The sequence below is a fragment of the Rheinheimera riviphila genome (assembly GCF_004005945.1).
GTDB lineage: Bacteria > Pseudomonadota > Gammaproteobacteria > Enterobacterales > Alteromonadaceae > Pararheinheimera > Pararheinheimera riviphila.
This window is the reverse complement of the sequence record NZ_SACS01000016.1, coordinates 57,672-115,342: the sequence shown is the minus strand read 5'-3', so window position 1 is coordinate 115,342 and position 57,671 is coordinate 57,672. Positions and strand designations below refer to the sequence as shown.

Below are 57,671 nucleotides of genomic sequence, written 5' to 3'. Positions count from 1 at the left end.
CCACCAATTTCGCATCCAGTGACAGTAACTGGCCGCGATCCAACCCGATATCATTCGAACCCAACCCTTGTGGCAGGCTGGAGTAATACAAATATTCGGGCGCGTTGGCCGGTACTTGTAAATAGACTTTGCCGTTTTGGATGTCGGCAAAAATTGGAATGAGCCCTGGTTGTTGGGACATGGCGGCAGTGAAGCCTGCGATGCTCAAATCAGATTGAGCTGTTTGGCCTGGTTCGGCCGTTGGTGCAGGCTGGCAAGCGGCTATCAGTAAGACGAGTCCCAACGTGAGTCCGTGCGGCAGCCATAATCGCCGATAGGTGATTGAATTTGTCATTATTATTCTCCCTGAGTCAGGGTGAAATTAATTATCACTATTTACCGCGAAAAGCTATGGGCTGGTGATCAACAGCTTGTTGGCTGCGGCCAAATAGTCACAGCTATTGCCAAATATTTTTAGTCTGTTGCTTTTTGATTATATCTTGACATGAAGATTCTTTGTGTATTAAATAAATGTATCTTCAGGTGAAGATACATGATTGTGAGATATTTACCACCAACCCACAGGGAGCGCGAAATGAAACATTTGATCCAGGTTGCCGGCATCATTGATCGGCAGGAAGCACAACTGATAGTGAATGAAGGCGTTGAATGGCTGGGTTTTCCGCTGCGGCTGCCATCTGGCCGTGACGACATCAGCGAGCAGTCAGCGATTGCCATTATTGCCGAGCTGGATCAGCCACATGCCGGCGTGCTGATCAGTTATCTGACTGATGCCGGGCAAGTCAGTAGCTTTTGTCAGGAGTTAGGGGTGAAAGCTGTTCAGCTGCACGGGGATATCAGCGTCGACGAAATGGCAAAACTGCGTCAGTTAAGACCGGATCTGTGCATTCTGAAAAGCCTGGTGGTGAAAGAAGATAACGCTGACGAGCTGCTGCAACTGGTTGATCAGTGTGCCAGCTATGTCGACATGTTTATCACGGATACCTATAACCCAAAAACCGGTGCCAAAGGGGCGACCGGTTTAACGCATAACTGGGATGTCAGCGCTGAGCTGGTGAAGCGTTCGCCTAAACCGCTGATGTTGGCAGGTGGCCTGACGCCGGACAATGTGGCTGCCGCGATCCGCCATGTGCGTCCTGCTGCGGTGGATGCGCATACTGGGCTGGAAGGGGCGGACGGACGCAAGGATGCCGCGCGGATCCGTCGTTTTGTCGCTGAAGCCCGTCAGGCTTTTGCTGAACTCGCCGCTTAAGTCAACCAGCCCGCAGTTGATCCTGTGGGCTGCTTTTTTGCAAGGAGCTCATTATGTCTGCACAACTTCTGCCGGTGTTCCCGGCGAACAACAGCGCTGCGGTACCTGTGATCGAACTGACGCAAACGGACAGGTTGCGCGCGCTACACACACAGATGCGTGACCGCAGGGCCTGCCAATCCACTTTTACTTTTTATGCCGATCAGGTGATCCGGTTGTTACTGGAGCAAGCTTATGGCTTGTTGCCATTTCAGGATCATCAGGTGACAACACCGGTTGGCGCAACGTATCAGGGAAAAAGGTTGGCGACACCGCTGTTCGCAGTTTCTGTGATGCGCGCGGGTGAAAGTATGGAGTTTGAGCTGCAACGGATCAACCGGGATATCCCGATTGGCAAGATCCTGATCCAGCGGCATCAGCAAACCAAGCAACCCCATCTGTACTACAGCAAACTGCCAGCAAATATTGCACAGGGTTATGTGATGTTATTTGAACCTATGCTGGCCACCGGCGGCTCGGCGTTATGTGCGCTGGACGTGTTGCTGGCGGAAGGGGTGCCGGCGGAGCAGATTTTATTGCTGAATTTGCTGTCGTCACCTGCTGGTATCGCCAGAGTCAACCAGCAGCAACCAAAAGTACAGATCATCACCAGCAGTATTGAACAAGGTCTGACCGGTCAGGCTTATATGCTGCCGGGCATTGGCGACTTTGGTGATCGTTATTTTGGTACCGGCCAGGCGGAGGCGGTATGAGTAGCCGATCCTTTAGTTTGGCACTGTTATGCGGCGTGCTGGCGGCTGTGATCTGGGGCAGTACTTATGTGGTGACGACCGAACTGCTGCCACCGGACCGGCCATTATTGGCTTCGCTGCTGCGAGCATTGCCGGCGGGTCTGCTATTGGTGTTGTGGCAGCGTCAGCTGCCGCAGGGGCACTGGTGGTGGCGGGCAGCAGTGCTCGGTACCTTGAATATTGGTTTGTTTTTTTATTGTCTGTTTGTGGCAGCCTATCACTTGCCTGGTGGTGTTGCGGCGCTGGTGATGTCCTGTCAACCGGTGCTGGTGATGCTGCTCAGCGTGTTTTTGCTACATGAACCATTGCGGGCCCGACCGATGGTCGCGGCCGGCATCGCCAGCTGTGGTGTTGCGCTGCTGGTGTCAGTCCAGCAGGCTTCGTTATCGGTGATTGGGATCGTCGCAGGGCTGTGCGCAGCGATGTCGATGGCGCTTGGCATCGTGCTGAGTAAAAGGTGGCCAAAACCTGCCAGCATCAGTCTGGTGACTTTCACCGGCTGGCAATTGCTGGCGGGGGGGCTGCTGCTATTGCCGATAACATTGTGGCAAGAGGGGTTACCGGCGCAGGTCAGCCTGCGAAATCTGGCCGGTTACGGTTATCTCTGTCTGATTGGTGCCGTCTTAGCTTACTTGTTGTGGTTTCGCGCTTTGCAACGCTTGCCGGCAGTCACCCTGTCGTTTTTAACCTTTACCAGCCCGGTTTCGGCATTGGTCTTTGGTTATGTTGTATTAAATCAGATGCTTACATTGCAGCAGGCTGTTGGTGCTCTGGCCATCCTGGCCGCGATCAAGTTGGCGCAACGGCCACCAGCGCCAGTCATTTCCCCGGTAGCGGGCGTGGCCGGTCGCGATCCATTATTTACTCCCTTCAACAAAGGAAAACTCTGATGACAACTTTGTATAGTTCGCTGACCACAGGCGCACTGGCGCTGCAGAACCGATTTGTGATGGCGCCGATGAGTCGCAACCGCGCCACAGCCGATGGCCTGGCTACTGCATTAATGGCACAATACTACACTCAGCGAGCCGGTGCCGGTCTGATCATTAGTGAAGGTATTCAGCCAAATATCACCGGGCAGGGCTTTATGCACTCGCCTGGTTTGCACAATCAGCAGCAAGCCGACAGTTGGCGTGCCGTCACCACTGCCGTTCACCGTCAGGGCGGGCTGATCGTGGCGCAACTGATGCATGCCGGCCGTATCGGCCATCCATCTTTGTACGCCAGTGCGCATCAGTCGCTGGCTCCTTCAGCCGTGGCGGCCAATGGTTTTACTTACACCGCAGCTGGTCCGCAGCCTTATCCGGTGCCGCGCGTGATGGACAGCACCGACATCCGGCAGACCATCGAGGATTTTGCCTGCGCCGCAAAGTTTGCCATTGACGCCGGTTTCGACGGTGTGGAAATCCACGCTGGCAATGGTTTTCTGCTGCATCAGTTTATGGCGGACAACACCAATCTGCGCTCGGACGCATACGGCGGTTCGGTGCAAAACCGGTTGCGACTGACGCTGGAAGTCACAGCCGCAGTGGTCGCGGCCATCGGAGCTGGCCGTACCGGGATCAGACTATCACCGGAAAATCCCTATAATGATATCCGTGAAGCCGATGCTTTGATGTTGTACCCGGCGTTGTGCCGCCAACTGCCTGCCGATCTGGCTTACCTGCATCTCATGGAAGCGGGTAACCGGGATATGACGGCCTTGTTACGGCAAATGTGGGCTGGTTGTCTGATTGTGAACCCACATCAAAGTGCGCAGGCCGGAGCTGTGACTCCGGCAATCGCCAGTGAGATATTGCAACAAGGTCTGGCAGATGCGGTCGCCTTTGGCGCATTATTTTTGGCAAATCCGGATTTGGTGGCCAGAAGTCGGCAGGGTGGACCTTATAATCAGGTTGATCCAAGCACTTTTTATGGTGGCGGTGCTGCGGGATATACCGACTATCCGACCCTGGCAGAGCAATCACAGAATACAGTGAGCAGCGTGTTCTGATTATCCACTTGCTCTCATCCTCCGCCTGCTTCAATCGTCAACCTGCCCCAATCTTCAGTCCGGCGATTGGGGGCAGTTTCAGGTGTGGTTTTACTCAGCTCAAACAACAAGTTATGGACTCATTGTTCGCGGGCGTTTGGCCGTAGTTATTGCATGCCTTGTGATTGCAGCAGCTTTTTCAGCAACATCGCCAGTTGATCACGTTCGCTGTGGCTCAGTTCAGCCAGCAGGTCTTCGCCTTTGGCAAGATGGCGAACCAAGGCCCGTTCAATAATATCTAATCCTTTTGCGGTCAGTGAAACCAGTACACCGCGTCGATCATGGGGATCCGGACTCCGGCTGACCAGTTGCTTCGCTTCAAGCTTGTCGATCCTGTTGGTCATGGAGCCGGACGTCAGCATCAGCGTCTGTAACAATTGATTCGGAGTTAAGGTATAAGGCTTGCCAGAGCGGCGTAAAGTGGCGACCACATCAAATTCGCCGCCATTGAGCCCAAATTCGCTAAAAACAGTACTTAGTTCACGATCAAACAAAGCACAGCTACGGACCAGTCGTCCCATCACTGCCATTGGCGTCGGATCCACATCAGGCCGCTCCCGCTGCCATTGTTGAATAACAGCATCAACCAAATCATCCTTCATAGTATCTCCTCTTAAAGTTTCTTTACAGGAAGGTATATTAGCCGCTGATTGCTTACACGACAATAGCTGGATTACCACTGTTTTCTTTCTATAAATTTATTATAAATCAATGATGAAATCCGAATTTTAGCCTTGGTGGTCATTTATTTATGACAATAGCGTTAAATTATCTATCTTCACATAAAGATACTTGCTATAAAGATTTAAGCTGTTATTTTGGAACAGTCATTTTTAAACATCTGGCGGCAGGGAGCATTCGCAGCCAACTTTTTCATTGAACGACAAGGAGGCAAGACGATGGAATTTATACATTCTGCGCAGTCCGCTGAGCACAGGCAAACCCAGTTAGCACCCGGTTTCGGGCCGAAAAATCAGCAATGGTCGCAATTGGCTGATTTGCCGGCATTGTTACAATGGCAGTGTCAGCGACAACCTGAGGCTGTGGCCATTCGCACCGCCGATACTGAGCTAAGTTTTTCAGAGCTGGCGCAGCAGGCCGGGCAGATTGCGCAAGTGTTAGTCGGCCTGGGTCAGCAGCAGGAGCAATGTATTGGTTTGTATATGGAGCCATCTGCTGAGCTGGTTTGTGGTGTCTGGGGGATTTTATTTGCCGGTGGTTGTTATCTGCCATTGTCACCGGAGTATCCGTCAGAACGTATCCAGTACATGTTGACTGACGCCGGTGTGGGTATTGTGCTGACGCAGCGGCATTTGCGGGCGCAACTACAACAACTGGCACCGCAGTCAGTGACCATTTTATGTATTGAAGATTTACCGGCCGGTCTGCACAATTTTATGCCATTGGTCAGCCCGCAACAGCTGGCTTATATGATTTATACCTCTGGCAGTACCGGTGCACCCAAAGGGGTGATGATTGCACAAAGCAGCATCACGGCTCAGTTACAGTGGCTGGCACAACACTATGGTTTTGACCGCCAAAGCGCCATATTGCAAAAAACGCCGTTCAGTTTTGACGCCGCTCAGTGGGAAATTCTTGCTGGTGCGATGGGGGCCACTGTGGTTATCGGTGCCCCTGGCATTTACCGGGATCCACCGGCACTGCTCGATACCATCGCCGAACTGGGGGTGACGGTGTTGCAGGGCGTGCCGACGTTGTTGCAGGCGCTGCTTGAAGTGCCGGGCAGCGCTATCGCCAGTGGCTTAAGGTTTATTTTCAGCGGTGGTGAGCTGTTAACCCGGCAACTGGCGGCAGATGTACTGACGACCTTTCCGCACTGCCGGATGGTGAATCTTTATGGTCCCACTGAGTGCACGATTAACTCCTCGGCTTTTGAAGTAACAGCCAGCAATCTGTCCACCATACCGCTGGCCGTGCCGATAGGTTATCCGGTAGCTGATACCCGTTATTATGTGCTGGACGCCGCGCTGCAACCGGTTGCCGCTGGTGAAACCGGTGAGCTTTATATCAGCGGAGTTCAGCTGGCGCGCGGCTATTATCAGCGGGCTGAGCTGACCACTGAGCGGTTTATTCCCAACCCACTCAGTACCGATCCGCTGCATCAACGGCTGTACCGGACCGGCGATCTGGCGCGCTCTGATCAGGACGGCAATACCCATTTTGTTGGCCGGGTTGATAACCAGGTGAAGTTACGTGGTTATCGGGTGGAGCTGGACGAAATCCGCCTGCAAATTGAAAAACATCGTTGGATCAAAAATGCTGCGGTGTTGGTATGCCAGGATAGCCGGACCGGCACCGATCAACTGATCGCCTGTATTGAGCTTGATAAACAGCATGCCAGCGTGATGGATCAGGGACGGCAGGGAGCACACCATCAGTCAAAACAAAACAAACTGCAGGTGAAAGCCCAGCTGTCGAATGCAGGTTTACGGCAGGAACCGGAATTATTGGGTCGTGCCCGGTTGCCGTTATCCGGGGCAGAGCCGACAGCGGCACAACAGGCGCTGGTGTTTGCCCGGAAAACTTACCGGTTTTTTGAAGGTGGCGCGGTCAGCGCGCAGCAGCTTGAGCAGTTGCTGCAAAGTATGCCGCCGCAGGCAGAACAACCCCGGTCGCTGACAACACTGAACTTTGCTGATCTGGGTTATCTGTTACGTTATTTTGGTCAGTTTCACAGTGCAGATCGCCTGCTGCCGAAATATGGTTTTGCGTCGCCCGGCGCTTTGTATGCGACCCAGCTATATCTGGAAATCGACGGACTTTTTGGTGTTGAAAGTGGTTTTTATTATTATCATCCGCAGCAACACAGTCTGTATTTAGTGGCCACCAAAACAGCAGTGCCGGGGGCGCAGCTAAAGCTGCATTTTGTCGGCCGGGTCGATGCGATTGCCCCGGTGTATCAGAACAATATTGCTGAAGTGCTGGAAATGGAAACCGGTCATATGGTGGGGCTGTTTGATCAGATCCTGCCACAGTTTGGGCTGGCGGTAAGGGATGGTTATTTTGATCACAGGTTACAGGAAGTACTGGCCAGTCAGGCCAGCGATCAGTACCTGGGTTCTTTTGCCATCGACAGCTGGGTAGCGCCGGTCAACCCGGTCGACCAGATACTGCAGGTGCAACCGGGCGCAGTGGCCGATCTGCCTGCCGGTCAGTATCTGTGGCAGCCTGCAGGTTTAAAGTATCTGGATGCGCAACTGATCAACGAGTCTGAAGTGATCGCTATCAACCAGCAAGTATATCAGCGCGCCAGTTTTGGTATTGGTCTGCTTAGCCGCAGCGAAGATCCCTGGTATCAGTACATTGCGCTGGGCCGGCGGTTGCAGCAGTTGCAGCAAAATCCATGGCAGCTTGGCATGATGTCATCTGGCTACAGCTCGAAGTCGGGTCAGCCGCTTTGTGCCGCGATCCGGATGGATGCGCTGTGTCAGACGCGGCAGATGGCGCAGGCACCGTTCTATTTTGCAATTGGCGGTAAAGTCAGCCAGCAGCAACAACAATCCACCGGCATGCAGGAAGATAGTATTCATATGCGCGGTCCGGCGGAGATCCTGCGGGATGAGCTGCAAAGCAGTCTGCCAGCATATATGGTGCCGAATAATATTGTGGTTTTTGACCGTTTCCCGCAAACCGCCAATGGCAAAATTGACCTGAAGGCACTGCGTCAGGCGCCGCAAGTGCAAAGTAGCAACAATGCCGCGCCAATGCTGGCTCCCCGTAACGACACCGAAAATGTGTTGCTCGGCATGTGGCAGCAAAGCCTGCGGTTACAGCAAGTGTCGGTATTGGATGACTTTTTTGCCTGTGGCGGCAACTCGTTAAAAGCGGTGGCGCTGATGCATCAAATCAATCAACAGTTTGCGCTGCAACTACCGATGCAGGCGATTTTCACCGCCTCGACCATTGAAACTTTAGCGCAGTTGGTACAGCAAACCGCTGCCGAAGTCAGCCAACACAGCAGGTTATTGCCTTTACAGCGGACTGACGGTGCTGCCAGCGTATTCTGCTGGCCTGGTCTTGGCGGCTATCCGCTGAATCTGCGTCTGCTGGCCGAAACGACCGCCGCTGATCAGAATTTTTATGGGGTGCAGGCCGAAGGGCTGAGCCCAACCGAAACCATTCAGCCCGATATCAGTGCGATGGCACTGGCGGACATTGCGCTGTTGAAACAAGCACAACCAGCAGGTCCTTACCGGTTATGGGGATACTCTTTTGGTGCCAGGGTCGCTTTTGAAGTGGCCTATCAACTTGAACAACAAGGCGATGTGGTTGAACAGCTGTTTTTACTGGCTCCAGGTTCACCGGTACTGCCGGTTCCGAATCACAGTGGCCGGGCAGATTTTGACGAACCGGCCTTTGTCACCGTGTTGTATTCGGTATTTGCCCAGAAAATCAGTGGACCTTTATTGCAGCAATGTCTGCAAACGGTGCGCTGTCAGGCCTCTTTTGTTGATTTTATCTGTCAGCATTACCGGCAGTTACCCAAGGCGCTGGTGGATAACATCGTGACTCTGGTGCGCCAGACTTATCAGTACCGTTACACCTTCGCCGAGCTGAGCCAGCGCCGGTTAAAAGTGTCGCCGGTGATTTTTAAGGCCCGTGGCGATGATTATTCATTTATTGATGCCGTTGGTCGTGAATTGGGTTTAGTGGAAGTACAGCTTAACGCCGATCACTACAGTTTGCTGCAGGCAACCGGTATGGCTGAACTGAGCCGGTACATTCAGCGCTACCAGCAACTCAGTTTGCAGCTGGCAACGTTGCAATCAGCTTAATGGCTGTTCACCGTGAAAGGCCAAGCCAGGCAATGTCAGCCAGGCGGGCTTCGTATCACCCAATGCCGGTGTATCGCACCGGCCTGGTATTTATTCAGTGAGAAGGACAACATCATGCATGCAACACCATTTTCAGGGAGATCGCGGATGGCGCTGCCGATCCGTTATAGCGCCGAAGTGCAGGAGGCGCTGGCAGAGCAACAAGCGGTGGTCGCGCTTGAATCCAATGTGATTTGCCAGGGACTGGATTACCCGCTGAATCTGCAGACCGCGCTGGCATTAGAACAAAGAGTCCGGGCTCAAGGCGCCGTGCCGGCGACCCTGGCCGTGCTTCATGGCGAAATCCGGGTTGGTCTGACCGGGGACGAGCTGGCTTATCTGGCGACGCGGCCACAAACCCCTAAAATCAGCAGCCGCGATTTAGCATTTGTGCTGGCCGGTCGCAGCAGTGGAGCGACCACAGTTGCCTGTTCGCTACAGATAGCCGCCCATGCCGGGATCCGGTTTTTTGCCTCGGCTGGCCTTGGCGGGGTGCACCGTGGCGCGCAGCAGAGCATGGATATTTCCGGTGACTTAATTGAGTTAACCCGCAGCGGGCTGGCCGTGGTTTGTGCCGGCGCCAAAAATATCCTGGATCTCGGGCTGACACTGGAATTTCTGGAAACACACAACGTACCGGTCGTGTCTTATCAGTTTGATGATTTTCCTGCGTTTTATTGTCGTTCATCTGGTTTTAAAGCACCAAAACGGCTGGATGACCCATGGCAGCTGGCGGCCGCCATCGAATGGCAACAGGCGATAGCGCCCCGGCAAAGTATGTTGATTTGCACGCCAACTCCGGTAGCGGATGCGCTGGACGGCGCAGTGGTAGAGCAGGCGATTGCGGCGGCAACCCGGCAGGCTGAACAAGCCGGTATTATTGGCAATGCGCTAACCCGCTTTATTATGAAAGCGGTGGAGCAGGCAACCGCTGGTCAATCGGCGCTGGCCAATCAGGCGGTGTTACTGCATACCACCGAAGTCGCCGCAGAACTTGCAGTGATCCATGCCCGTTTTTGTCAGCAACACCAGCACCACGTTGCAGACCAGGCGACTGGTTGACAAAAAAAATTTAACGATATATCTTCATGTAAAGATACTTCATGTAAACAATGCTGCCTTATCGCAAGGTCAGCCCGTCAGGAGGACACCAATGAAACTGATCCCATGGCTAATCACACTGCTCGTACTGGCGCTGCTCAGCGCGGCCGCCAGTGCATTCCGGCAGTGGCAGAATAACACGCCGGCTATTGCCAGCGAACAAACCGCAGCTGTAACGGCCCAAAACGTAGGCAGCCTGTGGTATCGGCCCACGCGCCAGGTGAGCGGTGTATTAAAAGCGCCGCAATATCTGGAATTAACCAACGAATTATCCGGCACTATCAGTCGGCTAAATTTCAGTTCTGGCGCGGTGGTAGAACAAGATCAGGTGTTGCTGGAGATTGAGCATCAGGAAGAGCTGGCGCGATTGCAGGCAACCGAAGTCCGTCTGGCGCAACAGCAAAAAACGGTCAGTCGGTATCAGCAACTGTACCAGGGGCAAAAAGTCAGCACTGAAGCCCTGGAACTGGCGCAGGCTCGTTTTAGTGAATTGCAGGCGGAACAGCAGGTGTTGCAAAGTATCATCGCCAAAAAAGTGCTGAAAGCACCCTTTCGTGCCCGGGTCGGTATTCATGATTTGCAGGTTGGCCAGTTTTTGGAAAGTAATAAGATCTTAACCAGCCTGGTTGGCCTGACGGCTTACAGCTGGGTCGATTTTTCGGTACCCCAAAGTCTGCCCGAATTGGCGATGGGGGCTGAAATCAGCGTCCGCTTGCCTGGTCAGTCAGCGGCAGTTACAGCGCAGGTGATTTCAGTTGAGCCTGAAGTCAGTACGCAATTGCGTCAGCTCAGATACCGGGCCCGGTTACCGTTACCGCAACAACAACTTCGTGCGAACCAGTTGGTACAGGTGGATTTTGCCACCGGCGAACAGGTGCAATTGCCCGCTATTCCGACCACGGCCGTGGTGCGTGATCAGTTGGGTGATTATGTTTATCTATTAGAAAAAGATCAGACGGGGGTGCTGCGGGCCCGGCGACAACAGGTGCAGTTGGGGGCAAGGCTGGGTGAGCAGGTGTTGGTCACTACAGGTCTGCAACAGGCGCAGTTGATCGCTGGTGAAGGCGCTTTTAAACTGCGTGACGGTCTGCGCGCTGAAGTCACCAACACGGCGGCAAGCCAATTGGTTGCTGCGAGGGAGTTCTGATCATGACCAGCCCACAGCAACAACGCAGCGACATTTTTGTCAGTCGTCCAATTCTGGCCATTGTGTTTTCAATCTTGATTTGCCTCAGCGGTCTGTGGGCGGCAAAAGAAATTGCCATCTTACAGTTCCCGCGGCTTGAAAGCACTGCGCTGGAGATCAGCACCCGCTATACCGGCGCCGCCGCGGCAACAGTCAAAGGTTTTATTACCGATCCGGTGGAACGTGTTGCCGCCACAATTCCCGGCCTGGATTATGTGGATGCCGTCAGCAAAGCCGGTCAAAGCACTGTGACTGTGTACTTGCGGCTGAATGAAGACAGCACCCGCGCTCTGGCAGAGCTGAACAGTAAACTCAGTCAAATCCGCTACCAGCTGCCGGCAGGTGCTGAAGATCCGTTGGTGAATGTCAAAAGAGCCGATCGGCCGCACGCGTTGTTTTATCTGAATGTCAGTGCTTCTGGAATTCCGCTTAGCCAGTTGACCGATTATTTGTCCCGGCAGGTAGTGCCGGTACTGGGAAATATTGCCGGGGTGCAAAAAGTCGATATTGAAGGTCGGCGCACGCCGGCAATGCGGGTTGAGCTGGATGCGGCCCGGCTGAACGTTTTTAACTTGAGTCCGGATGATGTCTGGCAGGCACTGGCGGCAAATAACAGTATTGCCACGCTGGGGTTTACACAGACCAGCAAACAACGCATTGATTTGGTTGCCAATACCCAACTGAGCAGCATGGATGACTTTGCCAGCCTCATCGTCAAACAGTCCGAAGAGCAGACCGTTTATCTGCGGGATGTTGCCAAAATTCTGCTGGCACATGAAGAACCCGTGATGACAGCCAGGCTGGATCAGCAGGATACCGTTTATCTATCGGTGTGGCCTTTACCTGGCGTCAACGAAATTGAAGTGGGTGATGCCTTGTATGCCTTAACGGCAGCGCTGAACCCGACGTTGCCGGACGGGGTGGAAATCCAGTATGCCTATGATGGTACTTTGTATATGCGTGATGCGCTGCGGGAGATTTTTATCACTTTGGCCGAGACCATTTTGCTGGTCGCGCTGGTGGTGCTGTTGATGATGGGGTCGCTGCGCACCGCCGCTGTGCCGCTGGTGACAATTCCGGTGTCGATCCTGGGGGCGATTGCGGCCATCAGTCTGGCCGGATTTTCGCTGAATTTACTGACCGTGCTGGCCATTGTGCTTTCGGTGGGGCTGGTGGTGGATGATGCTATTGTGGTGGTGGAAAACGTCGCCCGGCTGGTACGGCAAGGCCACTCGCGCTATCAGGCGGCGTTGATCAGCGCCCGGCAGTTGTTTACCCCGATAGTGACTATGACCCTGACTCTGGCGGCGGTTTATGCACCTATCGGTCTGTTGTCAGGCTTGACCGGGGTGTTATTTCGCGAATTTGCTTTTACCCTGGCGATTGCCGTGGTGATCTCCGGCTTGGTGGCAGTGACTTTATCACCGGTGATGAGCAGCTGGGTGATTGCCGATGCCGGCCGCGAAAGCCGTTTCAGCCAGCGGATCAATCAGGCCTTTGGCCGTGTCAGTGCGGGGTACCGGGTTAGCCTGCTGCGGGCACAACGATACCGCAGCCAGTTGCTGGTCAGTGCCGTTTTGCTCAGTTTGTTGATGGTGCCATTTTACCAGGGATCACAAAAGGAACTGGCGCCGGTGGAAGATCAAAGCAGTATTTATGTGCTGGTGCAGTCGCCTCCGGAATCTTCGTTGGCTTACAACGAGCAGCAGATGACGCCGATGGTGGATTCCCTGCTGCAACTGCCTGGTGCGACGCAAATGTGGCAGAACATTTTTATCAATGGGGCTTTTGGCGGTATTGAGTTTACCGGCGCCGCTGAGCGTGATCAAACAACGCAACAGATGCTGGGGCAGGTGTATGGATTGTTATCGGCGCAACCAGGGATCCAACCGTTGCCTATTATGCCGGCACCGTTGCCCACTGCGGGCCAATTTGATGTGGAACTGATCGTCAAAGCCAATGCACCTTACGCTGAGCTGAAAACCTATGCGGATAAACTGGTCGGTGCTGCTTTTCAGAGCGGACACTTTTTGTATGCGGACACTGATTTAAAAATTGATTTACCACAAACGGAACTGCGGTTAAACCGGCAAAAAATCGCTGATCTGGGGTTACAGGTCGCTGATGTCAGTCGACAGCTGTCGGTGTTATTGTCGACCAATTATGTCAATAGGTTTGACGAACAAGGCAAAGCCTATCAGGTGATCCCGTTGCTCAGTCAGGAAATGCGCGCCGATACCAGCCGCTTGTTAGATCTGCAGATCAAAACCGCAGACGGCAGCCTGCTTCCCCTGGCTGACATTGCCGAAATACACTGGCTGACGGTGCCACGCCAACTGAGTAGTTTTTCCCAGCAAAATGCGGTGCGGATCTATGGCGGCGTCGCTGCTGGCAGTACCAAAGAAAGTGCATTGCAGGCACTGGAAGCTGCGGCACGGGAGTTACTGCCGCTCAGCTATCTGATTGACTACGCGGGTGAATCCCGTCAGCTGCGGCAGCAAGGTACGTCATTGGTTCAGGTGATGCTGGTGTCATTACTGGTGGTGTATCTGTTGCTGGCGGTGCAATTTAACAGCTTCCGCGACCCACTGGTGGTGCTGTGTGGCAGTGTACCGCTGGCGTTGGCGGCTGCGTTATTGTTGCCATATCTGCAATTGACCACCTTAAATATTTATTCGCAGATTGGCCTGGTGACGTTAGTGGGGTTGGTTGCTAAAAATGGCATTCTGATCGTGGAATTTGCCAATCAATTGCAACAGGAAGGCATGAGCAGGTCGCAGGCAGCGATTGAAGCCGCGGTCAGCCGGTTCCGTCCGGTGATGATGACTACGGCAGCGACGGTGCTGGGTCACTTTCCATTGGTGCTGGTCAGTGGTGCTGGCGCCGAAGCCCGCAATAGTATCGGCATTATGCTGGTTGCCGGCATGCTGCTTGGCACCATATTTACACTTTTTGTGCTGCCATTGTGCTACCAGCTGTTTGCCATTGAGCGGCATGGCTCGGTTGTGGCAGGCAAGGGCAGGGAAGGGCAGGGTACAAAACCGCCAGCAACCGTGCTGCAGCCTATGACAGTCGGACAGCCGGATATTTGAGCCGCTTTCTCTGAAATTGCTGCCCAGGTCGGATCATCGCAGAAAATGCAACAAATCCTGGGTCAGCCGGTTGTAATCATAACCACGCCAGGGTAGTGAAGAACGGCCAAAACCACGCCGGCCATTAGCAATGGTGCGATAACCGTTGGCGGCCTTCACTCACCCCAGGAGCATAGTTGTCCTATGTGACTGGGGCGAGCGAGCGAAGGCAACACCCCCGAATCTTCAAGGATGACGGGTATAGACAAATGACTCGGCCGGGTGCTGGTTGTATGGGGGACTGGCATTTTTTGCAAGGGATCAAGGTGTTACTGGATTTATCCGGATCATAAAGTTATCGCAGCCACCCGGATTACCTGCATCGTTGGCGCCAATTTTATCGGCGAGCGGACAGCCTTTTTTATCGTGTAAATCAGTGCGATATATTTTCGCGCCGCCGTTACCAAGCGCTTCCACCACCGCTTGATCCGGCAGTACGACGGAGCCATATTTTTTTGGCCCGGCGCTAATCAAAGCTATTTTTGGCTTGATCGCCTGCAAAAATGGCTGGCGGCTGGAGGTGAGGGAACCATGGTGGCCGACCTGCAGGATGTCAGCGGTTAAATCATTGGGGAAATTTTCCAGCAAAAACTTTTCAGTCGCCCCCGGCGCTAAATGCCACTGCGCCCTGGCGCCTGATTCAGCATCACCGGTCAGTAATACTGAAGTTGCTCCGAGCTGCAGTTTCAGCACCACCGAATACAAATTTGGATGGTGGCTTGGTTCAGTGCCGACATGCAGCACTTTGGCGCTGGCCTGATGCCCGAGTTTTATTTCTTCACCAACCTTAAACAGGTTTGAGCAGTGCGAGCTGGCGCGAAGGCCACGCGGGCAGGGTTGTTTCACGGCGGTGTGGTAGCTGATGCTTTTGTCATCTTGCATAAACTGGCGAAACTGCTGATAACCCGCTGTTTTATGCACAATGCCGGGCTCCCACAAAGATTTCACCGCAAAACATTGCAGCACTGGGAGCAGTTGACTGAGATGATCTTCATGCGGATGGCTTAAAAATACAAAATCGAGCAGCGGCGCTGTGGCCGAAGACTTCACGTCGAGATCCCCCAGACTGCGGCAATGTGGTTGATTCAGCCGGCCAAGCGCAGCATTCAGATAAGCCACCAGCCGGCTTTTGGAGCCCAGTTTGCTGTTGGTTTTTTTATCATCGGCCGAGCCTGCATCAAATAGCAGCTTAAAATCAGCACCTTCCACCAAAATTGCCAGGCCAGTGCCGATGTCGATTAAATGCAGCCGGAACTGTGCTGGTTTTTTCAATGCTAGTTGTAGTTGCTGGACGGATTGCACGGGTTCCACGGCCAGTGTTTGGGCCTGCAGCGTGGGATGGATACTGATGATTGCACTCAAGCCAACAGCCATTAAAACGCCGGATAGTCGCTTGTTGCGATCTCGGTTGGCTGTGCTCAGGAAGTGCATTATTCAGTCGAGTTCTGAGATGAATGATCGGCCTGCTGCTGTTGTTTTTCCAGCTGTTTACGCAGCTCGCTACAAGCTTTAAACAATTCCAAATCAGCGCTTGGATCCAGTTTTAGCTGAAACTGCGCCAGCTGATCTTTAAACGATTGTTTCGGGACGTTGTTGCTTTTTAAGCTATGCAGATTCAGTTTAAGTTCCAGTTCCCCAACCACTTTTTCCAGAAAACCGTACACCACTTTCACCGACAAGCCGGTCAGAAAAGCCACCGCCGGCACCGAAACACCGTCCATATCCAGGGTGTCCATATCAAAAATATTCACCACCACCCAGCCGAGCGTTGCACCAAGCATGATCCTGGAAAAAATGCCGGTAAATACATCGGGGTCAAATTCCCGCGACTGCGAAATATCATTGACCTTTTTCAGCAAATAAACGCAGCTGCCAAGGCCGCCCCATAATAAGCCGGATAATACCGGGTAATAATGCACTGAATAATCAGACAAAATTTGCCAGCCGTTACCGCTGTTGTTGCCGTCAGCCGGGAGCGGGCTGTAGGTATAAATGTTCGCGATCACCAATGACGATAAGCACACCAGCAGAAAAATAATATTCAAGAGATACAACGAGGTAATGTCAGGGCTTTTTGAATGGATGATACTGGCACCGGTGACGGGCAGGGTGATGCTACAAAGTTTAGTGTAGGCGGTGACGATTTTGGCGGTACATAAGCTTTGTCGTTCGTTTGGTTTAAGATCCGCCGTGGCCACACAAAAATCAATCAGATCCAGTTTCCACTGTTCCGATTGCTGTGGCGGATCTGCAGTGAGCAATAAATCCGGCCGGTATTTACACAGTTCAAGCACTTCGCGGGCGGTAACGGTGGTTGACAGTTCAATCGCGCTGGGTGAGTTGTTGCTCATCATACCTTCCCGGTCAGTCGGAATTGGGATCTACTGAACTGAATTCTTCGTCGGTAAAAAAGCGACTACACCACTGCCACTGGCGGAAAAAACAGACCATTGCTGCAAAGTTACTAAAGTTGTAACTCACTAAATTAGCAAATTAAATTTAGTGGGATTGCGGCAAAGGGCAAGTCGCTGCGGATATTTCGCTAACTGGTTACAGATCAGATGGTTTTGAACGCCTGGCGTTGATCACATAACTTCGGATGGGAAAAGGTGCCAAATTGCTGAATTATAGGGGAGCCGCCGCAGGCCTGAACTCAGGAATGGTTTGCCAGATTTGCGTTAACTGCGCCGGATCCCGTTGCATCGCCTGTTTGCTGAACACCAGATACAGCGGCTGGCGGAAAAATACCGGCTCTAAGCGTTTGATCAGTTTGGCATCTTTGCTCTGTGCTATTTGCCCCTCGGCGACCATTCTGGCCTGCACAAAACCATCAATCCGTCGGTTGATGGTCAGCATAATCGCCGCATCAATTTCAGCTTCCAGCGGGTTGAAGACGCCCATTTGCTGCAGCATCTGAGCGACGATAAAGCCCTTGGGGGCGGCGATACCAAACTTCACCTGACGAAATTGCTGGCCATCCCATTGCAGGTCCCCTTCGGCGTGGCTGTACACGAAATAATTAACCGAAAACAGCGCCAGTGCCGGGTCAGGCTCGCCATTGACTTGCAGCGGAAAATGCATATTGTGCGAACGTTCGGCATTCCAGCCGACACCAATGGCACCATCGACATCGCCTTTGGACACGGCATGTAGGCAACGCACCCAGGGCATATTGTGCAGCTGCACAGCGATGCCAAGCTTGGTTAAAATTTTTAAGGCCATGACATTATGTAAACCGGTGACGGTGTAAGCGCCGATGGTGACACTTTGTTGGTATTTTGGATCAACGGTGGCGTCATGACACAGTTGCAGTGGTTTTGCCGCAGCCGCTAGCGGCAGCAGTAACAACAACGCCGCAGCCCATGGTTTGAGTTGATAACAGTCACTGCTTGCCATGCATACTCCTTTTTCCATCGCGACGACTGATCATAAAACTATAGTGGCATGACCTTAGATCACAAGGGAATATGCGACAGCCAGCTTTTTGCGCTATTGTCGTTGACCACAATGGCGATAACCAATTCCGCTATTAATGCCAGTCTGAATCACCATAAATGCTGCACCCCGTTGTTTGACCTGTGCTGCTAAAGGAGAATGATCAATGAGCACATCAAGTTACACACCGCCAAAAGTCTGGGTATGGGATCAACAAAATGGCGGTGCTTTTGCCAGCATCAATAGACCCATCGCAGGGGCCACCGCAGCAAAGGAATTGCCGGTCGGCAAACATCCGTTGCAGCTGTATTCGCTGGCAACGCCCAATGGCGTCAAAGTGACCATCATGCTGGAAGAATTACTGGCCGCCGGGCATCGCGGTGCTGAATATGACGCCTGGCTGATTAGCATCCGCGACGGCGACCAATTCGGTAGTGGTTTTGTGGAAGTGAATCCAAACAGCAAAATTCCGGCCTTGCTGGATTTATCCGGTGCAGAGCCGCAGCGGGTGTTTGAATCCGGCGCCATTTTATTGCACCTGGCGGAAAAGTTCGGCGCCTTTTTAGCCAAAGCAGGTCCGGCGCGCACCGAAGTGCTGAACTGGTTGTTCTGGCAAATGGGCAGCGCGCCTTTTGTCGGCGGTGGTTTTGGCCATTTTTATGCGTATGCACCGGAAAAATATGAATATCCAATCAACCGTTATGCGATGGAAGCCAAGCGGCAACTCGATGTGCTGGATCGGCAACTGGCTGAACATGAATTTGTTGCTGGCAGCGAATACTCGATTGCCGATATGGCGATTTGGCCCTGGTATGGTGTGTTGGCATTAGGGCGATTGTACAACGCAGCAGAATTTTTGGATGTGCAAAGTTACCAGCATGTTCAGCGCTGGGCCAAAGCCATTGAGCAAAGGCCAGCGGTACAACGTGGTATGAAGGTCAATCGCAATTGGGGCGAACCGCATGAGCAATTGCCAGAGCGGCATAGTGCGGATGATTTTGCCAAGGTCGTTGCCAAAGTCGTAGCCAAAAACAGTGGCAAAGATTAACAGGCGCCAGAATTGGCAAAGGGCAAAGCAGAGCGAGCCTGTTGCTGATAATTCAGCACCATGCTTTGCTCTTCGAGGCAATAATTGGCAATAGCGCTGTGCATGCTTTTTTCAAGTTCAGCCTGTGCCACGCTTGCCGGATCGGCTGACGGATTTGACGGTAAAAACCGGTAAAATCCAGAGCGGATCACCGGCACAAAACCACGTTGCAGCTTATGTTCGCCTTGCGCCCCGGCGTCAAAAGCAGTTAAACCCTGGGCGATGCAATAGTCGATACCGGCGTAATAACAACATTCAAAATGCAGCATAGAGTAAGCCTCGCTGCAGCCCCAGTAGCGGCCGTAGAGTTTATCGTTCGAGCGAAAACACAACGACGCCGCCACCAGTTCATCACCTTGCCAGGCACTGAACACCACAATCTGCGCGGCCATGGTTCTGCCCCACAGTAAAAATGTCTGTTCGGTTAAATAGCCTTGATGGCCTGAGCGTTTCAGATAAGTCGCAACATAAAACTGATAAAACTGTAGCCAGAAGGCGGCATCAAGATCATCACCGGTTAAGGTGCGCAGTTGCAAACCTTGCTGTTGCACCAGCGCCCGTTCTTTGCGGATTTGTTTGCGTTTACGGGCAGTCAGCGTTGCTAGAAACTGCTCGAAACTTACAAATTTTTGTGCCGGATTTTGCCATTCAAACTGCACGTCGAAGCGTTCCAGCCAGCCGGCGGCGCGAAACAAAGCTTGTTCGGTGTTCCCGGCATACAAACATTGCCAGTGGCTTAAGGCAAGCTGCGTTGATGCTGCACTTTCTTCAGTAGAGGATTGGTGCAAACATTGCTGGATCAGCGGCAAAACGCTGCGTGGATCCACACCTTTGGCGATACCCAGCCTTGGTCCTTCTGCCGGGGTAAAAGGCACTGCCAGTAGCAATTTCGGGTAATAACGTAAACCATGCCGCTGATAAGCCTCGGCAAACACCCGGTCAAACAGATATTCGCCATAAGAATGACGCTTGCGGTAAGCTGGCGCTGCTGCCAGTAATGAGGAGCCATCCCACAACAGCAGATGTTGGGGCAACCAGCCGGTACCTTTGCCGACACTGCCTCCCAGCTCTAAAGCCTGTAGAAATTCATGGCGGCAAAACGGGTAATCCGCTGCGAACAGATTATTCCAGGCATCAGCATTTAGTTGACTGATCGAACTCAATACTTCGATATGCATACAAAGTCCAAACTGCCGTGTTGAGCCTCAGTGATCATCAATTGTGCCAGCTGTCGTTCAGGCTTGTATAGCGGACACGCCAGCTTATGGTTCAATTTCACGTCAATTACATAAAATTACAACAACAGTATTGCTATTCATGATTTTATCTTTGAATTTATAACGACTGTGCCACGCTATAACCAAAATTGCTGCTGATATCTAAAGGAAAAAATATGGTCTTTCGTCATTGGTTTTTGTTGATAGGGTGCGCTGTGGCGCTGACAGCTTGTGGGGACAGTGTATCGGTGCAGCAACAGCCACCGGTTAAAACGCCCGAGCCTTTTGTGTTTAGCCATCAGGGATTGACCGGGTTGGTGGTGGAACGGTTATATCAGCAACAAGACAAAATTCTGGCGCTGACGGACGATGGCCTGTATCAACAGCAACAGGACAGCTGGCAATTATTGGGTTTAAAAGGCTATACGCTGCGTGATTTGGCGTTTATCGATGATCAACACTGGCTGGCGGCAGTGTCCCTGCAGGACGCGGACGGTATGGTTAGCCATCAGTTGCAGGAAACTTTTAATGCTGGTGCCAGCTGGCAGGAAGTTCGTCGGCCCTTTGGCGCCGATGGCGAACACGAAGCTATTTATGCACTGCAGTACGACAAAACGCAAAAACGTCTGTATGGCACCGGCACCAGCGTACTGGCCTATTCCGACAATTTCGGCATCAGTTGGCAAGTGTTGCAGGGTTTTTGGCGCGGTTTTGGCCAGCCGAAATCGGCACTTGGCATCGCGCCGGATCGCAGTAAAATCTGGTGGGGCGGTCAGGGCGCTATCGAAGATGGCGTGTTATTTAGCTATCGGCTGGCCGATGGCCATGAGCAAATGTTCCAGAAGTTATTGCCGGATCCCAGTGTGTATTACAATCTGCGGTTTGCCGGCAATCGGATTTATGCCTGCGGTGAAGGTGGCATCGTGGTCAGTGACAATCAGGGCGATAGCTGGAAAAATCTGCTGCCGGATTCAAATTACCGCTTTTTCTTTGATGTGATGATTGATGCCAGTCGCAATAACCGCGTCTACACGGCTGGCTGGGACAAAAAATACACCGAACCACAACCGCTGATTCTACAGTGGTCTGATGATGCAGGCCAAAGCTGGCAACGCCTGCAATATCAAGGCGCTACCGATTTTTACGGCGGTGTGCGCAGCATGTTGCTGCTGCAGCGCCAGCAACAAACTTATTTGTATCTGGGATTATTTAAAGGCGGGGTGATGCAGGTGCGGGTGCAATAAATGCGAATGCCTCTGATCCTTTATTCAAAACGCGGTGACACAGAATTTTGTTTGCAAAATTTATACATTGAGCTAACTTGATTGCCTATTTCGTTGCATGAACCTATCGACTGATCTGGATTGGTGGTGTTACGTCATGGAACAGTAGTGATAGTAGGTATGCCTGAAGGCAATCAAGGAGGTTCCAATGCAGTTCAGATCCGTGGCATTCGTATTCGCAATCATGGTGTTAGCGGGTTGTGGCGGTGGAGGCGGCGATAGCTCAACTCCACCAGCGCCACCACCACCTCAATCATTTCTGGTTTCCACTCAGGCTGGAACTGGCGGCAGCATCAGCCCGGCCAGCACATCTGTGCTGCAAGGAAATAGCACCAGTTTTTCGGTGACAACCAACACCGGTTTTAGTATCGATAATGTCAGCGGCTGCGGTGGTAGCCTGAGTGGCAGCACTTACACCACCGGCGCTATAACTGCGGCTTGTACTGTCACCGCTAGTTTTAAAAAACTGAGTTTTACCGTCAGTGCCAGCGGCTCCGCTGGGGGCACTATCACGCCAGTGTCGCAACAAATTTTGTATGGCGACACGGCCACTATCAACGTTAAAGCAGACAGCGGTTTTGTCACCAGTGCCGTCACTGGCTGTAACGGCCAACTGCAAGGTGAGGTCTATCGCACTGGCGCTATCACCGCCGACTGCAAAATAGAGGCTGTTTTTGCCGCGAGCATTCTTCAGGTCACAACTCAGGTATCCGCCGGTGGCAAATTGAGTCTGCAAAATCCGCAGGTAAAATATGGTGAAACGCTGCAATTCACGCTGCTGCCAGATGCCGGATTTGATATCACCACAGCAACTGGCTGTGGCGGTAAATTGTCAGGTGCAGTTTTCACTACAGCATCAATCACTGCAGCTTGTACCGTGGAAGCGCGTTTTAATCCGGATCACCTGGTGGTATTTCCTGACGCGCAATTGGACAGAGTGGTGCGGAAGGCACTGCAGTTGGATGCCAGCACCCCGATCACTAAAACACAGCTTGCGAAGCTGAGTATGTTGTATGCAGTTGATGAAGGACTGACTGATTTACATGGGTTGCAGCACGCTGTGGGTCTGCGCGATTTATCTGTATCGTACAATTACATTGTCGATATAACCCCCTTGCAGGAGCTGCATCAGTTAAACCGGCTTGACCTGCAGGACAATCCGATCACCGATCTCAAGCCGTTAAGTAAATTGTCAGCACTAGAAACATTATATATTTTTTATATACCGACCACTGATTTGACCCCGTTGGCTGGATTAAAGCTAACTTCCGTTGGCTTGAGCAATCAAGCAGCTTTTGACTTGTCGCCGTTGCAGAATATGCCGATATCGAGTTTTCACTTGTGGTCAAGCGCCACTACCGATATCAGTGTTCTGGCTGATGCGCCACTGCAGTTCCTCAATTTACATGAGAGTAAAGTAAAAGATTTGTCAGTGCTCAAAAATCTGAGTGGGCTTGAGAGAGTATTCGTAACTGGAACAGAAGTGGTTGATCTTAGTCCGTTACAGCAAGCTAAAAGCTTATCTGTGCTGAACATGATAAACACGTCGTTGCAAGATTTAACGGTGCTAGAAACTTTGAATTTTGATAACGAAGCATATGTGTCGATCTCAGGTTGTATCGACCAAACCGGCTATTCGCGTCATCTGGAACAGCTGAAAGCGTTAAAAAGCAAATTTAATCTGGATCTCTATATCGGCGCTGAAAAACGCAAGGATTGTGCAGATACCCTGGCGGGAACCACATTGAGCCTGAATGCACAGGTTGTCGATCGAACCTTGCAGTACAACTGGCAATTCAGTGGCCTCAAACACCCAGGTCAGTGCGCTGTATATCTGGATTTGGATGATCAACAACCAGGCCGTCCGGCTGCACCGCTGCAAGCTTGCGCTGACAGCGGCAGTGCCACTTTCGCCGGTTATCAGGCAGATCAGTTCCGGCCAGCCATTTGGTTTGACAACGGCATTGGCGGTGAAAAGCTGATTACGATCGGCGAAGTTGGCACTGCGCCAGCCACCGCGAAACTGCAGAGTCTTGACCTTAGTCAAATTACCATTTCCGCCAAACAACAGCTGGTTGCAGAACGCGAAGGCTTGCTGCGGTTACACGTGACTGCTGCACAAAGCCCGTTGCTATTACCGCAATTTCAGCTGCAACTGCAGCTCAATGGCAATACCCAACTGCTGGCAACGGCCATCCCGAATAAACTACCGGTGAGCAAAATTCATCGCAGCCTGACCGATGCATATCAGGCGATTATTCCGGCCAACTGGATGAAAGCAGGCCTGCAAATTACCGTATTACAAGATGGTCAGGCGGTACGCAACCTGACGCCGGTATTTGCTGATTCGCGGCCATTGGCCATCAGGGTCGTGCCGATCCAACTCGGTGACAAGGTCGCAACCTTGCCGGATCTGGCAACAATTCAAACGACAATAAAAACCTTTTGGCCCTTTAGTCAGGTTGAAGTACGAGCCCGCGCGCCTTATCAGCTCAAGGCCAGTGGTGAAAAATCGACGGCTTATGTGATGCTGTCTGAACTGGAAGATTTACGCACCATTGAAGGCGAGGGCGTTTATTATTACGGCTATTTTAAAGCTGAAATGGGTGATGGTTGTTGTGGTGGCTTGGGTTATGTGGGTTACCCGGTTGCAGTTGGTTTTGATACGGACAGTGGGGATATCCTGGCACACGAACTGGGGCATAATTTTGGTCGACAGCATGTCGGTTGTGGTAATCCTTCAGGTCCGGATCCAGATTATCCTTATGCGCCATCGTCAGTTGGCTCCGTTGGCTTGTCACTGGATCTGAAAAAGTGGTATTCGCCGACTCAATATCACGATGTAATGTCATATTGCAGTCCGCAACATGTCTCTGATTACAACGTGGCAGCGGTGCAGGATTTTGTGCTGAAAAATCCGCCTGCCGAATTCCCGAAAACGCAGCAAGTACAACAAGTACAGCAACTTCAATCAGCCAAAGTCAGTCGTGGTTTATATCTGGCGGGGACGCTTAGCGGAAACACAGTGCAAATCCGCACCCTGCTACCGTTATCACGCGCGCCGGCATACACCAGCAGTAGCGGTCATCTGATCAAGGTGCTGGATGGCCAGGGCAGCTGGCATCAGTTTAATTTGCAACTGCTGCAGATTGACCATCAGCCAGATAACAGCAGCCGTGATTTCCGGGTTGAATTGCCGGACATGACCATTCAGCGGTTTGAAATCTGGCAGGGCGATATGCTGCTGGCAGCTCAGGATAACCGCAGCGTCAGTGTCGGCCGGAACGCCGCGCAGCAACCACTGCGTAGCGCCAGCCAATTCCAGCTCGCTGAAAAATCCAATGAAATTTGTGTCAATTGGCCAGCGGAGCAGGATGCGACTGTCAGCTTGTTGTATCAATTGGATGGTCAGGATACCGTGCTGGCACTGAATGAAACCGCCGATAATTTCTGTCGCGACAGCTCGGCGCTAGCTTCCGGCGGTGACTGGCGGCTGGTTTGGCGGCAACAACTTTCGACGCGGGAATTCCGTCAGCCTCGTTGATTTATCGACAATCACAAATGCTCAGGCTGGTGCGGTGCTGGCCTGAGTGACTGACGCAACTTGTTGCTGAGCTTGAGAAACAGCAACAGCTTAGGCTATGATGCATGCTGTTGCCTTAGAGTACCTTATGCAAAAATCATTGATCCGGTTGATTTTATTAATGTTTATCATGCTTAATCATGCCGTTTCGGCTTGTGAGAGTTTGGTTATGCATTTGCCGGATGAAAACCACCCGTTTTCGGTGCTGGATAGCAGCTCGCATGATGAATTGCCTTCACACCAGCACCAGCATGACTATCAGCAGCAACAGACTGACGCCGATGCAACGTCAGATAATGACGAACATCATCCTTCGCACGCCCATGTTTCCTGCCATATTTCATCGATGTTGTTGGTGGCTGCTGAGCCGGTACTGCATCACCCGGCAGCAACATTGCAATACGCCTTAATTACCACCAGTTATACTCCGGACGTTCCTCCACCAAACGCTTGATTGTTATTAAGTTATTTATTGTTGATGGGTCTTAAATCAATCGATTCAGGAACTTCAATCTAACTTTTTATCAAATGTTTATTGTGGAGCATCTTTATGCTTATCAAATTCGCCCGTGGCCGGGCCTGGCTTAATGGCATGCTGCTGGCTTGCTATGCGCTGTCGGCTGCCCCCGTTCTGGCTACCGAACTCACTATCAACGAAGCGCTCAAACGCACTTTACTGCAAAGCCCAGCGTTGCAGCTGTACCCTTATCAGCAGCGCATCAATGATGCCGCAACGTTGCAAGCTGGTTTCACGCCGAATCCGGAACTGAATATCAGCCTGGAAAATGTCTTGGGCAATGGCAGTAGTAGCGGCGTTAAAAGCGCTGAACTGACGTTAAGCCTCAGTCAGCTGATTGAATTAGGAGATAAAAAGCAAAAACGGCTGGATCTGAGTCAGTGGCAAAGCCAGCTCAGTCAGCAGCAATATCAGCTGGCGAAAGTCGATGCGCTGGCCGCGACCATGCGCAGTTTTCTGGAACTACTGCACCAACAAGGCTTGCTTCAATGGACGGTGGATAAAATCGCCATTGAACAACAAGCATTAGCTGCGGCGAAAATCCGCGCCAAAGCCGGTGCGGTGCCGGAAGCGGATGTCGCACGTTTAGAGCTGCGGGTGCTGCAAAGCCGGATGGAGCAACAGGCTTTGCTGCAGGAGCAGCAAAGTTTACAGCGGTTATTGGCGCAGCACTGGCTACAAGCCCCTGATTTTTCAACCATTGAAGGTGATTTAGCCAAGCTGCCGCAATTACCGCCACTCGCCGATGTATTGCTGCAATTACAACAAGCGCCACAGCTGCAGTATTGGCTGACCCAAAGCCGGTTTGTGCAAAGTCAGCAGCAGCTGGCACAAGCACTTGGTCAAGCTGATTTAACGGTCGGCGCCGGGATACGTCGGAACGAAGCGCTGAATGAAAACGCTTTGGTGCTGCAACTCAGTATGCCGCTCACCCTGGAAAACCCCAATCAAGGCAATATTCTGGCAAGCGCCGCTGCGGCGGAGCAAGCGGAACTGTTGCAACAACAACAGCAGCAACAGCTGGTGTTGCAGGTAGAGCGCTCTTTCCAGCAGCTGACGGCACTCAATACACAACTACATGATTACCACACTGCCGTGTTGCCCGCAGCCGAGCGGGTATTGCAACAAATGTTGGCTGGGTATCAACAAGGTTTGTTTGATATGACCGATTTACTGGCGGCACAGCAGGAGATATTGCAAACCCGCCGCACTGTGCTGGATCTGCAATACCGGCTGCATCTGCAACTGCTGGAACAAGAACGCTTCACTGGTTTACCGCTGGTCGTGAATGGCCCGACGGCGCTAACGTCACCACAGGATGATTCAAAATGACTTTTTCCTTTTATTTCAACAAGTTTAGTTTCAAAAAATCAATTGCAACGCTGATTTTTTCAGTTGCAGTATTTGCCGTTGTGCTGAGCAGCTTCACGGGGGTGGCGGGTGCAGGCGAGCATGACGATCACGGCGAAGCCCATACCGAAGAAGCTGCGAAAGGCCCGCATGGCGGCCGCTTACTCAGCAAGGATAACTTCGCGGTTGAAGTCAGTATCTACGAAACCGGCGTTGAACCCGAGTTGCGGCTGTATTTTTACCAGGATCAACAGCCGATCCCGGCCGCTGATGTGAAAACCAAGCTGCAAGCCAGCGTCACGCTTAATCGCTTAGGCGAAGCGGCCGAAACCATTAACTTCACCCCTGAACTCGATTATTTACTCGGCGATCAAATCATCCGCGAGCCACATTCTTTTGAAGTGGAAGTAGACGTCAGTTATCAGGGTAAAAGCTACGACTGGCACTACGACTCATTTGAAGGCCGGACTGTCCTCAGCGAGCGCTCGGTCGCCAAAGCAGCAATTGAACTGGAACAAGCCGGGGCAGGGCAAATCCGTACCCAGTTGCATTTGTTTGGCGTCGTGGCAGCAATTCCGGAGCAGCAATATCAGGTCGGCGCCGCCTATTCTGGCATCGTGCAAAACATCGCGGTGAAAGTGGGCGACCAAGTGAAAAAAGGCCAGATTTTAGCGCAGCTGCAAAACCCGGCGACGCTGAAAAACTACAGTATCATCGCGCCAGCTGCGGGCGAAGTAACCGCAACTTTTGTTAATGTTGGCAGCAAAGTCTCAGAGCAATCCATCGTCGAAATCAGCGATTTATCCTCGGTTTACGTTGAAATGTCGGCCTTTCCCGGTGACACCGAGCAACTAAAAATTGGCGATGCTTTTGCAGTCAAAGACTTACACGGCCATCAATCAGCACAAAGCAGCATAAACTACATAGCCCCGCAAATGACCGGCGGCCATATCGCCCGCGCCCGCGGCGTGATTGCCAACAATGACGGCCATTGGCGCCCCGGCATGCATGTCAAAACCGACGTCACCGTTGCCACAGTTGACGCGCCGATGGTGATCAAAAAATCGGCGTTGCAGCAATGGAACGACAAAACGGTGATTTTTATCCGGGTTGGCGACACCTTTGAAATCCGCATGCCAGAGCTTGGCCGCGCTGACGATACGCAAGTCGAAGTGTTGTCCGGCGTACCCGTTGGTGCCATCTATGCCACCAGCAACAGCTTTATCCTCAAAGCTGATGTGATGAAGTCGGGGGCCAGCCATGATCATTAATGCGGTGCTAAAAACCGCGCTGGCAAAACCGGTGCTGGTGATGCTACTGACGTTGTTGTTGGCGGCGGGCGGTTTATGGCAAGCCAGCCAATTGCCGGTGGATGCAGTGCCGGATATCACGAATATTCAGGTCCAAATTAACACGGCGGCGGAAGGGTTTTCGCCGCAGGAAACTGAGCAGCGCATTACCTATCCGATTGAAACGGCGATGGCTGGATTGCCGAAACTGGAATATACCCGTTCGTTGTCACGCTATGGCTTGTCGCAAGTGACGGTGGTCTTTGTGGAAGGCACCGATATTTATTGGGCGCGCCAGCAAGTGTCGGAGCGGCTGCAGTCGGTGCGTAATGAATTACCGGAAGATATTGATGCCGAAATGGGGCCTATTGTGTCGGGGCTTGGCGAGATTTTTTCTTATACCGTCAAAGCCGCCGAAGATGCGAAAAAAGCTGATGGCAGCGGGTATAGCCCGGAAGATTTGCGCACGATCCAGGACTGGATCATCCGGCCGCAACTACTCAAAGTGCCTGGCGTCACTGAAATTAATACCATCGGCGGTTATGTGCGCGAGTATCAGGTGGCGCCGGATTTGGTGAAATTGCTGGCGTTTAAACTAACGCTGGACGATTTGGCGCAAGCCTTGTCACAAAACAACAGTAATGTTGGCGCCGGTTATATTGAGCGCAACGGTGAACAGTGGCTGATCCGATCGCCGGGACAACTGGGCAGTGTTGAAGATATCGCCAGTCTGGTCATTGCCAAACGCGACGATGGTCCGGTGCGGGTGCAAGATGTGGCTGAAGTGGCGATTGGCAAGCAGCTACGCACCGGCGCTGCTACCCAGGACGGTAACGAAGTGGTGCTGGGTACTGTGATGATGTTGCTGGGGCAAAATAGTCGTGTTGTCGCCCAAGAAGTCGCGAATCGACTGGCTGCCATCAACCTGCGTTTACCGGCAGGCGTGGTGGCGCAGGAAAATTACAACCGCACTGTGTTGGTCGATAAAACCATCAATACAGTGAAAACCAATCTGCTGGAAGGCGCGGTGCTGGTGGTGGTGATTTTGTTTTTGTTCCTTGGCAATGTGCGGGCGGCGCTATTAACGGCGTTGGTGATCCCGCTCAGTATGTTGTTTGCGATTAGCGGCATGGCGGCGAATAAAGTCAGTGGCAACTTGATGAGCTTAGGTGCGATTGATTTTGGGTTGATTGTTGATGGCTCAGTGATTGTGGTGGAAAACTGCTTACGCCAGTTGGGGTTAGCGCAGCATAAACATGGCCGGTTATTGAGCTTAAACGAGCGCGCCGCCGTGGTGCTGGCCGCCACCAAAGAAGTGATGACACCGGCGATGTTTGGCGTACTGATCATTATGCTGGTGTATCTACCGATTTTTGCACTCAGTGGCATCGAAGGCAAAATGTTCCAGCCGATGGCTTTTACCGTGATAGCCGCGTTACTTGGGGCGTTATTACTGGCGATTACCTTTATTCCGGCGGCCATTGCGCTGTTTGTGCGTGGGAAAATTTCCGAGCAGGAAAATTGGTTAATGCGCGGGTTGCGCCGTGGTTATCAGCCGCTATTGCGCGTTTCCATCACCCTGCCGTTGTTGTGGGTTGGTGCTGCGCTGCTGTTACTCGGCGTGACGTTGTGGCAAGCCAATAACATGGGATCGGAGTTTTTACCCAAATTGGATGAAGGCGATATTGCGATGCACGCGCTGCGTATTCCCGGCACCAGTCTGACCCAATCGGTGGCGATGCAAATGCAGCTGGAAGCCGATATTGCAACCATGCCGGAGGTGCTGCGGGTGTTCTCGAAAATTGGTACGCCTGAAGTGGCAACGGATCCAATGCCGCCGAATGTTGCCGACACCTTTATCATCATGAAACCGCAATCACAATGGCCCAATCCTGCCAAAACCCGAGCGCAGTTTGATCAGGAACTAAGAACGCTGGTCGAACAAATTCCCGGTAATAAATACGAGTTTACCCAGCCGATAGAAATGCGCTTTAACGAGTTGATTGCCGGTGTGCGCACCGATGTGGCGGTGCGGGTCTATGGCGATGATTTGGATGTGCTGGCAGAAATCGGCGAGCAAGTGGCGGCAGTGCTTGGTGAAGTGCCAGGCGCGGAAGATGCGCGGATGGAGCAGGCCACCGGCTTGCCGCTATTGTCGATTGAACCACAGCGCGACCATTTGGCTTTGGTCGGCATGGATGTGGCGAAAATGCAGCAGCTGATCCAAACCGCGATTGGCGGACGGCAAGTTGGGCTGATTTATGAAGGCGACCGCCGTTTTAAACTGGTGCTGCGCTTACCCGAAGCACTGCGGCAGGACCCGCAAGCGCTGGCACGCATTCCCATCGCTTTGCCGGTCGATGATTCCGCTGAGCTTCGGTATGTGCCGCTTGGCGAAATCGCCACCATTGAAGAAATCAGCGGCCCAAATCAGATTAACCGCGAAAGTGGTAAACGTAATGTGATTGTCACCGCTAACGTTGAAGGTCGGGATTTGGGCAGTTTTATCAACGACGTGCAGCAGAAAATGGACGAACTGCCATTGCCGGAAGGCTATTGGCTGGATTACGGCGGTACTTTTAAGCAGCTGCAATCGGCCACTGAGCGGCTGATGATTGTGGTGCCGTTAACCTTATTGCTGATTATTGGCTTGCTGTATGGCGCGCTGAATTCAGTGCGCGATACGCTGGTGGTGTTTAGCGGCGTGCCGCTGGCGCTAACCGGCGGCGTCTTTGCACTCTTGTTGCGCGATATGCCGCTATCGATTTCAGCGGCGATTGGCTTTATTGCGTTATCGGGCATCGCAGTGCTCAACGGCATTGTGCTGATAAGTTTTATCCGTCAGTTACGCGAACAAGGCTTGGCGCTGGTTGATGCGCTACAGCAAGGCGCGATGTCGCGGTTAAGACCGGTGTTGATGACGGCTTTGGTCGCAAGCCTGGGTTTTGTGCCGATGGCGTTTAATACCGGCACCGGCGCCGAAATTCAGCGGCCGTTGGCGACCGTGGTGATTGGCGGTATTGTCAGTTCGACTTTGCTGACGTTATTGGTGCTACCCGCTTTGTACCGGTTGCTGTATTGGCGGAAAAGCACCTAACGACCTTCTCTGAATCGAGCCAGAATCATGGAAGGATAATGGGTAGAGACCAGCGGCGCAATCCCGAACAAAGTGAGGGATGCTGCTGGTTCTGCGAAGCCCCAGTGGATTTTTCGCGGCAGTCTTTCCATACTGGCATGTCAGCTAGATTATTGGTTCAGCGTCATCGAAAAAAGAAGGAGCTTTTTATGCTGGTTGTGTTTGTGCATGGCTGGAGTGTGAGCAACACTGACACTTATGGCGGTTTGCCGGAAGCGCTGGCCAGACTGGGCGTTGATGATCCTCAATTGAGAGTTAACCAGCTGTTTCTTGGCAAGTACATCAGTTTTGCCGATGAAGTGAAGGTCGATGATATTGCCAGAGGGATGCAGTTTGCGGTCAATACTGAAATTCTGCCGCTGTTGCAGGCGAATGAAAAATTTGCCTGCATCACCCATTCGACCGGCGGACCTGTGGTGCGTTGTTGGCTGGAACTTTATTTTAAAGACCGGTTAGCACAATGCCCGATGCAGCACCTGATTATGCTGGCGCCAGCCAATCATGGCTCGTCTTTGGCGCAACTGGGGAAAAGTCGGGTATCGCGCTTAAAATCGCTGACGCTCGGCATCGAGCCTGGCATCGGGGTGTTGGATTGGTTGGAACTTGGTAGTGATCAGAGCTGGCAATTAAACCAATCCTGGTTGCACTATCAATGTGTTGCGCAGCAGTTGTTTGTATTTGTGCTGACCGGTCAAAGCATCGACCGGGCTTTGTACGACCATCTGAATTCTTATACCGGCGAGCCCGGCACCGATGGCGTGGTGCGGGTTGCGGCTGCCAATCTGAACTATGCGATGTTGCGCTTGGTGCAACAACAGGATCGCTTTGAATTGCAGCGGACTGCTCAAGCTGAAACTTATGCTTTTGGTATTTTGCCAGGCCTTGCTCATGCAGGTGATGCCATCGGCATCATGAGCAGCGTCAAAGCGGACGACGGCAGTCATCCGACACTGTATTGGGTTCGACAATGTCTGCAAGTGCAGGATGCGGCAGGGTATCGGCAACTATCTAAAGATTTAGCGCAGCTAACCAAAACCACCCAAAAACAAGAACATGTCACCATGGCCAGCAGCGGTTTTTTGTTTGACCGTAAATTCATCACCAGCCGCTATAGCATGCTGGTGTTTCGGATGAGCGACGATCGCGGCAATCCAATCCACGATTACGACATTAAATTTACTGCAGGTCCGGACTTTAACGAAAATCACCTGCCGAGCAGTTTTTGTGTAGATCGCCAGCTTAACCAGCAAAATCCAGGCAAATTAACCTATTACGTTGATTTTGATGTCCTAAAAAACTGGCTGAAAAAACCGGAACTGGCGGATTGTTTTGGTTTTAAAATTCAGGCCCGTCCGAGCAGTGGTTTTGCCTATTATCAGGTGGCGGAATATCAAGGCAGTTTTAAACAGCTCAGCCAGGATCTGGCCGCAAATCAGACGCTGATGATTGAGATTGTGCTGAAACGTGTAGTGCATCAAGGGATATTTCAGTTAAGCAGCGAGTTACAGCCGGAAGATTTTGGTGGCCAGCAGGTTGGAAATCCGCTGCCTGATATCTAAGGCAGCGGGTCGTGCCCGGCTAACGCTGAAAAATCAATACCAGCTGTGTTTCGTACACAAAAGTAGCGGCTAGTTTGAAATGTGCCGCGAGCATGTTTTCACAAAGATTCTGAATTTCCGCGTCCAGATTGGCGGTGGTGGCAAGGTCGATGCGGCGAACTTGAGCGTTCATAAAATACATTCCTTTGGTTGATAAAGTTACAGGGCAATGCCGTTGGCTTTAAGCTGAGCGATTACTTTTTTCAGTTTGTCGTCACTGGTGTTCAATTCTATCGCGAAGCTGCCAAAGTTGCTGTAACCAGCGTCCACCGCCGCTTGATTAAACAACGCTTTTTGCGCCTCGTTGGAGCCGTTGAATATTTGTGATAATTTTCCTTTGGTTAGATTTTCGGCACTTGGAACCACATGCACCGTGTTCACCGCCTTTAATGCCTTTGTTGCTTCCGTCGACAGCGTGCCATCCGGTGCCTTGGCGAACATAATCGCCGCCCCCTGTGATTTTACCGCTTCTTTGCCAATCGCCAGCCGCTGATAAATGCCACTGTTGTCGCTGGTAGCGAAGATGCCGGAATAACGTAATTCCATGATGACTTCGGCACTGTCGGCGGCACCTTGGTTGTTAGTTCCGGCGTCGTCACCAGCATTGCGGTTCGTCGGCACTAACGCAAATTCTGCCCTTTTGTAGCCTAAAGTTGCATCTAAAGTACCGTTGGCGGGTTGTTGTGCCAAACCAACACCAATGGTGGTGGCAGTGGTGGCGATCACTGAATACCCCTGGGTGCTACAGCCGGTCAGGAGAATGAGCTGACTAAACAACAGCGTCAGCAGTGCTTTGGTGAAGTATTTACTTTTCATAACGTTAAAGCTCCTTTTTGACGATTGGGTGTGAGGTTGTCTGCATCTTGATCCCGTCTCCGGCCGGACAGGTACTGACTTCGACTACTGCGTGCTGAATGTCTGCCGGTACTGCAATCACTGAGCTGGAGGTATAACCAAGACCCAATGAAAAAGCGGGAAAATCTGAAATGGCCAAGCCAAAGGACTTAAGATTGACGGCGGTAATGTTGGAATGTGTTGGCGCTTTGGGTACTTCCAGCACACCAAAACCGATCACCATATATTTGGCGGAAGAAGGTGAATCGCGTAGCGGAGCGACACAGCCAGCAAGGCCGAACAAAACGGGTAACAGGCATAGCGTCCGGATAACACTGTATGGCATTAGACGTCCTTGCTGTATCGATCAATGAGAAGGTTTTCTTTGTGTTGGTCAGCCGTCTTGTTAGTTTGTGCTTTGGATGGCGCCGAGCTTCAGAAAATGTAGTCCGTTTTGCCGCGGTTTCCACGAAAATTGACCGATGAGTGGATTATTTTGCTGAGGGGGCAGGTGACAACACACCACGCCCATTGTTTAATCTATTTGCAAGCGCCGGGCGGTTATTTTGTCGGTGGTTGCGGGCTGACGGCCGGTTTTTTTTCAGCATCCGGGTTTACTGATTTATCGGTAACTTTGTCCGTATCGACACCCGAGGCTTTGTCGATTGTGCTGCTTGTTGCGCCGTCGGTTTCCTTGTGGTCGGGCTTGGCAGTTATGTTCTCTGCCACTTTATCGGTAGAGCCTGCTGCGGAACTGTCTTGCGGCAGCAACGCCGCGACATTGGAGTGTGGTAATACTTTGACCCTGTTTTCATGATAAATAAACAGATAACTGGCGGTGCGGCTGATGAGACTAGCGCCTTGTAAGATCAAGGTTTTCTGCTCTTTTTGCGGCATCGGGTAAACCAGCAGAATTTCCAACTTGCTACCTTCATCTGCACGAATATTTTTTGCCAGTTTATTGCCATTGCTCCAGGCTGCCATCACCAGATAACTGATCAACAACAACGGCATCCAGAGTGTCGGTTGCGGGGACCACCAGCGTTGAAAGTTTTTTTCAGTTGACTGCGCATAGCGGAATATTCTGCTGCGGCAGTGCCGTTCAAAAGCGATCGCGACGACGAACACCGATACCATCAAGGCTAACGCCAGTACCACTTCCGGATGGGTCAGTGCCGCCAGTAAAAAGTCGCTGATTTCCAGATAAGGCAATACATTCAGCCCAAAACGGTACAGTAGGGTGGTCTGGAATAACAAACCCATCAGACTGATCGCCAGATACAACAATGTCAGCGTCAGACTGGGATTTTCGCTGGCAAACAGCTGGCAGCGCTTGAGCAATTGGTTGGTTGTTTCATCACTGTGCTGCGACATCGGAAACATTGCGGCACGCTCTGCTTTGGTGGCCGCCAACCATTGTTCGTGAGTTACTGACATGTCCATCCCTGCACCTGCGTGATATTTTTGCTATCAAATCATATAAATACTGTACTTCACAAGCCCTAAGCTGCTGCCGGTGTCTGCCACCGCTTAGGGCTCTTTGTCGGTAAATCTATCACCAAAAGTCTGACGGAACTCATGTGGGGTAAAGCCGACCATGGTTTTAAAAGCCCGGCTAAAAGGACCGACCGAAGCAAAGCCACTTTCCAAGCCGACGACGACCACCGGCCAGTGTCCTTTGCTGGGATCTGCGAGCAGCGTTTTGGCGTGTGCAATGCGCAGGGTATTAATAAACTGATTAAAGTTGCTGGCCTGAAACTGTGAACGCAGCAATTTACTGATCCGGTACTCCGGCACATCGAGCTGCTTGGCCAGATCGGTCAGTCGCAGGTTTGCTTGCAAAAAGAGCTGCTGCTGAAATAGCAATTGGCGGATGCCATCACAAAGTAACTTGTCAGCTGCTGTGATGGATAAAACCTCAGTTTCGGTGTCAAACCCAAGGGCCATTGCGCTGGTTGTTTCGGTATTCGTGTCCGTTGAAGCATCAGTTTTAATGGCGGTGTTATGTCGATGAAACCGGTTATAAATCAGCCATTGTGTCACCAGTAGCACCGCTATAGCCGCGCCGGCCGCCAACATCTCACGCACCAAAGGTACATCGGTATTGGCTTGCCAGATTTTCGCAATGACGACCCCACTGGTGATAGCGGCAACATAAGTTCCCAGAAACAGCTGCCGCTGCCAACGCTCACCGGCATCAGCGGTGCGGTAACCACGACAGCCTTCCCAGAAGGCCAACATCATCAACGACGACGACAGTAAAACCAGCAGTTCCTGCACCGCAAACCGGGCAGGGTTTATCAGCGGGGAACTCTGTGGCCAGAACAGCTGTAAGAGCTGCAACGCCTGCAGCGTAATAATCAGCAGCGCAACAGAGGCTGCCGCAAGTAAATGTCGTAATCGTATTGCCTGCTGTTGCCGAAACAACGCCCGCGCCACCAGCCAATAACCATTGCAGGTCATACAGACGCCCATACCCAGCAGATACTGGTAAAAGCCAAGTTCTGTCCCGCCCAGTTGCTTAATCGCCATGATGGCGATGGAGCCACAAAATGCCGCAAACAGCAAATGGATGGGCTGTTTTTGCCGGACCCACAGTTGGCTGCACAACAACACAAAACTGACCAGCAGCAGCGTGGTGTATATGGTCTGGAACATCGGGCGACTCCGGCATGAAAATATGGCTAACGATAGCTGATGCTAACAGCAGTTTTTCCACGCGGTCAAAACAAAATGTGTTGCTGAAAGTTCTGCCAGGCTGCACCCGAAAAAACCGCTGGCCTTGCGCTCCTTTTGCCTAAAAACCTTGCACCGAATTCCGAATTCGGCGCGAAAACGGCCGTGCACTGCCCGATGATCAAGGCCAATGTTGATTCAATCAGGGAAAAAAATATGTCAGAGCAGCATGTCGCTGAGCAGACCTTTCGGGTGGTGGCGCAGCCCAGCAGTCATTTCGCCGCACGGGTGTTAAAGGGCAGTGTGATCAGTTGGTGGTTGCTGGCATTGATCGGGCAGTGGTTGTTTGCCAGTTATATTGCCGTGCGTTACGGTGGCCCGGTGCTTGATGGCAATTACGCAGCCGTCAACCAAGGTAACCACATCATGGGCTATCAACCGGGGGCAACGACCCATAACCTGGTGTATTTCAGCCATATTCTGCCAGCGATATTGCTCAGCATCTGCGGCATCCTGCAATTGATCCCGCAGATCCGGCAACGCTGGCCGCAAGTGCATCACTGGAATGGCCGGATTTTTATGACTTTAGGCATTTCCGGTGCGCTGACCGGACTTTACTTAACCTGGGGCAGTGGCAGTCGACTCAGCGATGTCGGCGCTATCGGCATCACACTAAATGGCTTGTTGATCCCGTTGGCCATTGTGCTCGCCTGGCGTTATGCCGTTGCCCGCAATTTTGCAGCGCATCGCCGCTTTGCCGTACACAGTTTTTTGCTGGTGAACGGCGTCTGGAGTTTTCGGTTATATCTGTATGGCTGGTTTGTGTTGAATCAGGGACCTAACGGCAATACCCGTTATCTGGATGGCACGGCCGATATTTTTTTCTCATTTGCCTGTTATGTGGTGCCGATGCTGCTGGCCGAACTGGTGTTCTGGGGCCAACGTCAGCCTAATGCTGGCCGCAAATGGTGCGTGGCCGCAGTGGTGACGCTTGGCGCATTGCTAACACTGATTGGCATCGTCGCCGTAACAATGGCGACCTGGTGGCCGGTGCTTACTGGTTAGTAACTGCTGGTTAGTGATTGCAGGCTTGTCACTTGGGGCAGGTTATCAGGTTGTGCATCGTAGAATTACGACAAAACAGCAACCTGAGACACTTTTTTTCCAGTGAATGTTGGCAGAATTCAGCTGCTGATGGAGCTCAACAATCGCTATTCTCAGTGCCAGAAGCAACATGTTCCGGCCTGAGCACGACTGGAAAAATGTAATGCAAGCAATCAAACGAAGTAATGAGGTGGACGTCATCCGGATGATGGCGCTGTTGGGGATCTGCGTGGTCAATATTCATTTTATGGCGTTGCCGGTGGAGGAAGTGTTTGCTAAACCAGCTTCGGCGGCTGACAAAATGGCGGCATTTTTGGTGGAGTGCTTGTTCCAGCTAAAGTTTTTTCTGTTGTTTTCATTTATTTTCGGCTGGGGGATGGCCATCCAGCAGCGATCTTCTCAGGCGCAGAAACGGCTGACTGATCCAGCTCCCGAATTACCAAACCAGCCCCCATCCTTTGCCAGGCGGTATTTTCGCCGGATGGCCGGGTTAGCTTTATTGGGAGCGGCGCACGCAATTCTGGTATTTAGTGGTGATATTTTGCTGCTGTATGCGCTGCTTGGCTGTTTGTTGTGGTTGATCAAAGATTTCACGGTGCCGAGGTTACTGCAGGTTGCTGGCTGGATGGTGCCGTTGAGTATGCTCTGTCTGACGCTGCTTGCCGTGCTGTTTGCGGACATGGCGAACCCGAAACTGCCGTTGCCAGGCGTGATCGGGAGCGAAGCTAGTGGCTTAGGCGGCAGTTTTATCGCAGCAACGCAGCTGAGAATAGCCGATTGGCCCGCCACCTTGGGTATATTGCTGTTGCTCCAGGGGCCGTTAGCTTTTGCGGCTTTTGCCGCTGGGCTGGCGGCGGCTAAAACGGACTTTTTTGCCCACGGAAGTAGTGGTTACCGCTGGCTTGGCAAACGATGCCCGCTGTTGTTGGCCATCGCTTTGCCGTTAAATGCCTGGTATGCCGCCGTGATGGGAGGGCTCATCGCACCATCCAATGAATGGCTGAGTCTGGGTGGTTTGGTGCTGGCTGCAGTGGCGGCTCCGGCATTGTCGCTGGTCTATTTATGGCTGTTTATCTGGGTTGCCCGCGTCATCACGGTGCCGCAACTATTGGTGTGGGCGGGTAAAAACACCTTGTCCTGTTATGTGCTGCAAGGTGTGATAGCGGGTTGGGTATTTGGCGGTTATGGTTTAGGGCTGTTTGGCCACTTTGGTCAGTGGATGTTGTTGTGGCTGGCGCTTGGGATTGCGTTGGTCTCGATGCTGCTGGTAGGGTTGTATGCTGGAAAGTTTAGTCGTGGCCCATTAGAACAACTGCTACGCCGGATGTCAGGCTACTTCTAATGCAAAGACTTCTGTAACGCAAAGATGTCTGTAACGCAAAGATTTCTGCGGCCACTGCAACAACCCCGTAGCTTCAAGGATGAAGGGTATCAACAGATGACAAAAAACCTAGAATTACCTTATAGGTTAGTGCCGGAGTGGGCATTGCTTCAAGCCTTGCCCAAGCATATTCACAGCAGATTTTCGGCGGCGCTGGTACTGTTGCACCACGAGCTGCCTGAAGCGCTGTCGTGGCGGCAAATTGCCATCAAATGCGCGATTTCGCCATATCATTTTCATCGCCAATTCAGTGAGTTATTCCACGAAACACCGGGCCGCTATCTAAGCCGCCTTCGCCTGCAACAGGCGGTTTCAGCTTTGCTGTTGGACAATCATCAAAGTGTCACGGATATCGCGCTGCACTGCGGTTATTCATCATCGCAAGCCCTTGGCAAAGTGCTGAAACGCGAAACTGGCCTGAGTGCTTCTGACATTCGAGCTATGGCGCAGCATGCTACGCCAGCCGAAACGGCGCTGTTGCTGGCAAAACTGGCGCATCCTGGCGCCGCACCATTGCCGCTCGCTGCCATCCAAAAGTCGCTATCGCTGGAACAGCAACTCGCGCAAACTATGCCAACGGAGCTGCGCTGGTATCCCAAACGGGGTTACCGGAACCTGCCGGATAGTAGTCCCGACTGGGACCATTTATGCCGGCAGCACGCTGAAAAAACGCTGCGGCTGGTGGTCTGTACGCCGATCAGGGAGCTGAATTTGCCCTGGAACGACATCGCGGCAAAAGTCGGTGACTGGCAGTGTGACGAGGTGCTGCACGATCACTACATTGATGCCGGCTATTTCTTATGTTGTGAGGTGCAGGTGGTGTCGGATAGCGGCTATAGCGCGGCACTGGAAGCTTTGTTCTGGCAAGTAGAGCAGCACCAGTTCAACATCAACCCTGCACGGCAATTGATCGAAATGGTGCGCCAGCTGCCCTGCGACAGAGATCAAGGTGTGGTGTTTTCGTTGCAATTACCGGTATTGATGGCGTAAAGCGGACCGCGGTATTTCCTGCTCATTAGATGGCGCAAGCGGATACCAAAGTTTGGCTGGTAACGGTCGGTTATGCAGCCGGAACATCCGGCGTTTCTCAAGCCAGGGAAGTTTGCCGGACTCCCAATTGCCTTACGACAATAAAGATGTGTTATTTAAATCCGGTATTGCTTACTCCGACCAATACCAGCTCGTCAGGTTATAGCGATAGGGGCTGCCGGACTCGCCGCGAACCGGGTTCACCCAATGCTCAGCACCTTCTGATGAAGGGTCAAACAACACGCAGCGATTAAACAAAGGTGCGATATAAACCGGGTGATCATCTTTGCCGCTAAAAACCAGTTCCCCCCCCTGAGTATCATGCCAATGTTCATTTAAATACAACAACATACAAACCTCACGCCCCGGCGAATCATCCGCATGCTGATTGACAAAATCTTTGGCGCCTAACCGAAAATAATTGGTATTGAGTTCAGGGTTTGCCACATGAATATCGGTGATTTGCACCCGGAACAGCCGCGACAACAACGCCATAAATTCAGCCCCGCGTAAAAACTGCAAGAATGCCAGCGCCGGATTGGTTATGGTCGGCGTGGCCAGCACGTTTTCAGTCCCGGCGCTTTGAATATCGATGTTATTGCTGCCAGCAAACGCCGTACGCTGCCACAGATCCCGCTGCACAAAACGCTGCGCTGCTGGTGTTTTCTGCCACTTCGCTTCATCGACATACAACGCTGAATAGGTGTGCTGCTGCGTTTGCCAGCCTTGTTCCTGCTGTAAAATCCGGCTGACTTCCAGGAGTTTTACCGGATCAAACAACTGATCAATCACCAGATGATGCGGTGTCGAGTGCAGTAAAGCTTTGCGATAAGCGCGGATAGCAGGGGCGGCGATATGCTGTTGATTCAGCCACATGGAACAAACTCGCAGGTCTTGGCGGATAAGGGATTAGGGCGCGATGATACAATATTTTGAGCGGTGATTGTTTGGTTTGATGTTTTGGGTGGATATGGGAAAATATTTGGTGCCGTTGCGGGCGGTTGCAGTGAATGAACTATTTATCAATAGTTTGCGTTGCAGATATCCATATAGCCTGATGAATATCTGCAACCTAAGGTGCAGTTTTTACGGTTTCTCTAACTGATAAAGTGCCGAGAATCTACAACATCGATGATGGTGTGGCGGCATGTACAACCCAGTCATTCCAGCCATGTATTTATGTGACCACCAGTATCAGCCTTAACGTTGTCCGCACTGGTGTTCACATTGTTCACTCTCAGAATAAATAGCTCAGAATAAATAGCTCAGACTAAAGCGCAGCATTCTTGGCTCTAAAGGGTGGAGATGGCGATCTGCGATCGCAATACTTTCATTGGCCAAACGAGATTCATAAAAATATTGAATATCAGCCGCGCGGCTATTCAGCGCATTATGCAATTCCAGTTGCCATTGCCAGGATGCCGCAGCTGACGGGGTTGTTGCTGATGTCGCAGCACCAGCCGTTTGCTTCGATTTTCCAAACTGAAAACTGCCGCTCAGTTGCATGCTGAGCTGCGTCACTGAACTTGCCCGCTCAATACCGCTACTGTCTAAATAACGTGGGCCCAGATGGCGGATTTTCAGCAGCCACGCCAGATGATCATGGCTATGATATTGCAATTTAGCCATCACCACCCGTGGCACACTGCCCTCAATATAACGGCCATCTGCAGTGTTGCGGTATTCTGCCCGCGTCAACGCCAGCTCTAACGACGTCGACCATTGATGGTTCAATTGATAGGCCAATGTGCCTTCGACACCATAACGCTGACTGGCACCTTTGTTTTCAGTTTCTGCAGCATCAGCCACATAAACAAGCTCTTGCTCAGAAAACATTTGCCATACACCCGCGGAGTATTGCCAGGTATCGATAGTGGCTTGCCAACTGATAGCGCTATGTTCAGTGCGTGACCACAAGCTGGCATGTGTGAACTGATCAATTGCTAGAGCGGAGGCATCGGTCATGGCATTGCCGGACAACAATCGGGCATCATTGGAATGCATACCTTGGCCATAACTGATGTGCCAACTTTGTTGCTCAGTTTGATAAGTCAAAGCCGTACGCACACTGGTAATGCCGTCGGCAGATTGTGCGCTGGCGGTTGCAGGTTGGATTGCCGTTGATGAGGTGTTTACAGCAAAGAGCAAATCCTCGACTGTTGCATCCAGCCAATCGTAACGTAACCCCAATTCGACCGACCAGGTATCCGTTAATTGCCATTGCTGTTGGCTAAATGCCGCCACTGACCATTGGTCGATTTCGTCAAGCTTCAGGCTTTGGATACGCTCCCGCCGTTGACTATGGGCAAGCTCAACCGGTGCTATCTGATCTTGCCGGTACTGCAGGCCATACTCATGCTGCCATTGCCCGGCAAATAGCTCACTCGTTTGCTGACGACTTAATGCAGCGCCCCATTGGCGCCGATCATCAACTTGATAAAACTGGTCGCCAAGCTCAGGGTTTTCAAGAAAATAAGTGAAGTTAGACCACAAGTCGAGACGGCTTTGCAGCGCATAAGCATTCAATGCCCAATCATCGCGTAACCACTGCGTGCTGATGCTATAGCGATGACTATCACCGCCAGCGCTATCATCGAGGGCTAAAAAACGACTTTGACCGGCCGTGATCAATCGTTGTGGTATTTGATCAGCGGAATTCCATTGATTTTGATAGGCCATCAACGTCAGGCTGAAATACTGCTGCACCGTTTCCTGACTATAACGCGACCACAGATTGTACTTTTCAACCTGTTCTTGCAGCCCTTGCCATGGGCCATCGTAGTGCTGGGCTTCCAGTGCATTCAGCCACTTGCCCTGGCCGATATTTTGGCTGGAAATACCGAGTAGGCGCCGATAGCCAAAGGCGCCGACCGAGATGCCCAGCTGGCTGCGAGCCTGGTCGCGCAACAATAAATCAGCAGAACCCGCGCTGGCAAAATCTCCGGCTTGCGCTTGCGCCGGGCCTTTTTGGTAATTGAGCTGGCCAAGTAATTCAGGAATTAAAAAATTTAAATCGGTATAACCCTGACCATGGCCGTGGCTGCGGGCATTGACCGCCATCCCGTCGATGCTGGTAGCAAAGTCGGTACCATGATCTAAGTTAAAACCACGCAGAAAGTATTGATTGGCTTTGCCGGAGCCTGAATGTTGAGTCACCACTAAACCAGGCACGTTTTCGAGCACATCCGCCGGGCGCAATTCGATATTTTGCTCGGACGCTAACTGGATCTGACCATTTTGCGCTGAGTTTGTCCGCTTTAACCTGGTGCCTTGAATTAAAATGATTTCGTCCGGTAATTGATGCAAACCATCAGCGTGCGCTGTAGTGAAGATGATGCCGCTGGCATTCAAAAGCAAACCCATCGTGGCCAATTCTAAGGTTTTGCAAGACCAATAGTTTATAGGGCGAGCCATGGGGTTGCCTCCGCCAAAACTTGTTCTCCATTCGGGGTTTGCAGCAAAGCTTTGTGCTCATGGATCTGAGTGAAGAGTCGATAGTGCAGCCATGCCGCGGTTGGGCAATTGCTTTGGAGGGACAACTGCAAATAGTATTGCTGCTGAATTTGTTTCAGTTGCCAATCAGAATCGGCGCTTTGCCAGCTACATGCTAACGACTGACGATTGCTGTCGTGCAGCACTAGCTGTTGTTGTAAATAGACCAGAATTTGCGGTTGCTGATCTTTGACCATGGTCCAGGTTAAGTCACGTTGCGTCGACCAGCCTAGTGTCAGTTGCAAATCGCTCAGCGCCAATTGCAGTTGTAATACCGGCCCGGTCATGTGTGCAGTTTTTGTCTCAAGTTGGCCATAGCTGGTGCTTAAGCTATGCGCCTGCGCAGTACTGCTAAGACCCAGCACCACGGCCAACACTGCGGTTAATCGCGGCTGCAGCATGTTCCAGTCGCGACTGAAGTGGCTTCTAGGCTGCATTCTATGCTGCAATAGATATCTAAAGTTAAAGTGAAAATTCATAGCGACGGCTCCTCCGTGTCTAATAAATCCAATGCGGCTTGGGTCCAACCGCTTTGCAGCGCTAACTTGTGGTCATCTGGCTCTTTGGCTTGTTGATAATTGAGTCCGGAATACTGCTGTGCTTTGCGCGCATTTGGCTGTAAATGCAGGTAAAAGTACGCCAGATCAGCACTATGCAGCAGATCCTGACGCCGCTCGCGTAGCTGAATTTGTGCTGCCGCCAATTGTTGATAATGCTGACCTTGATTGGTTAATTGCTCAGCGCGGGCCAGCCGTAGCAATAAACTGTCTTCAAGCGCGGCATCCTTGTTTAAAGTCGCCAGGCGTTGATAGACCGTCGCCGGCTCAAGGGACAAGGTTAAGTCGGCCCATTTAATCCAAAACGGCACCGGAGCCTGACTTAACCAGGGCAATAAATGCGCTGTCGCAACCGCGGGCTGTTGTAACCACTCCGCTTGTTCTGCCAGCGTTGCTTGCAGATATAACCGCTCTGGCAACGGCATATCGGTCTGACTGGCCAGCTTGAGTAGCAGTGGGTAACTTTGCTCAACCTGACCGGCACGACCAATGGCTTCTAAACTGCAAAGCTGGAATAAAAATAATTCTTTGAATGCTAACAAAGGTTTGCATGCTGCTAAGGCTTGTTTGGGCTGCGCACGGACCAAGGCAATTCTGGCGCGGACCAAGGCAATTTGTGGCTGTGGCTGGAGCAGTTCTGCTTGTTGCAGCGCAGCAAGAGCCGTGTCAAATTGGTGTTGCTGCTGCGCCAGATCGGCGCTTATCAGCCAATATTCCGCGCTTGGTTCCGGGGCAAGTTGCTGAAAATGAAGTTGGGCTTGTTGGAACAACCGACTCTGGCCAGGTAAACGTGCTTGCTGGAGCAAAGTGGCGATCTGTTTTAATGCGCTACCACTATTGTTGGCAGGTGCCTGGGCCATCACCAACACGGTTTCGGCTGGAGGCTCTGTTTGCTTTGTGTCCATTGCCTGCACTGCGAACAGAGGCTGTAGTGAAATGCAGCTGACGGCAAAAGCGCAAAGATGCTGTGACCAAGGTTGCATGCATGTCTCCTTAAATGCTTAAAAATGGGCGGCGACGCTTGCCGCAGCCCTTATGCTGTAAGTCTTTTCAATTTAAGGTTGCAGTAGATCCGCATAATCACTGTATTGCGTCGCGTCGGCGGTAAAATCCCGACCGTTTAACGGCAGCGCAGTTTGTGTCGAATTACGGCCAAATGCTTGACGGCTATATTGCAAATACGACAGCTGTGCCCGATTGATTTTGATATTTACCGTGCCACTGATCACATTGGTGCCATCGGTCACTTCAACCTCAAACTGATCATTACCCGTTTGCTCAGCGGTTGGCTGATAGGTAAATTTGCCTTGCGCTTCAATATTGACGGTACCGTTGGTGGGCGCTTTCTTGATGCTAAAACGCAGCGCATCGCCGTCAGCATCAGTGGCGACTAACTGCGCCATTAAGGTTTGATCGGTGACAATGGTGAAGTCGTTCAGCGCAAACTTGGGTGAAGTTTTCACTGGCGGTGCATCTTCTGCCCGATCGGAATTACAACCGGCTAAAACGAGGCACAGCACGAGGCTATAAGCGAATTTCATGGTTTTCTCCTTAGTTCGGTGAGCCGGCTAATGGCGTGCGCAAATACGGGAAGCTGGAATCCATCATCGAGGCATCGAGCGGGGCGCCGTCGGTAAATGGCACATTTCCTACAGGCGCATCGGCTGGTTTACACACGCCTAAATTGGTTGGTTGGCCGTTTACTGGAATGTCATGGCACAAAGCGCCCATCATCACCCGCAGAGCAATATCGACGACGTCATCACCAGGCCGGCGACCATTTGGAAAGCCTGCTAAATCATTACCCGCAACCCCCAAGGCTGATTGCATTGCTGCTGGTGTTGCGGCAATTTTGGTGTTTAAGCGGACCATTTCCGAAGGTGTCACTTTGGCTAATTGGTTCACCCCTGGCACGCCGGTTAAAAAGGCTGTAACCAAGTCAACACGTGGAAAATTGCTGGGGGCTAGATCCGGAATATTGGCGCCCAGAGTGGTATTCACGGCATCCCGAAACAGGATATTTAATAATGCAGGCAGACTTGGGTGGGTGACATAGTCGGCAAACTGGCCATCGTCTTTGGGAGCACTGCCAGAAAATTTATCTTTATCGGCAATGCCAATCACCAGTTCATTGACCAGTGGCTGACCTAAACGCGACACCTGCACCGAAGCGCCACCATTTTTTTCGCTGTTGTTAAAGCCAGGTTTTGGATTTAGTAACCGTGATTGGGGCAAGCTGGCGGTGGTCCAGGCACCAATTACGCCGTTACCAGTCCCAGTGACACAGGCTTTTGGTAATTCCAGCGCCAGGGTGGTGATGTTTTTGCCGCGTAAATCATCATTGGCCGCGTTTTGGGTAATACCACCCGGAAAACCGCCGTTGTCGCCAGCACCCGGAGCACTATCGCCTTCAACTGGTACATAGTTAACCAGGTCAAAAGTCTCACCTAAGTTCACCACAAACGGGTCTTTACGCTGACCAACAAATACCCGAGCTTTAGCCGGGCAGTTCGGAATGCTGATTTCATACTGATATTGGTTGGCGTAAGCTTGATATTGGCTGGCATCACCAAAGGTTTTTTGACCTACATAATCATAGGGTTTCACAAAAAGACCATCCGCTTCGGCCGAGCGGATCACCGTTTTTGGACTGGTTAAACTTGGGCCTTGCACCAGACTCAGTTCATAACGTTCTTCAAAATTGAGTGCCGCTTTGTTGCCTGCCGATACACCACCAACATGTTTTAATGGCACACCAATCATTTTTTGCTGGCCAGCAGGGCCAATGGGCAACTGCACGCCTTTATTGCTGTTGACCAGTGATTGACTAAAGCGAAATTGAAACGTCAGATCTTCAATCGCATCACCATCTTGGTCAAAGTGAATGTTGTAAACCGCTGCTGGATCCAAGGCAAAATAATTCGGGCCGCCTTGTGGATCTTGCAGCGGGATATAGTTTGCCAACACTGTGACGTAGTCACTGCGATTGGGTTCATAACTATTAAAGACATAAAAATCAGTAGAATCGACGGTGGGTAACCGGGTGATATTTGGCGCTTCGCGGTGACTTGATGCTAAAGCCGAACCACAAAGGCTGGCACAGATCGCGAGACATAAAGCGCTTACGGTAGTTTTCATCTTGTTATTCCTCTGGTTTGTGTACGTTGCTTTTGCAGTAACGACAAAGCAGGGGCGGTGGATGCAACCAGGTTTAAATTAATTAAAAAATAATTGTTGTTGCTACGAAGGGGGGGCTGACGCAAAGAGGAAGAGGTGTGCTGACGAAAACAGATGGTGGATGTCGGGCGCTGCGTCACAACAAGTCTTGATTTAACCGGAAAAAAAGTTAAATCAAGACCGTTCGCAATCAAACCTGCGCTGTGTTGACAGCCAGTTCTTTATAGTTGAACCAACTGCGCAGTATGTAAGACGGGTCCTGTTGGTTGACCGGTTGGCGAGCCGCCTTTGGGTTCCAGACTCACCGCTAAAGCAGCCACTTTTAAGCCGTTCACACTGGGTGGTAAAGCGCGTTCGGTGTTTGCTTGTTGTGGCAATAAACCAAGCGAAATAGGTGGCTGGCCATTTTCAGGTAACATCCATAATTCGTAGTCGGCATCGGTTAAGGGTTGCACCGCCGCTGTTGCTTGCACTTTTAGTTGCTGTTGCTCCCACTTCACGACCCACAAGGCTTGGGCTTGGCTATTTTGAACAATCGCCAGTTGCGCCGGCACTTGCGTCGGAACCACCGGCTCAAGTCGCGGCAATAGCAGAACCAAAGCTAAACAAGCGACCAGCGCCAAAGCAAAGGTTTCTTTCCAATAACTGCGTGACTGCGGCGGTGGAGCTTGCTCTAAGGCGCGCCAACCGAGGCGAATGGTCACTCGTTGCCACACACTTGCATCGGGCATGACCGGTTTTAACTGCTCGACGACCGGATTTAAATGTCGCTCCCAGCGCCATACGGCTTGGCGTAAACTTAAGTGCTGCATCAATAAACCCTGAAAGCGCAATCGAGCCTTGCCGCGCATCGACCCCAACACATAACTGACGGCCAGGGCGTCTTGTCGTTCCTGCTCTAAATAGTTCATGCTTCGAGGCACCTTTTGAGTTTCGCTAAGCCGCGGCGGATCCAACTTTTAATCGAACCAAGTGGTGCGCTGATATATTGGGTAATTTCCTGATGGCTTAAACCATTGACAAAAGCCAAATAAATCGACTGTCGATGGTCGGACTCAAGGCCTTCCATACAAAACTCCAAACGAGCTTTGTCGGAGGCTGGATCGGTAAATTCACCCGTGTGTAGCGCCTCCATCCAGCTTTCATCCAGCTCGATATGTTCAGCTTTCACTTTTCTGCTTTTTAATAAATCCAGTGCCCGATAGCGCGTGATACTGATCATCCACGTCATCACCGTGCCTTTTTCCGTATGGTAGTCACCGGCGTTATGCCAAATTTTGATAAAGGCGTCCTGCAGTACATCTTCAGCCCAGTCACGGCGGCGCATCAATTGCAAACTGACTGCAAATAGCTTGGCTGAAGTGGCTTGATATAAACTTTCAAATGCTGCTTTGTCACCCTGAGCACTGGATCGCAGCCATTCGAGCAGCTGTTGTTGTGGTGTCATAAATATTCCTTGTTTGTGTTGATGATTCATAACTACGCCAAAACATCGGCAATAGATGCAGCAAAATTATTTTTTGAGTGAATAAGTAGCAAGGACCACGAAAGATAGGTATATCTTTGATTGCTTAATTACAACAACCGAAGATACGCTAAGCTGTGTTCTATTGTGGAACATTAAAAGCCAATGAGCGCTGAGTCTTATCCTGTTTTTTAATCATGGTAAGGCTAGCCTTGATGGTCGTGGCCTCGAATTGAATTCATTTCAAAGCAGTGACAGGGACGCAAAAGTGGACTTTATTAAAGAGATTTTTAACGGTAACTTTATGCCACATGGCCATTGCCTGCTATGGCGTGGCGATCTGCTGTTTTTACATGTCGGTGGCGATTTACTCACTTTTACTGCTTATATGTTGATCCCAATTGCTTTAGTAAAGCTGGTCAAATCCAGAGATGATTTCCGGTTTAATTGGTTATTTCTGATGTTTGCCGGCTTTATTTTTTTCTGCGGCGCCACCCATTTAGTAGGGCTCATCAACATCTGGAATGGTTACTACTATATAGAAGGCATTGTTAAATTTTTGACCGGGATCATTTCCATGGTAACCGCAGTGATGCTGTGGCATTTATTGCCGGAAGCGATCAGTTTCCCGAGTAGACGCCAGTTGCAGCAGAAAATAACTGAATTGCAGCAAGCGGAAAAGCAACTGGCTGAATCCAACCAGCGGCTGGAAGCAGAAGTGAAAAAACGCACTGCACAGCTCGAGAAAATTGCAACCACCGATGAGCTGACAGGGCTGTATAACAGGCGCGAGATTATGCGGATCCTGGATGTTGAAATTTCCCGAGTGTCCCGACAACAGACAGCACTGAGCATTATGATGTTGGATCTTGACCATTTTAAAGCCATCAATGATCAGTATGGGCATCAGACCGGTGATGTTACTTTGCAAAATGCCGCTGCATCTATTAGCCAGGGTATTCGTAAAACTGACGCTATCGGCCGTATCGGCGGTGAGGAATTCCTGATCATCATGCCAGATACGACGATCGAAAGTGCCTATGACCACGCCGATCGGATCCGCCAGACGTTAGCCGTGCAAAAGGCCGCAGATACAGCGGAGCAAGGTTGTACGGTAAGTATTGGTGTCGCGCAATTTCTGCAGGACGACACCTTACAAAGCTTCATTCAGCGCGCTGATGAAACTTTGTATCGTGCTAAAGCAGAGGGGCGGAATCGGGTTTGTCGCTCGCTTAGTGAATAAAATCTCAGAGCAGTTGCTCTGGCAGCGCGCTCAGGTTGTGTTCTTTAAGCAAATGAAAATCCAATCAGGTTCGGGTAATCGAAGCGTCACAACTTACAATTATTTTAGGTACATCTGATATTGATGGTATCCGTCATCGTTTCGCCAACTATAGAGGTGGTGCAGTGTCCCAAAAGAACTGGCTAACCGTAGGCGCCTTTTTTAAATCATCACGTTCAGCCTTTGGGTCATGACCTTCAGCAATGTTTTGCAGATGCTTACTGGCAATATTGCGGGCAAGCGTCACATCAATATCCGGGAAGCGTCCAATCGCTATTGAACTCTTGCGCCCAGTATTGGTACTGTAGCGAAGCAGCCAACGTTTGTTACCAGTGCGGCCAGACAAACACTTCAGCCCGATGACTTCAGTGTCTGAAAACTCAAGGTCGGTACCCTTGGCATCTTTGGAGTTGGCAGGAAGCGCTTTAATACGCTCATTGGTGAATTTGAATTTTTCTCCATAGGATGGCCTTGTTTTGAAAGGATTTTATGGATTTATATATGTTTGAATTACGGGGATTTACGGCTTTGTGCCAAAAGCGGTCATATAGGTGGCTCGACCAAACTGCTTTTGAACGGCAGGATTGCATACCATTGCCGACACTCGACATGGAATATTTTGGATTAAAAATAAGAATTATAATCAAGCTAAAACAACATCCTGATAAAACTGATATCGGTAGAATTAGTAATGGCTTCGACTTTTTAGATTATCAATTTGGACAAGAAAAAAATAACCGTTTCAAAACGAACTTTGCAAAATCACATTCGTCGAATAACGCAGCTTTATGGTCAAAAAAGCATTTACCAAACTGGCAAATGCTTCTTGATGATTATCGACAACATTGGGCTAAATGGGTTTATTCAGCCATACCGTCGTCGATAATTAATTTTGATAGTCAATCAGTAGACTTAAGATTGTTGCTTAAAACGACGTGATGCAAAACCCATAAGTCCTAATGCGAAGATGGCTAGGGTAGATGGTTCTGGTACGGAGTCCACGGATACAATTTGAGTTAAAGTAGTGGCGGGGGTTGCTCCACAACCCTGGTCCATTGCATTTATACTAATTGTGGCACACCTACTTCCTGCGCCGAATCCGAGGCCAGGGCCACCGCGTCTGTTCCACCTTTGACCCTCATCACCGAAAGAGTTTCCTCCTAACAAAAATGCATTGGCCATGATATCAAAATTAAAATTATCATCAACAGTGGGATTAAATCTGTAGTTGTGAAGTGCTAATGTATCGTTCCAAAAACTTAAACTGATTAGTTCTTCGTCTCTAAAAAAATGATCAAAATTTAAATCTTCAGCGGTGAAACTACCTTTTAGATATGTTTCACCATCTAATTGAAACTCAAAATCGTATGCTAAAATCCCAGCATTTGCCAAACCACTCACACCCAAAACCAAACCAGCAAAAGCCATTTTCAAAGATTTATTATTCAATTGATATTCCTCTTAATTCCTTCACAAAAGTCTTGGAAGGTAATAACTAAAGTGTTAATTCACCGCACACTGAGGGTTGAGCAAAAAACGCGCCATCATTAATATGTTAAATAATTACAATGAGTTAAAGGCATGCAATGAATCTAATTTTGGAGTATGTAAAATAATCCGACAAAAGAAATTAGCTTTAAACCAACCGTCCGCTTTCTTTAGAATCAGTTAAAATTTGCAAAAAATCCTGAACGTCCGCAAATCTCTCAAACCAGAGATTCGTTTTTTCGAGAGCGTCTAATCTGAACAGTTGTAACTCGCTCAAAGCAGTAATACCCTTAAGGTGGGTAATTATTATAAAAGGCTAACCATTGGAGTTTTTCGCAGATACATCAATTGCGCCGGGTTGTTAAAGTGAGTTGTCGCTTTGAATTCACCCAGTACATTACTGGGTCAAACAGAAGTAGTTAACTTGAAGGACGCGACAATAACTCAAACAAATCAGCATCAGTAACAGACAAGTACCGGAGCTTCGGAACTGTCTACCAAGCAACGACGTCCCATTAAATCAACATCAACAAATCCCACGTGGGATTTGTTTGCAAGTAGTTGCAAGCAATGCGAGCTAAATACACAACAAAAAGAACCAAGTTTGGACCGGGTGGTTTATTAGCAGTGTTTTTGTAAAGTGAAATATGCTCGAGAATTTCCAAAAAAGAAATAGAAATACTTAAATAGAATCAATGCACTAAGTAGCATAACTAGGGCGTAATGGGTTGTTTGTTTTAGCGGATTACTTATAAGGATTTTGGTGCCTGGGGTCGGACTCGAACCGACACGTTGTTTCCAACGGTGGATTTTGAATCCACTGCGTCTACCGATTTCGCCACCCAGGCATTGAGGGGTCGTGCGGAGTAAACAGGGCTGATTATACAAAGCTTGGTTGGCTTCGCAAGTAAAATTTCAATGGTAGCAATTGATTGCGTGTTTTTTCGGCAATGGTAGGTATTGGCGGGTTTTGTTCTCTGCAAAAACGTGCGCCGGTGGGGATGGCTTCAACCGGCGATCGTTGGTTTGGTGCTGCTAGCAGCTGCAGGAGATCTGAGTTTCTTTTTGTTTTGCTTGCTCCGCAGCTGCCGGTGCGACCATATTTTCACCCTGCGCAAATGGTAACCCTTCATCGGCCCAGCCGGTGATGCCGCCAATCATTAATTTCACCGGATAGCCAAGTTTGGCAATTTTGTAGGCGGCCTGATCGGCGCCATTGCAATGCGGGCCAGCGCAGTACACCACAAAAGTTTTGCCGGTTGGGAATAGCGCCATCCGTTCGGCGCTGATTTGGCGGTGCGGCAGGTTTTTAGCACCTTTGGCGTGTTGCTGCAAAAACGCTGCTTCGGAGCGGACATCGAGCAAAATAAAATCGTCGGCGCCGGTGGATAAGGCGCTGAAGACGTCTGAGCAGTCGGTTTCAAAGGCCAGTTTGGCGGCAAAATGCGCTGTCGCAAGTGCAGCGGGGGCGGCTGGTGTTGCCAGCACATCAGAAGTGTGTGTGGCTAAAGTAGCAACTATCGACATCAAATATCTCCTCGGAAAAATAAAGCAACAAGATTGCTGTGAGTTCAGGAACAACATGGCTATTTGAACAGTTGCCGATGTTTGCTACCATTGGCTGACTCGCCAATAAAGCCAAGAAACCAGCCAGAATGCTCACGCCAATATCTGCAATAGAAAGCAACGAAAAGCCGCGAGTCGCCGCCAACGACCACGGCAGTTCCGAGCATCAGCTGGTGGTGTGCGCTTATCACGGTTTGTCGATGCTGGAATACGGCGCGGCTATTGATATTTTTGCCGGCCATCGCACGGCCGACGCGCCCTGGTATCAATGCCGGGTGGCGGGGCTGGATGGTTTGCGCATTCAGATGAATGGTGGCACCTGGCTTGAAACCAGCGATGATGCGCGCATTCTGGCTGAAGCGGATACCATTGTGATCCCGGGCTGGCGGCGGTTGAGTGAAGAGCCGGATCCGCAATTACTGCAAGCTTTACAACAAGCTGCGGCGCGTGGTGCGCGGTTGGTGAGTTTCTGCTCCGGAGCTTTTTTGCTGGCGCATGCTGGTTTACTGGATGGTAAAGCGGCGACCACGCACTGGAAATATGCTGAACTGTTTGCGCAGTTGTTCCCGCAAGTGGATCTGAAAGTCGACCGGTTGTATGTGCAGGCGGGGCGGATTTTTACTTCAGCCGGTAGTGCGGCTTGTCTGGATTTATCGCTGCAACTGATCAAAGAAGATTTTGGCGCGGCGCGGGCGAATCAGGCGGCGCGCCGGTTGGTGATCCCGGGTCAGCGCGATGGCGGCCAGCAGCAATTTATCGAGTTGCCGCTGGGCAAACCAGACCCGGCATTAGGGCTGGTGCAGGATTATGCGCTGCAACATTTGCAGCAGCCGTTGCAAATGGATGAATTGGCGGCGCTGGTGCATATGAGTCGGCGCAGTTTTGACCGCAAGTTTAAAGCTAGTTTTGGGCAAAGTCCGAAGCAGTGGTTGCTGAATGCCAGGGTAGAACACGCGAAAACCTTGCTGGCGACGTCAAATACCAGCGTTGAACAAATTGCCACTTTATGTGGTTTTGGCACGGCGCAGGCGCTGCGTGATCAGTTTGATTTGTTAGTTGGAATTTCCCCGGCCAGGTTTCGGACGCAGCAATTGCGGCAGGTTGCTGTTGTATAACGAGCAGCCTGACATGCTAAACTGCGCTTATGCCGATATTTGTCGTTGATTATTCAAGAGATCCCCTATGTTTGCTGAAGCTCCGCGCGCTGGTCTGATTCGCCGTCTGGCGGCTATTGTTTATGATGCACTAATTGTTGTAGCACTATTGATGTTCGCGATGACGCTGGCGCTGGCCGCGGTGGCGATTTTGGAGAGAACCGGGCTGATTTCGTTGGCGGGTTATCTGGACAGTGCCGATTATATTCAGCGCCATGCCTTGTGGTTTCAGCTGTATTTGGTGTGTTGGGTCGTCTGGTTCTATTTGTATTTCTGGTGCAAAGCGGGGCAGACATTGGGGATGCGCGCCTGGCGTTTATTGTTACTGCAACAAAATGGTCAGCCGGTGACGCTGAAGCAAGCCTTGATCCGGGTGGTAACGGCGTTGGGCGGTGTCGGTAATTTCTGGCTTTGGGTGCGTTTTAAGCAAAAGCTGGCACTACAGGATCAACTATCCGGCACCATGGTGGTGGAGCTGAGTAAAGAACAAAGTCGTGAGTTGAATCTGCATCGACAGGCTAAGTAAGTGTATACCCTTCATCCTTGAAGCTGCAGGGGTGTTGCCTTCGCTCGCTCGCCCCAGTCACATAGTTCACTATGCTCCTGGGGTCTCACTTACTTGTCGCCTACCTGCATCGTCAATGATTTTGGGTATAAGTTTGATGGTTATAATTTAGCTGGATTCGAGGTTTTTCACCGCCTGCAACATCGCCGCTAATACTTTTTGCGCGTCGCCGTAAATCAGTTGGCAGTTGTCGGCGAAAAACAGCTCGTTTTCGACTCCTGAGTAGCCTTTACCCTGGCCGCGTTTAATCACATACACCTGTCGCGCCTGATCCACATTCAGCACCGGCATGCCGTAAATCGGTGATGATTTGTTCGTGCGGGCGGACGGATTCACCGTATCGTTGGCGCCAATCACAATGGCGACGTCGGCTTCTTTAAATTCAGAATTAATTTCTTCCATGTCAAAAATCAAGTCATAAGGCACGCCAGCCTCGGCCAGCAGTACGTTCATATGACCTGGCATCCGGCCAGCGACCGGGTGAATGGCGAATTTCACTTCCACCCCGGCAGCTTGTAATAACTCAACAAATTCAAACAGTTTATGCTGCGCTTGTGCCACCGCCAAACCGTATCCCGGGGCAATAATCACTTTCCCGGCGTAGCGCATATTAATCGCCGCGTCGCTGGCTTCTATCGGTTTTTGGCTGCCACTGATGTTTTGTTCACCATCATCGGCTGCGGCGCCAAAATTGGAAAACAACACATTACGCACCGAACGGTTCATCGCTTTGGCCATCAACAGTGTCAGCATGGTACCGGCTGAACCGACCACCATCCCGGCAATCATCAGCGCCGGGTTATTCAGCACATAACCTTCAAAACCAACGGCGAGGCCAGTAAAAGCGTTATAGAGTGAAATCACCACCGGCATATCGGCGCCACCAATTGGCATTGTCATCATCACGCCGTAGAGCAGTGCCATCGCAAAAAACGCCAAAAACAGCCACTGAGACACCTGACCACCTTGCCAAACGATATAAATAGCAACGCCACCCAGCACCAATAACAAACTACCGTTAATCAGCTGCAAACCGGTCATGCGCAGCGTTTTATTGATCCGCCCGTCCAGCTTGGCCCAGGCAATCAGCGAACCTGATAACGACACCGCGCCAATCAACCCGCCAAGCACCGCCAATAACAACGAAATACTGCCATGAGTCTGATACCCACTGAGTTCAATCGCAGCGATGGCCGCAGCCGCACCACCGCCCATGCCGTTGTACAGCGCAACCATTTGCGGCATGGCGGTCATCGCGACTTTTTTGCCACTCCACCAGGCCCAGCCAAGACCAAGACTAAGCGCCACCAATGCCAGCAGCATATTGGTTTGCAGCATAGGTTTGGCTTCCGGCCGCACATCGAGGCTATATAAGAAACTCGCCAGCACGGCTATCACCATACCAACACCGGCCAGCACGATCCCGGCGCGAGCACTGCGGGGTGACGACATCTGTTTCAGACCATAAATAAACAAAAAAGCGGCGATAAAATAACTGCTGTCGATAATGAAGGCGACCTGCATAAACCTACTCCTTCGACTTGGTGTTGGTGGAGGGTTTAAACATTTCCAGCATCCGCTCGGTCACCACATAACCGCCGGCGGCGTTACCAGCGCCGAGTAACACGCCAATAAAACCAATAATTTGCTGGGTCAGATTGCTGGCGTTGAGTAACGCCCACAAAGCGCCGACCACCACAATGCCGTGAATAAAATTCGAGCCCGACATCAGCGGGGTATGCAAAATAGCCGGCACCCGGCCAATAATTTCAAAACCGGCAAAAGCGGCCAGCATAAAAATGTATAAAGCGACAAAACCGGTGAGTAACATACTTTGATAATCCATGATCTAGCCCTCAACAATTGTTTTAGCAGCGGCGTTTTTAATCTCGCCTTGGTGGGTCAGCACGGTTTTGGCCAGGATTTCGTCGTCCCAGTCTAAGTGGATGGCCGCGTCTTTGATAAATAACCCAATTAAATTCAATAGGTTTTTTGCATAAAGCTCTGAAGCGTGTTCGGCCAAAAGCGATGGCACATTAAAAGGTGCCGCAATCGTCACTTGGCCAATGTGCACCGTTTCGCCCGGCACACTGTATGCGCAGTTGCCACCACCGTCGGCGGCTAAGTCGACAATTACCGCACCGTTTTTCATGCCATCGACCTGCGCTTTGCTAATCAGTTTCGGCGAAGGGCGGCCGGGAATAGCTGCGGTGGTAATAATTAAATCGGCCTGCTGAATATGCTTGGTCAGCACCGCCTGAATTTTTTGTTGTTCATCAATGGTCAGTTCACGGGCGTAACCGCCTTCGCCGCGACCATCAACACCGGTATCGACAAATTTTGCGCCCAAAGATTCGGCCTGCTCTTTGGTGTCAGGCCTTACATCATAACCTTCGGTCACCGCACCCAGTCGCCGCGCTGTGGCCAGTGCCTGTAAACCGGCCACCCCAAGGCCCATCACCAGACATTTCGCCGGGCGAATCGAGCCTACGGCTGTGGTCATCATCGGCAGAATGCGCGCTAGCGTGGTCGCACCCAACAAAGCGCCGTAATAACCGGCCAATGCCGCCTGCGATGATAAAGCATCCATCGCTTGTGCCCGGCTAATGCGTGGCACCAGTTCCATCGCAAAGCAGGTCAGTTGTAAATCACGCAGCAGCTTCACCATTTCAGGTTCACGCTGCGCATAGACAAAACACAACACAATGGTGCCGGGCGCCAGAAGTTTTAAAGTTTCGGCTGCGGGCGGTTGAACTGCTAATACGATATGGGCGTTTTGGAGTAATTCGGGAAGCGATGCCGCAATTTGCAGCGGCGGCGTGGCGCTGGCGTCGAGATACGCCTGATCGGGAATACGGCTGGCAAGACCAGCATCCTGTTGGATCCAGATGTCTAAGCCAAGGGCGGAGAGTTTGCTTGCTACCTGTGGCACCAGGGCCACGCGTCGTTCATGCGGTCGGTTTTCGGTTAATACCACTAATTTTATCGACATTCACCCATATCCTCATCAGTTGCTAAACCCATGAGCAGTATAGTCATTTTCTGTAACTCTGCTTTTGGGCTGCCAGCCTAAGTACC

48 protein-coding genes, 1 tRNA gene and 1 pseudogene (1 of these 50 only partly in view) are annotated in these 57,671 nt (G+C 51.3%); 23 read left to right on the top strand and 27 right to left on the bottom strand.

Annotated features, from left to right (window positions below):
* Positions 1-334: the 5' portion of a DUF5117 domain-containing protein gene (locus EOE67_RS20710; protein ID WP_206099609.1), read on the bottom strand. 761 nt of this gene lie to the left of the window's left edge; only the first 334 of its 1,095 coding nucleotides appear in the window; the start codon lies at positions 332-334; its stop codon lies off the left edge, out of view.
* 240 nt (positions 335-574) lie between these two features.
* Here EOE67_RS20710 and EOE67_RS14590 point away from each other — a divergent pair, with 240 nt between their 5' ends.
* The 4 genes from EOE67_RS14590 to EOE67_RS14575 are packed head-to-tail and all read left to right on the top strand — an operon-like array spanning position 575 to position 4,036.
* Positions 575-1,252, top strand: coding sequence for a phosphoribosylanthranilate isomerase (locus EOE67_RS14590; RefSeq protein WP_068061065.1), 678 nt, complete (start codon positions 575-577; stop codon positions 1,250-1,252).
* A 53-nt stretch (positions 1,253-1,305) separates the two neighbouring features.
* Complete coding sequence (gene upp, locus EOE67_RS14585; protein WP_127700072.1) at positions 1,306-2,004, top strand: uracil phosphoribosyltransferase; 699 nt, start codon at positions 1,306-1,308, stop codon at positions 2,002-2,004.
* On the top strand, positions 2,001-2,933 hold the full coding sequence (locus EOE67_RS14580) for an EamA family transporter (RefSeq protein WP_127700071.1): 933 nt from the start codon (positions 2,001-2,003) through the stop codon (positions 2,931-2,933). Before upp ends, EOE67_RS14580 begins: the two co-directional genes overlap by 4 nt.
* Positions 2,933-4,036: an alkene reductase gene (locus tag EOE67_RS14575; RefSeq protein WP_127700070.1), complete on the top strand. Its 1,104-nt coding sequence runs from the start codon at positions 2,933-2,935 to the stop codon at positions 4,034-4,036. The genes EOE67_RS14580 and EOE67_RS14575 overlap by 1 nt, the downstream gene beginning before the upstream one ends.
* Before the next feature lie 146 nt (positions 4,037-4,182).
* Here the strand turns inward: EOE67_RS14575 and EOE67_RS14570 are convergent, their stop codons facing one another.
* Positions 4,183-4,677 (bottom strand): MarR family winged helix-turn-helix transcriptional regulator, encoded by a 495-nt coding sequence (locus EOE67_RS14570; RefSeq protein ID WP_127700069.1) that lies wholly within the window; start codon positions 4,675-4,677, stop codon positions 4,183-4,185.
* A gap of 297 nt (positions 4,678-4,974) precedes the next feature.
* On the opposite strand from EOE67_RS14570, the gene EOE67_RS14565 reads away from it, so the two are divergent.
* From EOE67_RS14565 to EOE67_RS14550, 4 genes are all read left to right on the top strand, one after another.
* Positions 4,975-8,871, top strand: a complete 3,897-nt coding sequence (locus tag EOE67_RS14565; RefSeq protein WP_127700068.1) for a non-ribosomal peptide synthetase — start codon at positions 4,975-4,977, stop codon at positions 8,869-8,871.
* Positions 8,872-9,018: 147 nt separating this feature from the next.
* Positions 9,019-9,972 carry a pseudouridine-5'-phosphate glycosidase gene (locus EOE67_RS14560; RefSeq protein WP_127700067.1) on the top strand — a complete coding sequence of 318 codons (954 nt, stop codon included), beginning with the start codon at positions 9,019-9,021 and terminating at the stop codon, positions 9,970-9,972.
* 91 nt (positions 9,973-10,063) lie between these two features.
* Positions 10,064-11,158 carry an efflux RND transporter periplasmic adaptor subunit gene (locus EOE67_RS14555; protein WP_164852351.1) on the top strand — a complete coding sequence of 365 codons (1,095 nt, stop codon included), beginning with the start codon at positions 10,064-10,066 and terminating at the stop codon, positions 11,156-11,158.
* A 2-nt stretch (positions 11,159-11,160) separates the two neighbouring features.
* A complete protein-coding gene (locus EOE67_RS14550) occupies positions 11,161-14,289 on the top strand; it encodes an efflux RND transporter permease subunit (RefSeq protein ID WP_127700065.1) in 3,129 nt (1,042 codons plus the stop codon).
* Positions 14,290-14,322: 33 nt separating this feature from the next.
* On the opposite strand, the gene EOE67_RS20845 is transcribed toward EOE67_RS14550, so the two are convergent.
* From EOE67_RS20845 to EOE67_RS14530, 4 genes are all read right to left on the bottom strand, one after another.
* On the bottom strand, positions 14,323-14,448 hold the full coding sequence (locus EOE67_RS20845; protein ID WP_276317446.1) for an alpha/beta fold hydrolase: 126 nt from the start codon (positions 14,446-14,448) through the stop codon (positions 14,323-14,325).
* A gap of 141 nt (positions 14,449-14,589) precedes the next feature.
* Entirely contained in the window at positions 14,590-15,702 is a 1,113-nt protein-coding gene (locus EOE67_RS14540; RefSeq protein WP_164852349.1) for a ComEC/Rec2 family competence protein, read from the bottom strand.
* 56 nt (positions 15,703-15,758) lie between these two features.
* Positions 15,759-16,679 (bottom strand): hypothetical protein, encoded by a 921-nt coding sequence (locus EOE67_RS14535; protein WP_127700063.1) that lies wholly within the window; start codon positions 16,677-16,679, stop codon positions 15,759-15,761.
* A 274-nt stretch (positions 16,680-16,953) separates the two neighbouring features.
* Positions 16,954-17,724, bottom strand: coding sequence for a substrate-binding periplasmic protein (locus tag EOE67_RS14530; RefSeq protein ID WP_127700062.1), 771 nt, complete (start codon positions 17,722-17,724; stop codon positions 16,954-16,956).
* Between the two features lie 205 nt (positions 17,725-17,929).
* Here EOE67_RS14530 and yghU point away from each other — a divergent pair, with 205 nt between their 5' ends.
* A complete protein-coding gene (yghU, locus tag EOE67_RS14525; protein ID WP_127700061.1) occupies positions 17,930-18,811 on the top strand; it encodes a glutathione-dependent disulfide-bond oxidoreductase in 882 nt (293 codons plus the stop codon).
* Here the strand turns inward: yghU and EOE67_RS14520 are convergent.
* The gene (locus tag EOE67_RS14520; RefSeq protein ID WP_127700060.1) at positions 18,808-20,028 is read right to left on the bottom strand and encodes a GNAT family N-acetyltransferase; all 1,221 of its coding nucleotides are present in this window, start codon (positions 20,026-20,028) and stop codon (positions 18,808-18,810) included. The genes yghU and EOE67_RS14520 overlap by 4 nt on opposite strands.
* Before the next feature lie 215 nt (positions 20,029-20,243).
* Between EOE67_RS14520 and EOE67_RS14515 the strand changes: the two genes are divergently transcribed.
* The 7 genes from EOE67_RS14515 (at position 20,244) to EOE67_RS14485 (ending at position 32,784) form a co-directional block, all read left to right on the top strand.
* A complete protein-coding gene (locus EOE67_RS14515) occupies positions 20,244-21,311 on the top strand; it encodes a WD40/YVTN/BNR-like repeat-containing protein (protein WP_127700059.1) in 1,068 nt (355 codons plus the stop codon).
* Between the two features lie 187 nt (positions 21,312-21,498).
* Positions 21,499-24,894 (top strand): leucine-rich repeat domain-containing protein, encoded by a 3,396-nt coding sequence (locus tag EOE67_RS14510; RefSeq protein ID WP_127700058.1) that lies wholly within the window; start codon positions 21,499-21,501, stop codon positions 24,892-24,894.
* A 127-nt stretch (positions 24,895-25,021) separates the two neighbouring features.
* On the top strand, positions 25,022-25,387 hold the full coding sequence (locus EOE67_RS14505) for a hypothetical protein (protein WP_127700057.1): 366 nt from the start codon (positions 25,022-25,024) through the stop codon (positions 25,385-25,387).
* Between the two features lie 96 nt (positions 25,388-25,483).
* Complete coding sequence (locus tag EOE67_RS14500) at positions 25,484-26,782, top strand: TolC family protein (protein WP_127700056.1); 1,299 nt, start codon at positions 25,484-25,486, stop codon at positions 26,780-26,782.
* A complete protein-coding gene (locus tag EOE67_RS14495; RefSeq protein WP_127700055.1) occupies positions 26,779-28,071 on the top strand; it encodes an efflux RND transporter periplasmic adaptor subunit in 1,293 nt (430 codons plus the stop codon). Before EOE67_RS14500 ends, EOE67_RS14495 begins: the two co-directional genes overlap by 4 nt.
* Positions 28,061-31,186, top strand: coding sequence for an efflux RND transporter permease subunit (locus EOE67_RS14490; protein ID WP_476748469.1), 3,126 nt, complete (start codon positions 28,061-28,063; stop codon positions 31,184-31,186). Before EOE67_RS14495 ends, EOE67_RS14490 begins: the two co-directional genes overlap by 11 nt.
* Before the next feature lie 188 nt (positions 31,187-31,374).
* Positions 31,375-32,784, top strand: coding sequence for an esterase/lipase family protein (locus EOE67_RS14485; protein WP_127700054.1), 1,410 nt, complete (start codon positions 31,375-31,377; stop codon positions 32,782-32,784).
* 19 nt (positions 32,785-32,803) lie between these two features.
* Here the strand turns inward: EOE67_RS14485 and EOE67_RS20540 are convergent, their stop codons facing one another.
* The 5 genes from EOE67_RS20540 to EOE67_RS14465 all read right to left on the bottom strand — a co-directional run bounded on the left by EOE67_RS20540 (position 32,804) and on the right by EOE67_RS14465 (position 36,315).
* A complete protein-coding gene (locus EOE67_RS20540; protein WP_164852347.1) occupies positions 32,804-32,956 on the bottom strand; it encodes a hypothetical protein in 153 nt (50 codons plus the stop codon).
* A gap of 26 nt (positions 32,957-32,982) precedes the next feature.
* Positions 32,983-33,639 carry a hypothetical protein gene (locus tag EOE67_RS14480; RefSeq protein ID WP_127700053.1) on the bottom strand — a complete coding sequence of 219 codons (657 nt, stop codon included), beginning with the start codon at positions 33,637-33,639 and terminating at the stop codon, positions 32,983-32,985.
* 4 nt (positions 33,640-33,643) lie between these two features.
* Positions 33,644-34,003 (bottom strand): hypothetical protein, encoded by a 360-nt coding sequence (locus EOE67_RS14475; protein WP_127700052.1) that lies wholly within the window; start codon positions 34,001-34,003, stop codon positions 33,644-33,646.
* Positions 34,004-34,218: 215 nt separating this feature from the next.
* Positions 34,219-35,094 (bottom strand): hypothetical protein, encoded by an 876-nt coding sequence (locus EOE67_RS14470; RefSeq protein ID WP_127700051.1) that lies wholly within the window; start codon positions 35,092-35,094, stop codon positions 34,219-34,221.
* 93 nt (positions 35,095-35,187) lie between these two features.
* The gene (locus EOE67_RS14465) at positions 35,188-36,315 is read right to left on the bottom strand and encodes a helix-turn-helix transcriptional regulator (protein WP_127700050.1); all 1,128 of its coding nucleotides are present in this window, start codon (positions 36,313-36,315) and stop codon (positions 35,188-35,190) included.
* Positions 36,316-36,549: 234 nt separating this feature from the next.
* On the opposite strand from EOE67_RS14465, the gene EOE67_RS14460 reads away from it, so the two are divergent.
* The 3 genes from EOE67_RS14460 to EOE67_RS14450 all read left to right on the top strand — a co-directional run bounded on the left by EOE67_RS14460 (position 36,550) and on the right by EOE67_RS14450 (position 39,808).
* Positions 36,550-37,398, top strand: a complete 849-nt coding sequence (locus EOE67_RS14460) for a DUF2306 domain-containing protein (RefSeq protein ID WP_127700049.1) — start codon at positions 36,550-36,552, stop codon at positions 37,396-37,398.
* Positions 37,399-37,600: 202 nt separating this feature from the next.
* Positions 37,601-38,779, top strand: coding sequence for a DUF418 domain-containing protein (locus EOE67_RS14455; protein WP_164852346.1), 1,179 nt, complete (start codon positions 37,601-37,603; stop codon positions 38,777-38,779).
* A 96-nt stretch (positions 38,780-38,875) separates the two neighbouring features.
* Complete coding sequence (locus EOE67_RS14450) at positions 38,876-39,808, top strand: helix-turn-helix transcriptional regulator (RefSeq protein WP_127700047.1); 933 nt, start codon at positions 38,876-38,878, stop codon at positions 39,806-39,808.
* Positions 39,809-39,979: 171 nt separating this feature from the next.
* Here EOE67_RS14450 and EOE67_RS14445 read toward each other — a convergent pair whose 3' ends face one another.
* From EOE67_RS14445 to EOE67_RS14410, 8 genes are all read right to left on the bottom strand, one after another.
* Positions 39,980-40,723: a 2OG-Fe(II) oxygenase gene (locus EOE67_RS14445; RefSeq protein ID WP_127700046.1), complete on the bottom strand. Its 744-nt coding sequence runs from the start codon at positions 40,721-40,723 to the stop codon at positions 39,980-39,982.
* Positions 40,724-41,098: 375 nt separating this feature from the next.
* Entirely contained in the window at positions 41,099-43,261 is a 2,163-nt protein-coding gene (locus EOE67_RS14440) for a TonB-dependent receptor (RefSeq protein ID WP_127700045.1), read from the bottom strand.
* Positions 43,246-43,776, bottom strand: a complete 531-nt coding sequence (locus EOE67_RS14435) for a hypothetical protein (protein WP_127700044.1) — start codon at positions 43,774-43,776, stop codon at positions 43,246-43,248. Before EOE67_RS14435 ends, EOE67_RS14440 begins: the two co-directional genes overlap by 16 nt.
* A gap of 38 nt (positions 43,777-43,814) precedes the next feature.
* Positions 43,815-44,879, bottom strand: a complete 1,065-nt coding sequence (locus EOE67_RS14430) for a tetratricopeptide repeat protein (protein WP_127700043.1) — start codon at positions 44,877-44,879, stop codon at positions 43,815-43,817.
* Between the two features lie 72 nt (positions 44,880-44,951).
* Positions 44,952-45,437 carry an Ig-like domain-containing protein gene (locus EOE67_RS14425; RefSeq protein WP_127700042.1) on the bottom strand — a complete coding sequence of 162 codons (486 nt, stop codon included), beginning with the start codon at positions 45,435-45,437 and terminating at the stop codon, positions 44,952-44,954.
* Between the two features lie 10 nt (positions 45,438-45,447).
* Positions 45,448-47,034, bottom strand: coding sequence for a DUF4331 domain-containing protein (locus EOE67_RS14420; protein ID WP_127700041.1), 1,587 nt, complete (start codon positions 47,032-47,034; stop codon positions 45,448-45,450).
* Positions 47,035-47,294: 260 nt separating this feature from the next.
* Positions 47,295-47,984, bottom strand: a complete 690-nt coding sequence (locus tag EOE67_RS14415) for an anti-sigma factor (protein WP_127700040.1) — start codon at positions 47,982-47,984, stop codon at positions 47,295-47,297.
* Complete coding sequence (locus tag EOE67_RS14410; protein ID WP_127700039.1) at positions 47,981-48,520, bottom strand: sigma-70 family RNA polymerase sigma factor; 540 nt, start codon at positions 48,518-48,520, stop codon at positions 47,981-47,983. The genes EOE67_RS14415 and EOE67_RS14410 overlap by 4 nt, the downstream gene beginning before the upstream one ends.
* A gap of 286 nt (positions 48,521-48,806) precedes the next feature.
* Here EOE67_RS14410 and EOE67_RS14405 point away from each other — a divergent pair, with 286 nt between their 5' ends.
* Complete coding sequence (locus tag EOE67_RS14405) at positions 48,807-49,781, top strand: GGDEF domain-containing protein (RefSeq protein WP_127700038.1); 975 nt, start codon at positions 48,807-48,809, stop codon at positions 49,779-49,781.
* Positions 49,782-49,929: 148 nt separating this feature from the next.
* On the opposite strand, the pseudogene EOE67_RS14400 reads toward EOE67_RS14405, so the two are convergent.
* Positions 49,930-50,253 (bottom strand): annotated as a pseudogene (locus EOE67_RS14400) (Arm DNA-binding domain-containing protein); the annotation flags it as partial.
* Positions 50,254-50,321: 68 nt separating this feature from the next.
* Here EOE67_RS14400 and EOE67_RS14395 point away from each other — a divergent pair.
* Positions 50,322-50,759, top strand: coding sequence for a hypothetical protein (locus EOE67_RS14395; protein WP_127700036.1), 438 nt, complete (start codon positions 50,322-50,324; stop codon positions 50,757-50,759).
* Here EOE67_RS14395 and EOE67_RS14390 read toward each other — a convergent pair.
* The 3 genes from EOE67_RS14390 to EOE67_RS14380 form a co-directional block, all read right to left on the bottom strand.
* Positions 50,733-51,269, bottom strand: coding sequence for a PEP-CTERM sorting domain-containing protein (locus EOE67_RS14390; protein ID WP_206099608.1), 537 nt, complete (start codon positions 51,267-51,269; stop codon positions 50,733-50,735). The two genes, EOE67_RS14395 and EOE67_RS14390, sit on opposite strands and share 27 nt — an antisense overlap.
* 800 nt (positions 51,270-52,069) lie before the next feature.
* Positions 52,070-52,156, bottom strand: a tRNA-Leu gene (locus EOE67_RS14385).
* A gap of 187 nt (positions 52,157-52,343) precedes the next feature.
* Positions 52,344-52,835: a rhodanese-like domain-containing protein gene (locus tag EOE67_RS14380; RefSeq protein WP_127700035.1), complete on the bottom strand. Its 492-nt coding sequence runs from the start codon at positions 52,833-52,835 to the stop codon at positions 52,344-52,346.
* 128 nt (positions 52,836-52,963) lie between these two features.
* On the opposite strand from EOE67_RS14380, the gene EOE67_RS14375 reads away from it, so the two are divergent.
* Both EOE67_RS14375 and EOE67_RS14370 read left to right on the top strand, forming a co-directional pair.
* Positions 52,964-53,989, top strand: coding sequence for a GlxA family transcriptional regulator (locus EOE67_RS14375; protein ID WP_127700034.1), 1,026 nt, complete (start codon positions 52,964-52,966; stop codon positions 53,987-53,989).
* A 67-nt stretch (positions 53,990-54,056) separates the two neighbouring features.
* Positions 54,057-54,554, top strand: a complete 498-nt coding sequence (locus EOE67_RS14370) for an RDD family protein (RefSeq protein WP_127700033.1) — start codon at positions 54,057-54,059, stop codon at positions 54,552-54,554.
* Positions 54,555-54,701: 147 nt separating this feature from the next.
* Here EOE67_RS14370 and EOE67_RS14365 read toward each other — a convergent pair whose 3' ends face one another.
* The 3 genes from EOE67_RS14365 to EOE67_RS14355 are packed head-to-tail and all read right to left on the bottom strand — an operon-like array spanning position 54,702 to position 57,585.
* Positions 54,702-56,117, bottom strand: coding sequence for an NAD(P)(+) transhydrogenase (Re/Si-specific) subunit beta (locus EOE67_RS14365; protein ID WP_127700032.1), 1,416 nt, complete (start codon positions 56,115-56,117; stop codon positions 54,702-54,704).
* A gap of 4 nt (positions 56,118-56,121) precedes the next feature.
* Positions 56,122-56,424 carry an NAD(P) transhydrogenase subunit alpha part 2 gene (locus tag EOE67_RS14360; RefSeq protein WP_206099613.1) on the bottom strand — a complete coding sequence of 101 codons (303 nt, stop codon included), beginning with the start codon at positions 56,422-56,424 and terminating at the stop codon, positions 56,122-56,124.
* Positions 56,425-56,442: 18 nt separating this feature from the next.
* Positions 56,443-57,585, bottom strand: a complete 1,143-nt coding sequence (locus EOE67_RS14355) for an NAD(P) transhydrogenase subunit alpha (RefSeq protein WP_127700030.1) — start codon at positions 57,583-57,585, stop codon at positions 56,443-56,445.
* Between the last annotated feature and the right edge of the window lie 86 nt (positions 57,586-57,671).

What these genes read in the sequence shown, in the direction of transcription:
- EOE67_RS14530 (WP_127700062.1), bottom strand. Translation starts at nt 17,724, where the DNA reads ATGGCAAGCAGTGACTGTTATCAACTCAAACCATGGGCTGCGGCGTTG.
- EOE67_RS14375 (WP_127700034.1), top strand. Translation starts at nt 52,964, where the DNA reads ATGCTCACGCCAATATCTGCAATAGAAAGCAACGAAAAGCCGCGAGTC.
- EOE67_RS14560 (WP_127700067.1), top strand. Translation starts at nt 9,019, where the DNA reads ATGGCGCTGCCGATCCGTTATAGCGCCGAAGTGCAGGAGGCGCTGGCA.
- EOE67_RS14355 (WP_127700030.1), bottom strand. Translation starts at nt 57,585, where the DNA reads ATGTCGATAAAATTAGTGGTATTAACCGAAAACCGACCGCATGAACGA.
- EOE67_RS14455 (WP_164852346.1), top strand. Translation starts at nt 37,601, where the DNA reads ATGCAAGCAATCAAACGAAGTAATGAGGTGGACGTCATCCGGATGATG.
- EOE67_RS14540 (WP_164852349.1), bottom strand. Translation starts at nt 15,702, where the DNA reads ATGGCTGTTGGCTTGAGTGCAATCATCAGTATCCATCCCACGCTGCAG.
- EOE67_RS14565 (WP_127700068.1), top strand. Translation starts at nt 4,975, where the DNA reads ATGGAATTTATACATTCTGCGCAGTCCGCTGAGCACAGGCAAACCCAG.
- EOE67_RS14420 (WP_127700041.1), bottom strand. Translation starts at nt 47,034, where the DNA reads ATGAAAACTACCGTAAGCGCTTTATGTCTCGCGATCTGTGCCAGCCTT.
- EOE67_RS14450 (WP_127700047.1), top strand. Translation starts at nt 38,876, where the DNA reads ATGACAAAAAACCTAGAATTACCTTATAGGTTAGTGCCGGAGTGGGCA.
- EOE67_RS14365 (WP_127700032.1), bottom strand. Translation starts at nt 56,117, where the DNA reads ATGCAGGTCGCCTTCATTATCGACAGCAGTTATTTTATCGCCGCTTTT.
- EOE67_RS14555 (WP_164852351.1), top strand. Translation starts at nt 10,064, where the DNA reads ATGAAACTGATCCCATGGCTAATCACACTGCTCGTACTGGCGCTGCTC.
- EOE67_RS14550 (WP_127700065.1), top strand. Translation starts at nt 11,161, where the DNA reads ATGACCAGCCCACAGCAACAACGCAGCGACATTTTTGTCAGTCGTCCA.
- EOE67_RS14380 (WP_127700035.1), bottom strand. Translation starts at nt 52,835, where the DNA reads ATGTCGATAGTTGCTACTTTAGCCACACACACTTCTGATGTGCTGGCA.
- EOE67_RS14430 (WP_127700043.1), bottom strand. Translation starts at nt 44,879, where the DNA reads ATGCAACCTTGGTCACAGCATCTTTGCGCTTTTGCCGTCAGCTGCATT.
- EOE67_RS14505 (WP_127700057.1), top strand. Translation starts at nt 25,022, where the DNA reads ATGCAAAAATCATTGATCCGGTTGATTTTATTAATGTTTATCATGCTT.
- EOE67_RS14485 (WP_127700054.1), top strand. Translation starts at nt 31,375, where the DNA reads ATGCTGGTTGTGTTTGTGCATGGCTGGAGTGTGAGCAACACTGACACT.
- EOE67_RS14470 (WP_127700051.1), bottom strand. Translation starts at nt 35,094, where the DNA reads ATGTCAGTAACTCACGAACAATGGTTGGCGGCCACCAAAGCAGAGCGT.
- upp (WP_127700072.1), top strand. Translation starts at nt 1,306, where the DNA reads ATGTCTGCACAACTTCTGCCGGTGTTCCCGGCGAACAACAGCGCTGCG.
- EOE67_RS14495 (WP_127700055.1), top strand. Translation starts at nt 26,779, where the DNA reads ATGACTTTTTCCTTTTATTTCAACAAGTTTAGTTTCAAAAAATCAATT.
- EOE67_RS14440 (WP_127700045.1), bottom strand. Translation starts at nt 43,261, where the DNA reads ATGGCTCGCCCTATAAACTATTGGTCTTGCAAAACCTTAGAATTGGCC.
- EOE67_RS14535 (WP_127700063.1), bottom strand. Translation starts at nt 16,679, where the DNA reads ATGAGCAACAACTCACCCAGCGCGATTGAACTGTCAACCACCGTTACC.
- EOE67_RS14460 (WP_127700049.1), top strand. Translation starts at nt 36,550, where the DNA reads ATGTCAGAGCAGCATGTCGCTGAGCAGACCTTTCGGGTGGTGGCGCAG.
- EOE67_RS20540 (WP_164852347.1), bottom strand. Translation starts at nt 32,956, where the DNA reads ATGAACGCTCAAGTTCGCCGCATCGACCTTGCCACCACCGCCAATCTG.
- EOE67_RS14415 (WP_127700040.1), bottom strand. Translation starts at nt 47,984, where the DNA reads ATGAACTATTTAGAGCAGGAACGACAAGACGCCCTGGCCGTCAGTTAT.
- EOE67_RS14435 (WP_127700044.1), bottom strand. Translation starts at nt 43,776, where the DNA reads ATGCAGCCTAGAAGCCACTTCAGTCGCGACTGGAACATGCTGCAGCCG.
- EOE67_RS14575 (WP_127700070.1), top strand. Translation starts at nt 2,933, where the DNA reads ATGACAACTTTGTATAGTTCGCTGACCACAGGCGCACTGGCGCTGCAG.
- EOE67_RS14370 (WP_127700033.1), top strand. Translation starts at nt 54,057, where the DNA reads ATGTTTGCTGAAGCTCCGCGCGCTGGTCTGATTCGCCGTCTGGCGGCT.
- EOE67_RS14570 (WP_127700069.1), bottom strand. Translation starts at nt 4,677, where the DNA reads ATGAAGGATGATTTGGTTGATGCTGTTATTCAACAATGGCAGCGGGAG.
- EOE67_RS14395 (WP_127700036.1), top strand. Translation starts at nt 50,322, where the DNA reads ATGTTTGAATTACGGGGATTTACGGCTTTGTGCCAAAAGCGGTCATAT.
- EOE67_RS14510 (WP_127700058.1), top strand. Translation starts at nt 21,499, where the DNA reads ATGCAGTTCAGATCCGTGGCATTCGTATTCGCAATCATGGTGTTAGCG.
- EOE67_RS14425 (WP_127700042.1), bottom strand. Translation starts at nt 45,437, where the DNA reads ATGAAATTCGCTTATAGCCTCGTGCTGTGCCTCGTTTTAGCCGGTTGT.
- EOE67_RS14590 (WP_068061065.1), top strand. Translation starts at nt 575, where the DNA reads ATGAAACATTTGATCCAGGTTGCCGGCATCATTGATCGGCAGGAAGCA.
- EOE67_RS14490 (WP_476748469.1), top strand. Translation starts at nt 28,061, where the DNA reads ATGATCATTAATGCGGTGCTAAAAACCGCGCTGGCAAAACCGGTGCTG.
- yghU (WP_127700061.1), top strand. Translation starts at nt 17,930, where the DNA reads ATGAGCACATCAAGTTACACACCGCCAAAAGTCTGGGTATGGGATCAA.
- EOE67_RS14580 (WP_127700071.1), top strand. Translation starts at nt 2,001, where the DNA reads ATGAGTAGCCGATCCTTTAGTTTGGCACTGTTATGCGGCGTGCTGGCG.
- EOE67_RS14480 (WP_127700053.1), bottom strand. Translation starts at nt 33,639, where the DNA reads ATGAAAAGTAAATACTTCACCAAAGCACTGCTGACGCTGTTGTTTAGT.
- EOE67_RS14410 (WP_127700039.1), bottom strand. Translation starts at nt 48,520, where the DNA reads ATGACACCACAACAACAGCTGCTCGAATGGCTGCGATCCAGTGCTCAG.
- EOE67_RS14445 (WP_127700046.1), bottom strand. Translation starts at nt 40,723, where the DNA reads ATGTGGCTGAATCAACAGCATATCGCCGCCCCTGCTATCCGCGCTTAT.
- EOE67_RS14465 (WP_127700050.1), bottom strand. Translation starts at nt 36,315, where the DNA reads ATGTTCCAGACCATATACACCACGCTGCTGCTGGTCAGTTTTGTGTTG.
- EOE67_RS14500 (WP_127700056.1), top strand. Translation starts at nt 25,484, where the DNA reads ATGCTTATCAAATTCGCCCGTGGCCGGGCCTGGCTTAATGGCATGCTG.
- EOE67_RS14360 (WP_206099613.1), bottom strand. Translation starts at nt 56,424, where the DNA reads ATGTTACTCACCGGTTTTGTCGCTTTATACATTTTTATGCTGGCCGCT.
- EOE67_RS14520 (WP_127700060.1), bottom strand. Translation starts at nt 20,028, where the DNA reads ATGCATATCGAAGTATTGAGTTCGATCAGTCAACTAAATGCTGATGCC.
- EOE67_RS14515 (WP_127700059.1), top strand. Translation starts at nt 20,244, where the DNA reads ATGGTCTTTCGTCATTGGTTTTTGTTGATAGGGTGCGCTGTGGCGCTG.
- EOE67_RS14475 (WP_127700052.1), bottom strand. Translation starts at nt 34,003, where the DNA reads ATGCCATACAGTGTTATCCGGACGCTATGCCTGTTACCCGTTTTGTTC.